Origin of the sequence: Merdimmobilis hominis, from assembly GCF_900104615.1 — a bacterium.
In the GTDB taxonomy this organism is placed as follows: Bacteria; Bacillota; Clostridia; order Oscillospirales; family Ruminococcaceae; genus Merdimmobilis; species Merdimmobilis hominis.
This window is the reverse complement of record NZ_LT629939.1, coordinates 113,808-171,478: the sequence shown is the minus strand read 5'-3', so window position 1 is coordinate 171,478 and position 57,671 is coordinate 113,808. Positions and strand designations below refer to the sequence as shown.

54 protein-coding genes, 1 tRNA gene, 1 pseudogene and 2 other annotated features (1 of these 58 only partly in view) are annotated in these 57,671 nt (G+C 55.1%); of the genes and pseudogenes, 39 read left to right on the top strand and 17 right to left on the bottom strand.

Annotation, left to right across the window (positions count from 1 at the left end; genetic code table 11):
- The 7 genes from acpS to BQ5353_RS12315 all read left to right on the top strand — a co-directional run.
- Positions 1-48, top strand: the 3' portion of a protein-coding gene (gene acpS, locus BQ5353_RS00850) for a holo-ACP synthase (RefSeq protein WP_071427107.1). It extends 351 nt beyond the left edge of the window; 48 of the gene's 399 nt are visible here — the last part of the coding sequence; its start codon lies beyond the left edge, outside the window; the stop codon is at positions 46-48.
- Entirely contained in the window at positions 36-1,571 is a 1,536-nt protein-coding gene (locus BQ5353_RS00845; RefSeq protein ID WP_074026290.1) for a bifunctional ADP-dependent NAD(P)H-hydrate dehydratase/NAD(P)H-hydrate epimerase, read from the top strand. The genes acpS and BQ5353_RS00845 overlap by 13 nt, the downstream gene beginning before the upstream one ends.
- Before the next feature lie 66 nt (positions 1,572-1,637).
- Positions 1,638-2,180: a hypothetical protein gene (locus BQ5353_RS00840; RefSeq protein ID WP_143117117.1), complete on the top strand. Its 543-nt coding sequence runs from the start codon at positions 1,638-1,640 to the stop codon at positions 2,178-2,180.
- A 281-nt stretch (positions 2,181-2,461) separates the two neighbouring features.
- Positions 2,462-2,824, top strand: coding sequence for a type II toxin-antitoxin system PemK/MazF family toxin (locus tag BQ5353_RS00835; RefSeq protein WP_054331148.1), 363 nt, complete (start codon positions 2,462-2,464; stop codon positions 2,822-2,824).
- 335 nt (positions 2,825-3,159) lie between these two features.
- Positions 3,160-3,918 carry a response regulator gene (locus tag BQ5353_RS00830; protein WP_054331149.1) on the top strand — a complete coding sequence of 253 codons (759 nt, stop codon included), beginning with the start codon at positions 3,160-3,162 and terminating at the stop codon, positions 3,916-3,918.
- Between the two features lie 3 nt (positions 3,919-3,921).
- A complete protein-coding gene (locus BQ5353_RS00825; protein WP_143117115.1) occupies positions 3,922-4,512 on the top strand; it encodes an accessory gene regulator ArgB-like protein in 591 nt (196 codons plus the stop codon).
- Between the two features lie 21 nt (positions 4,513-4,533).
- A complete protein-coding gene (locus BQ5353_RS12315; protein WP_082398523.1) occupies positions 4,534-4,674 on the top strand; it encodes a cyclic lactone autoinducer peptide in 141 nt (46 codons plus the stop codon).
- Between the two features lie 20 nt (positions 4,675-4,694).
- Here the strand turns inward: BQ5353_RS12315 and BQ5353_RS12960 are convergent, their stop codons facing one another.
- The 3 genes from BQ5353_RS12960 to BQ5353_RS00815 all read right to left on the bottom strand — a co-directional run bounded on the left by BQ5353_RS12960 (position 4,695) and on the right by BQ5353_RS00815 (position 6,813).
- Entirely contained in the window at positions 4,695-5,261 is a 567-nt protein-coding gene (locus tag BQ5353_RS12960) for a sensor histidine kinase (RefSeq protein ID WP_204211272.1), read from the bottom strand.
- A 1,004-nt stretch (positions 5,262-6,265) separates the two neighbouring features.
- Complete coding sequence (locus tag BQ5353_RS12310) at positions 6,266-6,484, bottom strand: pro-sigmaK processing inhibitor BofA family protein (RefSeq protein ID WP_074026289.1); 219 nt, start codon at positions 6,482-6,484, stop codon at positions 6,266-6,268.
- A gap of 35 nt (positions 6,485-6,519) precedes the next feature.
- Complete coding sequence (locus BQ5353_RS00815; protein WP_143117114.1) at positions 6,520-6,813, bottom strand: DUF2508 family protein; 294 nt, start codon at positions 6,811-6,813, stop codon at positions 6,520-6,522.
- Positions 6,814-6,955: 142 nt separating this feature from the next.
- Between BQ5353_RS00815 and BQ5353_RS12845 the strand changes: the two genes are divergently transcribed.
- Positions 6,956-7,129: a hypothetical protein gene (locus BQ5353_RS12845; RefSeq protein WP_153801620.1), complete on the top strand. Its 174-nt coding sequence runs from the start codon at positions 6,956-6,958 to the stop codon at positions 7,127-7,129.
- 153 nt (positions 7,130-7,282) lie between these two features.
- On the opposite strand, the gene BQ5353_RS00810 is transcribed toward BQ5353_RS12845, so the two are convergent.
- The 6 genes from BQ5353_RS00810 to BQ5353_RS00785 form a co-directional block, all read right to left on the bottom strand.
- Entirely contained in the window at positions 7,283-8,743 is a 1,461-nt protein-coding gene (locus BQ5353_RS00810) for a nicotinate phosphoribosyltransferase (RefSeq protein ID WP_174884165.1), read from the bottom strand.
- A 27-nt stretch (positions 8,744-8,770) separates the two neighbouring features.
- Positions 8,771-9,433 (bottom strand): cysteine hydrolase family protein, encoded by a 663-nt coding sequence (locus tag BQ5353_RS00805; protein WP_054331153.1) that lies wholly within the window; start codon positions 9,431-9,433, stop codon positions 8,771-8,773.
- Between the two features lie 323 nt (positions 9,434-9,756).
- On the bottom strand, positions 9,757-10,686 hold the full coding sequence (locus BQ5353_RS00800) for a zinc dependent phospholipase C family protein (protein ID WP_071427105.1): 930 nt from the start codon (positions 10,684-10,686) through the stop codon (positions 9,757-9,759).
- Between the two features lie 202 nt (positions 10,687-10,888).
- Positions 10,889-11,311 (bottom strand): hypothetical protein, encoded by a 423-nt coding sequence (locus BQ5353_RS00795; protein WP_054331156.1) that lies wholly within the window; start codon positions 11,309-11,311, stop codon positions 10,889-10,891.
- 78 nt (positions 11,312-11,389) lie between these two features.
- Positions 11,390-11,465 (bottom strand) — tRNA-Ala (locus tag BQ5353_RS00790).
- A gap of 115 nt (positions 11,466-11,580) precedes the next feature.
- Positions 11,581-11,916: a sporulation initiation factor Spo0A C-terminal domain-containing protein gene (locus tag BQ5353_RS00785; RefSeq protein ID WP_054331157.1), complete on the bottom strand. Its 336-nt coding sequence runs from the start codon at positions 11,914-11,916 to the stop codon at positions 11,581-11,583.
- 253 nt (positions 11,917-12,169) lie between these two features.
- Positions 12,170-12,417, top strand: a binding site (T-box leader).
- Positions 12,418-12,810: 393 nt separating this feature from the next.
- On the opposite strand from BQ5353_RS00785, the gene BQ5353_RS00775 reads away from it, so the two are divergent.
- A complete protein-coding gene (locus tag BQ5353_RS00775; RefSeq protein WP_054331159.1) occupies positions 12,811-14,427 on the top strand; it encodes a PASTA domain-containing protein in 1,617 nt (538 codons plus the stop codon).
- 120 nt (positions 14,428-14,547) lie between these two features.
- Here BQ5353_RS00775 and prfB read toward each other — a convergent pair whose 3' ends face one another.
- The gene (prfB, locus tag BQ5353_RS00770) at positions 14,548-15,699 is read right to left on the bottom strand and encodes a peptide chain release factor 2 (protein ID WP_054331160.1); all 1,152 of its coding nucleotides are present in this window, start codon (positions 15,697-15,699) and stop codon (positions 14,548-14,550) included.
- 230 nt (positions 15,700-15,929) lie between these two features.
- Between prfB and BQ5353_RS00765 the strand changes: the two genes are divergently transcribed.
- The 5 genes from BQ5353_RS00765 (at position 15,930) to rpsR (ending at position 18,975) form a co-directional block, all read left to right on the top strand.
- Positions 15,930-16,862, top strand: coding sequence for an RING finger protein (locus tag BQ5353_RS00765; RefSeq protein WP_054331161.1), 933 nt, complete (start codon positions 15,930-15,932; stop codon positions 16,860-16,862).
- A 21-nt stretch (positions 16,863-16,883) separates the two neighbouring features.
- The gene (galU, locus tag BQ5353_RS00760; protein ID WP_174884167.1) at positions 16,884-17,756 is read left to right on the top strand and encodes a UTP--glucose-1-phosphate uridylyltransferase GalU; all 873 of its coding nucleotides are present in this window, start codon (positions 16,884-16,886) and stop codon (positions 17,754-17,756) included.
- Between the two features lie 165 nt (positions 17,757-17,921).
- Positions 17,922-18,212, top strand: a complete 291-nt coding sequence (rpsF, locus tag BQ5353_RS00755) for a 30S ribosomal protein S6 (protein WP_054331163.1) — start codon at positions 17,922-17,924, stop codon at positions 18,210-18,212.
- A 15-nt stretch (positions 18,213-18,227) separates the two neighbouring features.
- Positions 18,228-18,689, top strand: coding sequence for a single-stranded DNA-binding protein (locus BQ5353_RS00750; RefSeq protein WP_071427103.1), 462 nt, complete (start codon positions 18,228-18,230; stop codon positions 18,687-18,689).
- A gap of 37 nt (positions 18,690-18,726) precedes the next feature.
- Complete coding sequence (gene rpsR, locus BQ5353_RS12305; RefSeq protein ID WP_074026288.1) at positions 18,727-18,975, top strand: 30S ribosomal protein S18; 249 nt, start codon at positions 18,727-18,729, stop codon at positions 18,973-18,975.
- 128 nt (positions 18,976-19,103) lie between these two features.
- Here the strand turns inward: rpsR and BQ5353_RS00740 are convergent, their stop codons facing one another.
- Positions 19,104-20,270 carry a glycosyltransferase gene (locus BQ5353_RS00740; RefSeq protein ID WP_071427101.1) on the bottom strand — a complete coding sequence of 389 codons (1,167 nt, stop codon included), beginning with the start codon at positions 20,268-20,270 and terminating at the stop codon, positions 19,104-19,106.
- Positions 20,271-20,694: 424 nt separating this feature from the next.
- On the opposite strand from BQ5353_RS00740, the gene hprK reads away from it, so the two are divergent.
- From hprK to pfkA, 9 genes and pseudogenes are all read left to right on the top strand, one after another.
- Complete coding sequence (gene hprK / locus BQ5353_RS00735; RefSeq protein ID WP_054331167.1) at positions 20,695-21,648, top strand: HPr(Ser) kinase/phosphatase; 954 nt, start codon at positions 20,695-20,697, stop codon at positions 21,646-21,648.
- Between the two features lie 66 nt (positions 21,649-21,714).
- Entirely contained in the window at positions 21,715-22,440 is a 726-nt protein-coding gene (locus BQ5353_RS00730) for a phosphatase (RefSeq protein WP_071427100.1), read from the top strand.
- Positions 22,441-22,475: 35 nt separating this feature from the next.
- On the top strand, positions 22,476-23,384 hold the full coding sequence (gene murB, locus BQ5353_RS00725; protein WP_054331169.1) for a UDP-N-acetylmuramate dehydrogenase: 909 nt from the start codon (positions 22,476-22,478) through the stop codon (positions 23,382-23,384).
- Positions 23,385-23,396: 12 nt separating this feature from the next.
- Positions 23,397-24,263, top strand: coding sequence for an RNase adapter RapZ (gene rapZ, locus BQ5353_RS00720; RefSeq protein ID WP_071427099.1), 867 nt, complete (start codon positions 23,397-23,399; stop codon positions 24,261-24,263).
- Between the two features lie 11 nt (positions 24,264-24,274).
- Positions 24,275-25,201 (top strand): DNA-binding protein WhiA, encoded by a 927-nt coding sequence (whiA, locus tag BQ5353_RS00715; protein WP_054331171.1) that lies wholly within the window; start codon positions 24,275-24,277, stop codon positions 25,199-25,201.
- A pseudogene (gene dnaE / locus BQ5353_RS00710) lies at positions 25,198-27,036 on the top strand (DNA polymerase III subunit alpha); the annotation flags it as partial. The gene whiA (BQ5353_RS00715) and the pseudogene dnaE, both read left to right, overlap by 4 nt.
- A gap of 97 nt (positions 27,037-27,133) precedes the next feature.
- A complete protein-coding gene (whiA, locus tag BQ5353_RS00705; RefSeq protein WP_054331171.1) occupies positions 27,134-28,060 on the top strand; it encodes a DNA-binding protein WhiA in 927 nt (308 codons plus the stop codon).
- 20 nt (positions 28,061-28,080) lie between these two features.
- A complete protein-coding gene (locus BQ5353_RS00700; protein ID WP_071427098.1) occupies positions 28,081-31,599 on the top strand; it encodes a DNA polymerase III subunit alpha in 3,519 nt (1,172 codons plus the stop codon).
- A gap of 37 nt (positions 31,600-31,636) precedes the next feature.
- A complete protein-coding gene (pfkA, locus tag BQ5353_RS00695; protein WP_054331172.1) occupies positions 31,637-32,611 on the top strand; it encodes a 6-phosphofructokinase in 975 nt (324 codons plus the stop codon).
- Between the two features lie 263 nt (positions 32,612-32,874).
- Here the strand turns inward: pfkA and BQ5353_RS12955 are convergent, their stop codons facing one another.
- Positions 32,875-33,105, bottom strand: coding sequence for a hypothetical protein (locus tag BQ5353_RS12955; protein WP_074026287.1), 231 nt, complete (start codon positions 33,103-33,105; stop codon positions 32,875-32,877).
- A gap of 152 nt (positions 33,106-33,257) precedes the next feature.
- On the opposite strand from BQ5353_RS12955, the gene BQ5353_RS00690 reads away from it, so the two are divergent.
- From BQ5353_RS00690 to BQ5353_RS00680, 3 genes are all read left to right on the top strand, one after another.
- A complete protein-coding gene (locus BQ5353_RS00690; RefSeq protein ID WP_071427097.1) occupies positions 33,258-35,723 on the top strand; it encodes an ATP-dependent Clp protease ATP-binding subunit in 2,466 nt (821 codons plus the stop codon).
- Positions 35,724-36,037: 314 nt separating this feature from the next.
- Entirely contained in the window at positions 36,038-37,402 is a 1,365-nt protein-coding gene (locus tag BQ5353_RS00685; protein ID WP_054331174.1) for an MATE family efflux transporter, read from the top strand.
- A gap of 159 nt (positions 37,403-37,561) precedes the next feature.
- Positions 37,562-38,500, top strand: a complete 939-nt coding sequence (locus BQ5353_RS00680) for a 4Fe-4S binding protein (protein ID WP_231358394.1) — start codon at positions 37,562-37,564, stop codon at positions 38,498-38,500.
- Positions 38,501-38,690: 190 nt separating this feature from the next.
- Here BQ5353_RS00680 and BQ5353_RS00675 read toward each other — a convergent pair whose 3' ends face one another.
- The 5 genes from BQ5353_RS00675 to BQ5353_RS00655 form a co-directional block, all read right to left on the bottom strand.
- Positions 38,691-39,035, bottom strand: a complete 345-nt coding sequence (locus tag BQ5353_RS00675) for a DUF1667 domain-containing protein (protein WP_054331175.1) — start codon at positions 39,033-39,035, stop codon at positions 38,691-38,693.
- A 6-nt stretch (positions 39,036-39,041) separates the two neighbouring features.
- Positions 39,042-40,292: an NAD(P)/FAD-dependent oxidoreductase gene (locus tag BQ5353_RS00670; RefSeq protein ID WP_071427096.1), complete on the bottom strand. Its 1,251-nt coding sequence runs from the start codon at positions 40,290-40,292 to the stop codon at positions 39,042-39,044.
- On the bottom strand, positions 40,292-41,734 hold the full coding sequence (locus BQ5353_RS00665; protein WP_071427095.1) for an NAD(P)/FAD-dependent oxidoreductase: 1,443 nt from the start codon (positions 41,732-41,734) through the stop codon (positions 40,292-40,294). The genes BQ5353_RS00670 and BQ5353_RS00665 overlap by 1 nt, the downstream gene beginning before the upstream one ends.
- A gap of 186 nt (positions 41,735-41,920) precedes the next feature.
- Positions 41,921-43,405: a glycerol kinase GlpK gene (gene glpK, locus BQ5353_RS00660; RefSeq protein WP_054331177.1), complete on the bottom strand. Its 1,485-nt coding sequence runs from the start codon at positions 43,403-43,405 to the stop codon at positions 41,921-41,923.
- A gap of 25 nt (positions 43,406-43,430) precedes the next feature.
- Entirely contained in the window at positions 43,431-44,003 is a 573-nt protein-coding gene (locus BQ5353_RS00655; RefSeq protein ID WP_054331178.1) for a glycerol-3-phosphate responsive antiterminator, read from the bottom strand.
- Between the two features lie 180 nt (positions 44,004-44,183).
- Positions 44,184-44,435: a binding site (T-box leader), on the top strand.
- 373 nt (positions 44,436-44,808) lie between these two features.
- On the opposite strand from BQ5353_RS00655, the gene yunB reads away from it, so the two are divergent.
- The 13 genes from yunB to BQ5353_RS00590 all read left to right on the top strand — a co-directional run.
- Positions 44,809-45,522 (top strand): sporulation protein YunB, encoded by a 714-nt coding sequence (gene yunB, locus BQ5353_RS00650; RefSeq protein ID WP_054331179.1) that lies wholly within the window; start codon positions 44,809-44,811, stop codon positions 45,520-45,522.
- Positions 45,523-45,649: 127 nt separating this feature from the next.
- Positions 45,650-47,638: an NAD-dependent DNA ligase LigA gene (ligA, locus tag BQ5353_RS00645; protein ID WP_195254328.1), complete on the top strand. Its 1,989-nt coding sequence runs from the start codon at positions 45,650-45,652 to the stop codon at positions 47,636-47,638.
- Between the two features lie 15 nt (positions 47,639-47,653).
- Positions 47,654-47,926, top strand: a complete 273-nt coding sequence (gatC, locus tag BQ5353_RS00640) for an Asp-tRNA(Asn)/Glu-tRNA(Gln) amidotransferase subunit GatC (protein ID WP_054331180.1) — start codon at positions 47,654-47,656, stop codon at positions 47,924-47,926.
- 20 nt (positions 47,927-47,946) lie between these two features.
- A complete protein-coding gene (gene gatA, locus BQ5353_RS00635) occupies positions 47,947-49,413 on the top strand; it encodes an Asp-tRNA(Asn)/Glu-tRNA(Gln) amidotransferase subunit GatA (protein WP_054331181.1) in 1,467 nt (488 codons plus the stop codon).
- A gap of 15 nt (positions 49,414-49,428) precedes the next feature.
- Positions 49,429-50,871 (top strand): Asp-tRNA(Asn)/Glu-tRNA(Gln) amidotransferase subunit GatB, encoded by a 1,443-nt coding sequence (gene gatB, locus BQ5353_RS00630; RefSeq protein ID WP_071427094.1) that lies wholly within the window; start codon positions 49,429-49,431, stop codon positions 50,869-50,871.
- A gap of 183 nt (positions 50,872-51,054) precedes the next feature.
- Entirely contained in the window at positions 51,055-51,681 is a 627-nt protein-coding gene (locus BQ5353_RS00625) for a PHP-associated domain-containing protein (protein WP_054331182.1), read from the top strand.
- Positions 51,682-51,735: 54 nt separating this feature from the next.
- A complete protein-coding gene (locus BQ5353_RS00620; protein WP_071427093.1) occupies positions 51,736-52,797 on the top strand; it encodes an ABC transporter substrate-binding protein in 1,062 nt (353 codons plus the stop codon).
- A 72-nt stretch (positions 52,798-52,869) separates the two neighbouring features.
- On the top strand, positions 52,870-54,597 hold the full coding sequence (locus BQ5353_RS00615; RefSeq protein ID WP_054331185.1) for an ABC transporter permease: 1,728 nt from the start codon (positions 52,870-52,872) through the stop codon (positions 54,595-54,597).
- Entirely contained in the window at positions 54,560-55,513 is a 954-nt protein-coding gene (locus tag BQ5353_RS00610) for an ABC transporter ATP-binding protein (protein WP_071427092.1), read from the top strand. The genes BQ5353_RS00615 and BQ5353_RS00610 overlap by 38 nt, the downstream gene beginning before the upstream one ends.
- Before the next feature lie 119 nt (positions 55,514-55,632).
- Complete coding sequence (locus BQ5353_RS00605; protein ID WP_071427091.1) at positions 55,633-56,625, top strand: ATPase, T2SS/T4P/T4SS family; 993 nt, start codon at positions 55,633-55,635, stop codon at positions 56,623-56,625.
- Complete coding sequence (locus BQ5353_RS00600) at positions 56,582-57,088, top strand: stage III sporulation protein AB (RefSeq protein ID WP_054331188.1); 507 nt, start codon at positions 56,582-56,584, stop codon at positions 57,086-57,088. The genes BQ5353_RS00605 and BQ5353_RS00600 overlap by 44 nt, the downstream gene beginning before the upstream one ends.
- A 54-nt stretch (positions 57,089-57,142) precedes the next feature.
- The gene (spoIIIAC, locus tag BQ5353_RS00595) at positions 57,143-57,337 is read left to right on the top strand and encodes a stage III sporulation protein AC (protein WP_054331189.1); all 195 of its coding nucleotides are present in this window, start codon (positions 57,143-57,145) and stop codon (positions 57,335-57,337) included.
- A 20-nt stretch (positions 57,338-57,357) separates the two neighbouring features.
- A partial coding sequence (locus tag BQ5353_RS00590) for a SpoIIIAC/SpoIIIAD family protein (RefSeq protein WP_083386500.1) occupies positions 57,358-57,671 on the top strand: 314 nt, incomplete at its 3' end.

Genomic DNA, 57,671 nt, shown 5'->3' with positions numbered 1-57,671 from the left:
GTCGCATACAGTGATAGGGAAAAGGAGCAACAGGGATGGAAATTGTAACCGCAAGCGAGATGAAGGAAATCGAACAAAAAGCGGGGGAGCTGGGCATGTCCGGAGAGCGGCTGATGGAGAACGCCGGCGCCGCTGCCGCTGCCTTCCTGAAAAAGACCATCGACCCCGAGGATAAAAACTGTATCCTCTTCTGCGGACGGGGTAACAACGGGGGAGACGGGTTTGTAGTGGCCCGCAAGCTGTACGAGGACGGCGCAAATGTGGCGGTGGTCCTCACCGATGGGGAGCCCCGCACCGAGGATGCCAAAAGCATGTTTGACATGGTAAAGATGATGGGCATCAGCGTGCTGCGGCTGGAGGAATCCTTTGACCAGATCGCCGGCCTGATGGATGTGGTGGACATCATTGTAGACGGGGTCTATGGAACCGGCTTCCACGGGGAGCTGGATGAACTCCACCAAAAGGCCTGCGCCCTGATGAACAATGCCATCGCGGCAGTCTTTTCCCTGGATGTGCCCAGCGGGGTGGACTGCGACGCCGCCAAGGCGGCGGAAGGGGCGGTCCAGGCGGATTTCACCATCGCCTTCGACCATCTGAAGCCCTGCCACATCCTCGCCCCCGGCAAGGGGAATTGCGGGTATGTGGAACTCTGCGCCATCGGCATCCCTCAAGAGGCGGCAGATGGGGTGAAATCCCACTTCCATATCCCCGATGAGGAGATGGTTTTTGCCCTTCTGCCCCAGCGGGAGCCGGAGAGCCACAAGGGGAGCTATGGGCGGCTGCTCAGCGTCTGCGGAAGCGAAAACTTTGTGGGTGCGGCAGTCCTCTCCGCCATGGGGGCCATGCGCTGCGGCGTGGGGCTGATTCAACTGGCATCCACCCAGACGGTTTGCCATATCGCCGCCTCCCGCCTCATTGAGTGCACCTATCTGCCTTTGGTGGAGAACAGCTGCGGCCGGGTACCGGCCGAGGCCATCGGCGCCATATTAAAACGGATGAAACGCTCCACCGCCGCACTGGTGGGGTGTGGTTTGGGATGCGACGAAGACACTGAGCAGGTGGTTTCCGCCCTCATCCGCCGGGCAAATTGTCCCTTGGTCATCGATGCGGATGGTATAAACGCCGTTGCCAAGAATATAAATATACTGAGTGAAAAACGGGACGCCGTCATCCTCACCCCACATCCGGGGGAGATGGCACGGCTGGTGGGCAAGGAGATTGAGGATGTGGAGAGGGACCGCCTTTCCATTGCCCGCGCTTTTGCCCAGGAACATGGGGTGACATTGGTCCTCAAAGGGCACAACACCTTAGTGGCCTGTCCCGACGGCAACGTATTCTACAACACCACTGGAAATGCCGGCTTAGCCAAAGGCGGCAGCGGGGATGTGCTGGCGGGCATGATCGCCGGCTTTGCGGCCCAAGGCATCAAGCCGGAATTGGCCGCAGTGCTGGGGGTTTATCTCCACGGGATGGCGGCAGACGCCTGCGCCAAGCGCCTCTCCCAATACGCCATGCAGCCCAGTGATATTTTAGAAGACCTTTGCCGCATCTTCGTGGAACACCAATTGTAAGAGGGGCAGTTTCCGCTTCGCCGGCTGTTCCGGCATAAATTTGGCGAAGCGGATGGGAGCGCCCGCATGAAAAAACGATGGATCTCTCTGGCCTTGGCGATGCTCTGCTGCCTGGGTTTTGCCGGTTGTGATAAAACTGGAGGAGGAGGCGGCACTGTGGACCAAAGCCAGGTGGAAAGCCGGATGACTAGCCCCTTTGAGACGACGGCCAACATCAGTTACAAGGACATCAAGGCCACGGCTCGTATCGTCTCGGAGGAGCCGCGCAGCTGTACTGTCTCCTTCACCAGCCCCTCCAGCCTCAATGGGATGAGCTTTGCCTTTGCCAAGGATAAATTGACGGTGGATTACAACGGCATCAGTTTTGATTTGGACCCCTCCAACCTCCCGGGTGGAGCGGTGGCAAAGATGGTGGTGTCGGCAGTCAATTCCGCTACGGAACCTCAGGGCGTCCATGTAGAGCTCAAGGAGAGCTCGGTGGAGGTCAGCGGCCTTATTGAAGCAGGGGAGTTCCTGCTGAAACTGGACCCGAAAAGCGGCAACTTTTTGAAGCTCTCCATCCCCGCCAGCGAATTGGAGATGGAGTTTATCAATTTTTGTCCCCTGTAACGGGAGACGGCCTCTCCCCAAGCAAAAAGAAAAAGCGATTTTTTCAGCCAGGGCTTTTGCTCGGTCGGAAAACCGGTTTTTATGGGCCGTTTGTGCCATGGCGGAGCAAAATACAAACCCCTGCCACTGGGGCGGGGGTTTTTCCTTTGTCAAAATAACAGCTCCCTTAATAAGATAGGGTAGGTGCGGTTGGAAAATGCCACCACACTGTTTAACCTGAAAAGAATTCGGCAACAATACAGTTGCAACGATAAACTTATTAAGGCGGAGCGTGATAGAACGTGACTGTCAAACGAGGAGAAATTTATTATGCCGACCTGAGCCCGGTTGTGGGATCGGAACAAGGCGGCGTTCGTCCTGTATTGATTGTTCAAAACGACGTTGGCAACAAATTCAGCCCTACGGTGATCGCAGCAGCCATCACCAGCCAGAAGGAAAAATCCAAACTGCCCACCCATATCGAACTGGATTCCGCCCACTGCGGCCTGTCCCGGGATTCGGTGGTGCTGCTGGAGCAGATCCGCACCATTGACAAGCGCAGGCTTAAAGAACGGATGGGCCGGCTGGACGACCAGTCGATGAGCCGGATTAACCAAGCTCTTTCGGTGAGTTTTGGCCTCCCGGGCATGGAGGAGATGCGGTAATTACATAGAATGAGCCGCATCGGCGGACGCCTTGGCGCCCGCCTTTTCTTTTGGCACATAACCGCATATTTTGGCAGAAATGGAACATTTTGTCGAATTTATGTCGATTTTTTACGAATCGTTTTTCTGTGCTTTTCGGGGAAAATGTTGTATTATAATGATAAAGGGCAGCAAAATCTAGGCGATCCGGTCGAAACCCTTGCCCAAGTCTGGTATAATGATTGATATATAATGTTGCGTCCCCCAATTGCTTCCAAGAAGGAATGGCCACCCGAATTCAGATTGACAGCTTCGGGTGGGGATAAAGGACGAAATACTTTTGGATGGGGAAGGTTATGAAAAAATTTCGGATTGTTTTAGCAGACGATGACACAGAGTGGACTCAATTGTTTGAACTAGCAGTGTCGAAAAAAGACAGATATGAATTGGTGGGCATCGCCGAGGATGGGGATTCCGCCTTTCAGATCATCAAAAAGGAACGCCCAGATATTGTCATTAGTGATATCTTGATGCCCAAAACCGATGGTTGTTATCTGGTCAACAGCATCCGGCAGATGCAGAATTATCGACCCATCATTTATATCCTGTCGGGTATTGCCACAGATCCCATCGTGCGGATCCTGCAAAATTTGGAGATTGATTACTACAGCTTAAAGCCAGTGGGAGTCAACACCATATTGTCCAACTTGGACCTGCTTATCGCTATGCGTGGGCTGATGCCGGATCAATCCAGCCAGAAGATCACCATCCAATACACCAATAAATTGGAGCAGCGGGTGGAGGATGTTCTTATGGATATTGGGATGGCACCAGGAAGCAAATTCCACTCCTATATGAGGGATGCGCTGATTGCTTGTACCATCGATGGGTCGAACGTCAATTTGGTGACCAAGGTATTGTATCCGGATATTGCAAAGAAGTATGGTGTTTCCACTCCCAGTGTGGAGCGAGGGTTGCGGTATGGCATTCAAACGGTGCGCAAAACCAATACACCTCTCTACCAGGAGATTTTTAGCGCAATGCTCAGCAAACGCAATATCTCCAATACCGTGTTCATCGCTACATTGGCCAATTATATTAGAAAGTTGGATTAATTGATGATTGCCAAACTCTCACAAAGTGTTGCGCAATATCTGGCCAATAATTTCGAGGATTCGGATGAGGAGGTTCTAGCTTATGGGCTGGAGCTGATCTTCCAAGAGATTTTGGCCTTTATTGCGCTCTTTACGGTGGCTGCATTTTTAGGCTTGGCAGATTTGATGCTTTTTTCTGTGTTGGCGTATACGACAGTGCGGGGAAACGCAAACGGAGCGCATGCTTCTACACGGAGCATATGCCTTTCCACATATGTCATGTTTATGTTTGCCTCCATTGGCATTTCGATTTGGGTAAAAGGATTTTTGACCCCTTTCTTTTGGGCAGGGATTGCCTGTAATACGATTGTGCTGCTTTTGTATGCACCAGGAGACACGCAGGAAAAACCCATTTTTGGCAGCAGGCTTCGGTTGCGCTGCAAGGTGGTAGGGCTCCTTTGTATGTGGATCTCCTTTGGCTGTGCTTACTGGATGTCTCAAGGGTATCCTGCTCGGGCCAACGTATTGATGCTCTCATCTACAGTCGCGTGTTTTATGGTCACGCCTATCGCATATAAGCTATACGGCTGCCAGCGTTATGTAGAAGAAAGTTAAGGAAAGGAGTGTTGAACCCCCATGAAATTGTTCGCTAAAACCCTGAAGGTAACTGCTGAGAAAGTTGCTGAAGCTTCGATAAATGTGGCTTGTGCACCGTTAATTATTTATCAGCCTAAGCTGCCAAAGCAGCTGATGAAAGACAAAAAAGAAGAAAAGTAAAAAAGTAGGGGCGTTAGCCCCTACTTTTTTACTTGGAGATGCTGGATAAAGGAACACTCGTTGATGGTTGTAGAGGAGGAGAAATACTTGCTTTGTGCCTGGACTTTTTCCTCCACCTGGTGCAGTCCAATTCCCATGTGGTTGGATTTGGTGGAGTAATTCTTGCGTTTGATCTTTTTCAGATCTACCTCTCCCTCGAAAGAATTGCGCACAACGATGTTGTAGCAGTCGCTGTCATCCCGGACAAGAAGATTTACCTGTTTGAGCTCACTGGCCGCGGCAGCTTCGATGGCGTTGTCCAGCCAGACGCCCATGATGTAGGCTAGGTCGTATAAGACCTCATTGGGGAATACAATTTCTTCCTTGGTTACAATGGCGATTTCAAATCGAACTCCCATGTTTGTAGCGTAATTGATCTTTCCAATAAGTAGCCCGTAGAGGATAGGTACTTCCCGCAGATTGAGATTTAGAACGTTGGTGGATGACTGAGCAGTGAGACGCTGCTGGAGGTCGCCGATATATGGTCGGAGAAGGTCTAGACGCTCTAGCTCCACAAAACCGGCAATGGTCGATATTATATTATTCATCTCATGGCGGAAACCTTTGATCTGGTCAAGAGAGTTCTCCAGAGTTTCTGTATACAATTTTTGATTGGCAGAGATCACCGCCTTCTTCCCCAATTCATAGGAATTTATAGAATTATATATGCTGTATATAACAAAACATAGAGCGAGAACTAAGTCGTATAGAAGGATAAAATTGTTAATTTTAATTTCAAAATGTTCAAAATAAATAATATTTGGATAAATAAATGCGATCAGAAAAAAGAAATTTAATACTATAATTGTAAATGATTCCTTGTTAGCATAGGAAATTTCGCGTTTTTTCACCACAAAATTCGAGACAGCATATATTAGAAAGCATGGCAACAGTGATAGAAATCTCAAAATATTTAGGTAAGTATTTTCACGAATGTGACTGAAGAAAAAATTTTGGCTCCCTGAAATTACTATGTTGACAATTATCATTACACACTCGATTGTAGCTGAGTAGAGTAAGTAGCCTGTTAAAAAACTAAGGCATTTTGAAAAAGGTAATTTAAATAAGATTTTACAAATAAGGAAATAAGTGGAAATTGTTATAATAAATATAAGTACCATGGAAAAATTTGTATTATAAATAGGTAAAGCGTTGATTATGCCAGTAAGTAATGTCCCACAGACAATTTTTTTAATAGAAATTTCTACTCGTAAGATATTGCAACAAATTAAAGTTCCGAGTAAGAATTGAATCCAAGTTGTGAGTATTAATAGTAACGTAGAAAGTTGCATAAGAAGCCTCCTCAAAGTTGTAAGTATCACTCGATTGCTGGTAGGATCGCCTCCATATAGTTTACAACCATTTTACCGATCTGTAAATGGTTTGAGTCAAAAAAGTAACAAAATTTTGTCAAAAAATTTCTATCGTGATCGAATAATAAAATTTATTTGAGACATTGGACAATAAACGACAAATGGTCTAAATTTGTTTGGGTTGCCTACAAAAAAGAGGAGTATGTAGCTACATACTCCTCGATACCATATATTGTGCTTTAAATCATCCAAATCAAATTGAGCATCAACAAACCAACGACGCCTGGCAAACCAAATACAGTTGACACTGCCAAAGAAAACGGGCTCATGCCCAGCAGTGGGGTGGTGAAAGCACCGATTGCCATTACTGCCAGAAGCCCTGCAATTCCTGTCCCGGCAGAGAAAAATAGACATCGCCAAAATCGCCCGCTTTTTAGATAAAGGCTCAGCATAAACAAGGCACAACAGCCTAAGATTACATAAATAATTTTATCTACCCCAATTTTCCATACACCCTTTCTTGAAACAGATCATCTGGCTGATACACACAGACCAAATTTTTCTCCCTTGCTTGCAGCATAAGGTAGCTATACCGACTGTTAAGGGCGTTCATTTCATGGATGAGGCCCTCCACCAGATTGGGGTCGCTGGTCAGATCAAACAAGCTTCGCACCGCGTCCATCTGTGAGACCAGCTCCCGGATCTCCAACAATAAGGGGTCGGGAGATGGAGGTGTGTTTTTCTTCCTTTTTAAGCAGCTTTGCAAGCGTTCCGCCAGTTTTTCCAATGTGACGACCACCTTTCCATGGAATATGTATGTTGGAAGGATGGACAAATATTCCAATATTTATTCACTATAGAAGATTCCCGTTTGGAATAGCTGCCCTTTCTCTGTAAATGCTAATAGGGAAAGAAAGGGGGATTTACAGATGGAAAACCGCAGGGGTATGGCAGACCGATATTGCCCTTCTAAAAAGAGAATTGTTCCAGTTAAAATGCCGGAAAAAAGGAATTGCCCGCAACCAATGGACTGCATGGATTCTTCCTGCAAAGCACAGGGGTGCTTTGAAATTGTGCCGGAGAAAAATCAGTTTGAAGGCTGAAACAAATTTATGAAAGCGATTTCTGTTTAGCTAAAACATTATAAGGAAAAACATAATTGAAAACTACTATAAACCAAATGCAGACTGGAGCTGTTCGTAGAACAGCTCCAGTCTGCATTTGTGTGAATCCTATAAGATAAACCTTTATTCTATTTAAAGGGAAATCTCCTCCAGCAGATTGTATTTCATATCCCACAGTTTCTGCGAAAGGTCCACATAGTACGTATGGGGGTTTTCAAACCGGGTCACCTCATCCCACAGGGTGTTGACCTGCTCTGTACAGTAGGCTTTCACCTCATCCAACGAGGGGAGGGTATATACAAGTTTGCCTTTGGAGAAGATCGGCTCCAGTAAGGGGCGGGAGACATAATTCTCTAGGGTCTGTTTCTTCCAAGGGGCATGCTGGTCAAAGATAGCCAACGGCTTACTGTCGTCTACTGTTTCATCATAGAGGGTGATATAATCGGCGAGTGCCTTGCCGTTTTCTTTGTCATATAACCGATACAGCCGTTTGAATCCAGGGGTGGTAATTTTCTCTACACTTTCGCTCACTTTAATTTTGGGAATGAACTCCCCGCCTTCCTGCTCCTGGACCGCAGCCAGTTTGTAAACACCGCCGAAAACAGGAGCGGATTTGCTGGTGATTAAATTTTCGCCTACGCCGAACAGATCCACTTTAGCGCCCTGTAAAATCAGATCGCGGATCAGGTATTCATCTAAGGAATTGGAAGCGGTGATCTTTACATCAGCGAAACCGGCTTCATCCAACATGGCGCGGGCCCGTTTGGAGAGGTAGGCAATATCGCCGCTGTCGATGCGGATTCCTTTGGGGCGGAAGCCTTTGGGAAGGAGTACCTCATTAAATACCCGGATGGCGTTGGGAACACCAGATTTGATCACATTGTATGTGTCAACCAATAGGGTGCAACTGTCTGGATAGAGTTCTGCATAGCTTTTAAAGGCTTCGTATTCGCTGTCAAAGGATTGGACCCAGCTGTGGGCCATCGTTCCCACCACCGGGATGCCATACCGCCTGCCGGCCAGCACACAGGCGGTGGCGGCACATCCGCCAATGTAAGAGGCCCGGGCGCCCAGCACCGCAGCATCATACCCTTGAGCGCGGCGAGAACCGAATTCAAAAATTGCCCGGCCGCCGGCTGCCCGGATCATCCGGTTGGTTTTGGTGGCGATAAGGGATTGGTGGTTGATGGTCAAAAGGACCATGGTTTCCACCAGCTGGGTTTGGATCAACGGGCCTTTGACCACTACCACCGGTTCGCCGGGGAAGATGGGGGTACCCTCTTTGGGGGCCCAGATGTCGCAGGCGAATTCAAAGTTGGCCAGATACTCCAGAAAGGCGTCGGAGAACTGCCCCTGCTCCCGTAGGTATTCGATATCCTCCTCACTGAAAGAAAGGTTTTCCAGGTATTCCACCAGCTGTTCTAGGCCAGCGAAGATGGCAAAGCCGCCGTTGTCCGGCACAGTGCGGAAAAACATATCAAAGACAGCGACCCGATCCCGCATTCCATTTAGAAAATAGCCGTTGGACATAGTCAGCTCATAAAAATCGGTGAGAAGGCTTAAATTCCGTTTCAGATCCACAATGCGTGTCATAACACCCAATCTCCTTTTTAGTTTTGGTTAGTCGATGGTGCGGACGAGGGTTACTCCATTCTGCCGCATGCTGTAGAGGGCCATCAGGTTGCACAGGTCCGCAGGATGGCCGGGGCCATCGTAGGTATCCACCAGGTTCACCGGGACAATCACCTCCACTTTGCGGTTGTGCTGGTTGTAATAGGCGGTCAGGGTGACCGCCAGTTGGTAAATGCAGATGTCGGTGCAGCAGCCCAAAATCACCACATGGGTGACCTGGGGGGCCTGGAAGAGCTCCGGATCAGCCAGATAGGCGTTGGTGGAGTTTTTGGGCCGGGCCATTGCCTCCAGCCGGGAGAGTTCCGGGGCCAGCAGGGGTTCTTCTGTGCCCATGAGGCAGTGGGGCGGATAGCTGGCAAGTTCTGGGGAATCCGCCGTATGGCAGTCGGTGTAGGGGAGGATGGAGTACCGCCCGGCGATGCAGCGGTCCACAAAGGCGGCCGCGCCGGGGAGGAGCTCCTCGGTGCGGGGAGAGTACAGAGCCCCCTGTTTGGCAAAGCCCCGGTTTAAATCCACTACAGCGACCAAAGTGGATTCCCGGGGCAGTTCCGCCAAGGAGAGGCTGCCCAAATGATCCAATGAGCTGAGCATCTCTTGGAGATGAGAGGTGGATTGTTCCAAAAAAGTCTGTTGGTCGAGTTGTTCCTTCATACTTGTCTCCTCCTGCATAGTTCATCTGCCCAGCTCCTTCGGTGGGGCTCAGCCAGATGTATTGCGGCCACCGGTGGGGATAAAACACAGTTGATAAACACAGCGGGTCGTTGCATCCAGCTGTTTGGCCGGTTCCTCCCATTGTGGGGAAGCCGCTGGAAAGAGCGGCAATGGGCCTCATTCTTGTGCGCCCATTGGCCATTCCTTATAGGATTGCAACGAAAGGCATAAAAAATATCCCCTGGCATCTGCTTTGCAACCATTTTAACACAAATCCCAGGGGATGGACAGTAGTTCCAAGATGATATTAAATTCACAAAACGTTATTTCCGCAAGGACCCAGCGTCAAAAGAGATAAGGCCCTTCGGAACAAACTCCCTGCCCTGGGTGACCGCCTTGACAGCGGCCAAAGTCATCCGCTTGGCCTCAAACAGGGCTGAGTAGTAAAGGTCTAGGAAGCTGTCAAAACGCCGCAGTTCTGGCTTGTCGGCGGAAGACCACCCGTGGTGCTCACGGTTTAGGATGGAGAAGGAGGCGCCAGGCTTTTTCAGGAAGGCGGACAGCAGTTCCCCTTGACCGGAGACCTTTTCCGCTGCGCGGGTCACCGAACGGAAGAGGAACCCGGTGGGTTCCACTTCAATGGTGAAAGCGCGAACTGCATCGCCCAGGGAGCGCCGCAGCTCCTCCGGCTTGATGTTCAGCCCATATAGGGAGCTCAGAACCTTGTGGTACACAATGGCGAGAGAGAGGGCAAACCGGTCATCGATCCGGTAGTTTCGCTTTACCGGGAAGGTGTTAACCGGCCGGTGTTCCTTCAGCCGGTAGAGGGAGGAATCGATGTCGCTTTCAATCCGGTGGTGGAGGCCGCGCCAATGTTTGGGGGAGAGCCGCTTCTGTAGTTCTACCTGTTTGCTGTAGACATAGGGGTGGGCGGAACAATCCAGGCAGTAGTGGCCGATAAACCCGATGTAATAGGCTAGGAGCTCGTCAAATTCCAACCTGCCGGAGTAAGCGGAAATCTCCTGGGCCATGACCTGGAACAGCTGGTCGGTTTTCTGGGTGTGCAATATGGTGCCATATTGGGGGAGGGAACTCTTCCTCCCGGAAAAAATCCGATGGAAAAAGAAAATATCCGGCCCTTGCAGCCCCCAGTGGTAGGGGATGGGGTGCTGTTTGATCAGCTCTGCAGACCGGCCCTCCAATAAAATAGCCAGATCCTTGCCAAATAAATGATGGGTGATAAACGAAGGCATATTTGTCACCAGCCTTTCCAATCCAGGGGATTGAACCAGTAAAAATTCTCTAAACTAAGTTTACTACTATTTTGCCATTTTATCAAACCCATTGGGCGAAAAATTTGTGCAGAACAAATTCGGCATATAGAAGGGGGACTCCGCCCAGAGACGCAAGATCTTCGGAACCCGATAAAAAAGGGGCCATACAGGCCCCGATGCATTAGTTGTTATTTGGCAGGTTTCGGCGTGGATACAGAAGCACTGCATACAGCATGATATTGGGCAGAAACCGGTAAAGATGGGTGGTAACGCTCCCAAAATAGGCGCCAAATAATGCAGGGGAGAGTTGGCGCAGCAGGCGGTACAGCGGCGGGACAAAGGGCACCGCTGCAAAGAAAAGCAGCTCTCCAAGCCCTACTGCCGCCCACAGGCGTGGGGTCTCTTCCCGATGTAAGGAGAAAGCCAGAATGAAAAACCCGAACAGCAGGGCATAGAGGAGATAGCCAAGCAGAAGGACTGCGGTGAGGCCAGTATATGTGTGGCGCTGCAGCTGTTTGGCCAGCATGGAATCCGCCAAGGGGAGAAGCAGGGATAAAAAGAGAGGGTACACGGGGAGAAACCAACGGAACCAGGTTGTTTTCATGAGATTCTTCCTCCTTCGGCAGATAACAAAAAACCCGAATCCATCGCCCTTTGGCAAAAGATTCAGGTCTTATCAATATGGTGGAGACGATCGGGATCGAACCGACTACCTCTTGAATGCCATTCAAGCGCTCTCCCAAGTGAGCTACGCCCCCGTGACGACGAAATAAATTATAACAGACCGCTATGGGCTTGTCAACTATTTTTCTGCATTTTTTGCAAAAAAATGAAAAAAGGATGGTTCCCCTCTGACTACAGAGGGCGGAGCGGTTAGCTCTTGATCCGCTCCCGGCAATAGGCATCCAAATAGTAGAGAAGTTCCGAGGGTTGGGGCTTCTGAGGCAGTTTGCGCCCTGCGATCTCCTCCAAAAGGGCCCGATTCCCATGCTGCCACAGATCTTCGGTAGTGCGGGCGATGGAGCGGCTGATAGCGGAAGATGTGGTTTTGCATTGTTTGGCTACCTCTGGGTAAAGACAGGTGGTTAGGCCACGGTACGGGAAAGTATCCATGGAGAGGGATAAATCCAGAGCGAGATGCAAATGTTTAAAACCGATCTTAGTGGCCTGGCAGCCAATTTGGTAGAGCAGTTGTTGAGTTGTCTTCATCCACGGTTGTCCTTTCTGATCCAAGTAATGCGGTTGGGATGGGAATCCCCCATAAAATCATCGTAAAAAAGGGGACAATTTTACATGGCATTGTCTAGTAATTTGTCTTGTTTTATTGACATAATTAGATAAAATTCGTCAAAATAATATCTTTTTAAATCCTACGGAAACGGCCATTCCTCCTTTTTCATAGGCTGGCCCTTGACAAGCCAGCCGTTTGCTGGTATCCTGAAAAAAGAACAACTTCATCCAATCAAACGCTAGGATGGGGAGTAGTAGGGCTTCGGAACGCTCACAGAGAGCCGCCACTGGCTGAAAGGCGGCAGCGGGAAGACGGCTTGAACTGGCCCCTGAGCGGTCGACCGAATACAAAAGTAGGCTCGGACGGAATCCCACCGTTAAAGGGGAAACATGTTGCGCCTAGGGCAAGACATGGCAGAGCGGCACAGAATTGTGCAACTGGAAGTGGTACCGCGGAAGTTTGGGGCTTTCGTCTTCTTTATGAGAAGGCGGAGGCTTTTTTTGTTTCCCAAAGCAAGGGCAGACGGGCCTTCTCACCGAGGGGAGTTTGTTCTCAAGGCGTGTGATCAGCGCCTTGCCTGACCGGAAACAGGATGCGGCCGCATTCAAAAAGGGGGCGCCTGTGCGGAAAAAGGTGTCCCCCACCTGGAAACACGCTGCAAGCAGCAGGGAACCCAGCCAAAAGCGGGGGCTTTTGGGAAAGGAATTCTGCAAAAGAGGCCAAAAGGCCCACGGAATCCCCGGGGGGACTTGCATCTCTTCTTGAAAACAGGTATTATAATGGAATGAGATTTTAGGCCGCGCCATCCTCGCGGCTGGGAGCGTGATGAATTCCAGATGGCAACAAATCAACACAAACTCTGCATGGGATGTATGTCTCCGCTGAACCCGGACGGCAGCTGTAGCCATTGTTCTTATCGCAGCGGCGCGCCCCACCGGCTGGATTTCTTGGCCCCGGGGGAGGTTTTGTGCGACCGCTATTTGGTAGGCGTTGTGCGTGCTGCCTGCTGCGACGGCCCAGTGTATATTGGTTTTGACCAACAGGAGAACATCCGGGTCTGGATCAAAGAATACATGCCCCAGGGTTTGTGTACCCGCAACCAAGCGGATGGCAGCATTGAGCCCAAGCCAGGCTGTGAAATGCCCTTCAAATCGTTAAAATCCGATTTTGAAGACCTGTGCAAAGGGCTCCAGAAAATGGGCGGGGGGGAGATGCTGGTCCCGCTGATCGACCTGATTTCTGCCCATAAAACGGTATATGGGGTGTACCGGTTGCTTAAAACGGTGACCCTGACCGAGTACTTAAGACAAAACGGCGGGGAATTGACCTGGCCAGATGCCAAAAAGATCTTTATGCCCTTGTGCCGGACGGTCTCCGACCTGCACAAAAAAGGCTATCTCCACCGGGGGATCTGTCCGGACAACATCCTCCTGGACGACCAGGGCCGGCCCTGGCTCTGGGGCTTGGCCATTGCGGCCGCCCGGATGAAGGGGGAGCTTGTCCCGGACCTCTGCCCCGGTTACTCGGCCCCGGAACAGTATGAGGAAAACGGCTGGCCTGGCACCTTTACCGATGTATATGCCCTGGCGGCAGTGCTATACAAAATGCTCACTGGGACCATGCCGCCGGAGGCTCCTTCCCGGATGGTAAAAGACAATTTGGCCCCAGCCAGCGACCTCAACGCCCGGGTGCCGGAGAGCGTATCCGACGCCATCAGCGCCGCTATGATGCTCAGCCCTGATTTCCGGATGGAGACGGTGGAGGAGCTGACCGCTGCCTTGCTGGAGTCGGAGAACACCAACACCGCAGTGTTTGACAGCGAAAGGATCAAAGAGGTTGCGGAGCCAGAACCGTCTAAGCCTGCTCCCCGGGTGGGGAAAAAGACCATGTTGGGGCTGATGGCTGCTCTTGTAGCGATTCTGGTGGTGGCCCTCATCGCCGTGGCTCGGGGGATGTTCCCAGAATTGTTTCACTTTGGCGGCGAGCCCTCCCAGCCGGAGGTATCCTCCTCCCAGGTAGATACTACAGTCCCCAAATTTGTGGGGCAGTACATAGAAGCAGTCATGACCAATGCAGAGTACCAATCTCGGTTTGAACTGCGCACTACCAGCCGGTATGATTCTTCATATCCTGCAGGGGTTGTGGTGGAACAGTCCACCCCCGAGGGGGCAAAGATGATCCACCGTGGAGTGATTATCCTGACGGTGAGCGAAGGTCCTCAGGTGGTGGATATGCCGGACATTGTGGGAAGCAAGCTGAGCTTTGCCACCAAGGCGCTCTCCCAGCAGGGGATCCGGTACCAGGTGCTGGAAGTGGTGGACGATTCCCTGGAGCCCGGCCTGGTTTCCAAAACCAGCATCCTGCCCGGCGAGCCTTTGGATAAAAGCCAAGATGTGGTTTTCCTCTACACCAAAAAGGTGGAAGAGGCGGAGGACACGGAGGGCACCCGTGTGGAGGGAAGCTCTTCCGCTGCTTCCCAATCGGAATAAATGAAAAAGCCCCGCAGCTATGCTGCGGGGCTTTTGGCGTTGTATTGGAAGAGGGTTCCCTTTGGCGGCGAAACGGGAATTACACACGATCCCGCGCTCCACATTCCCAAAGCCCTGATCTTATTCGTTTTCCAGCAGATGGCCCAGGCTCTCCGCCTTTAAGTAGGCATTGATAAAGCCGTCGATGTCCCCGTCCATCACTGCGGTGATGTTGCCGCTCTCAAAACCAGTTCGGTGGTCTTTGACCAGGGTGTAGGGCATGAACACATACGAGCGGATCTGATTGCCGAAACCAATGTCTTTCTGCTCCCCCTTGATGTCCTCGATCCGCTCCAGGTGGGCCCGCTCCTTGATCTCAATCAGCTTGGATTTGAGCATTTTCATGGCGACCTCCCGGTTCTGGTGCTGGCTGCGCTCGTTTTGACAGGCCACAACTACCCCGGTGGGAATATGGGTAATGCGGATGGCCGATTCCGTCTTGTTGACGTGCTGGCCTCCCGCCCCGCCGGAGCGGTAGGTGTCGATCTTCAGGTCGGCGTCGTTGATGACGATTTCGTTGTCCTCGTCGGTGATCTCCGGCATCACCTCCAAGGAGGCGAAAGAGGTGTGTCTCCGGCCGGAGGAATCAAAGGGGGAGATCCGCACCAGACGGTGGACCCCGGCCTCAGATTTCAAAAATCCGTAGGCGTTTTCCCCCTCAATGAGGATGGAGGCGCTTTTGACCCCGCCTTCCTCGCCGCTGAGGTAATCCAGCACCTTGCATTTGTAGCCGTGGCGCTCCGCCCAGCGGGTGTACATCCGGTAGAGCATCTGGGCCCAGTCCTGGGCCTCCAAGCCGCCGGCCCCTGCGTGGAAGGCCAGGATGGCGTTGTTGCCGTCGTACTCCCCTTTGAGAAGGGTGGCCAGTTTTTTGGTCTCCAGCTCGTCCATCAGGGCGTTGTATTCCAGTTTGGCCTCCTCAAAGGTGGCCTCGGATTCCTCCGGGGAATCCATCCCCAGCTCCACCAAGGTCATCACGTCTTCGTAGGCGGAGGCCAATTTTTGGTAAGAGGAGATTTCATCCTTGATCCGGCTGATCCGCTGCAGAATCTTTTGGGTGCCGGCAAGGTCGTTCCAGAACCCCTCCTGGGCTGTCTGCCCCTCCAGCTGGGACAACTCTTCCTTGAGGGGATTCAGGCCGATGGCGTCGGCCAGGTCATCTATCTGCGGCTTGACGTCCAGCAGTTTAAGCCGCAGTTCATCCAGCAGCAGGACATAATCGTTTTGTAGCATGATATCCTTCCTTCTTCGTGTTTCCACGGGTGTATCTAATTTATTATAGATGAGAACACCGCCCATTGTAAAGTACCATCCCCGTGGATTCTCTGAGAAAACGGTTTATTTACAAATCTGCTCTTGGTTTTTTGGGGCGGATACTATATAATAGATTAAATAGCGGGGAGAATTTCGTCCCAATTGGGAGGATGCCCCCTATTTTATATGAGTGTTAAGGAGTGATCCTATTGGGAAAATATACCGGCATTCCCTGTGCGGCCTGCGGGCGGCTGTTTGAGGAGGGGGATGACATCGTCGTCTGCCCGGTTTGCGGCGCGCCTCATCATCGGGAGTGTTATGAAAAGCTGGGTCACTGTGCGTTGGAAGAGCGCCACGCCCTGGGCGAGGCCTGGCAGCCACCCAAGGGCAAGCAGGGGGACAACCCCGCCCTGGTGATCTGCAATACCTGTGGCGCACAGACTCCGGCAGATGAGCCCTTCTGCATCAACTGCGGGCAACGGCTGGACCTGCCGCCCCGGCAGGAGCAGCCATCCCCTGGGGGGAGCTATTACATCCCCGGGGTGGGGCCCATCCACAAAAATGCCACCATTGGCGATGCGAGTATGGAGGAACTAGCGATGTTTGTCGGGCCCAACGCCCAGTTCTTCCTGCCCCGGTTCCAGGCGATCCACCAGCGAAAATCCTCTTTTTCCTGGAACTGGTCCGCTTTTTTCCTCAACTTTTTCTACTTTTTTTACCGCAAGATGTATTTGGTCGGCGGGGTTCTGATGCTGGTTTCGATGGTCACCATGATCCCCAGCGTGGTATTCACCAATGAATACATGAAACTCTTCCTCCAGTCAATCACCGGGCAGGTGATCCCCTATAATGAGGAATTGATGATCCAGATGAGCAGCATCCAGCAGTATATCCGCATTGGGCAGATGGCCCTTTCCCTAACCCTGGGGATGTTTGCCAACAAGCTCTACCTCAACCACGCCCAAAAGGTGATCCGCAAGACCAAGGAGGAGTTTGGGGAGGGGAGCCCTGCCTGCCTCACCGGCATCGCCACCCGGGGAAGGACCAATATGACCATGGTCCTCCTGGTGCTGTGCTGGATGATCTTTTTGTACTTCGCCATCTCCTTTGCCATCACCAACAACATCATTTCTATCTTGTAAGGGACGGAGGAATTTGAAATTATGAAAATTAAAAAAGCAGTCATTCCCGCAGCGGGGTTGGGAACCCGCGTCCTGCCCGCCTCTAAGGCTGTGCCCAAAGAGATGCTCCCCATTGTAGACAAGCCCGCCATCCAGTATATTGTGGAAGAGGCGGTGGCGTCCGGCATTGAGGATATTTTGATCATCACCAGCCGTGGGAAGACCACCCTGGAAGACCATTTTGACCGTTCCCCAGAGCTGGAGAGCCGCCTGTTGGCCTCGGGCAAAACCGACTTGTACAACCAAGTGGTGGATATCGCCAACCTTTGCAACATCCAATACCTGCGCCAGAAGGAGACCAAGGGCCTGGGCCACGCGGTTTACTGTGCCAGGAGCTTTGTGGGAGACGAACCATTTGCCGTCCTCTATGGGGACGATGTGATTATCCCCAAGGAGAAGCCTGCCACCCGGGAGCTGTGCGACGCATTTGAGGAGTTCGGCCTGGGGACGGTGGGAATCAAACCGGTGCCCCTGGAATTGATCCACAAATATTGCTCTTTGGATGCCACCCAATTGCGGGAGGGGATTTTCCAGGTTCGGGATATGATCGAGAAGCCCAAGCCGGAGGAGGTCATCACCAACTACGCTATCTTGGGGCGCTGCGTGCTGCCCGCCGCCATCTTTTCGGTGCTGGAGAATACCAAGCCCGGCGCCGGCGGGGAGATCCAGCTGACCGATGCTATGCGGGTCCTGGCCCAGCGGGAGGGGATGATCGGGGTGGAATACTCCGGTAAGCGGTACGACATGGGCAACAAGCTGGGTGTCCTCCAGGCTATTGTAGAAGTGGGCCTGAAACATCCGGAAATTGGGGAGGAGTTCCACCAATACCTTTTGGAGCTCTCAAAGTCCCTATAGCCCCGCAACCTGCTGAATTTTAAAAAGAATTTTTGTGCGATTAGTGAAAAACCTTGACAAAAGGCTTGCTGACTGCTATAATTTTGCTGTTGCCGTGTTATTCTGACGCGGCATCCCTTGCCCGGACCAACCGGCCGGGCCTAACGTCCAAAAGGAGGTGTCAAAATGCCAAAAACAACCGGAAACTATGAGACAGTTGTGATCTTCAACACCAAGGTTGGTGAAGAGGGCATCGCTGCGCTGACCGAAAAGTTCAAAACTCTGATCAGCGACAACGGTACAATCAACAACATCGAGGAATGGGGCAAACGCAGACTCGCTTACCCGATCGAGGACGAGACCGAAGGCCATTATGTGCTCATCGATTTCACCAGCGGTGTCGCTTTCCCTGCAGAGCTCGACCGTATTTACAAAATTACCGACGGTGTTCTTCGCTCCATGATCATTGCGAAATAGTAAGGTGGTGTAATTGTGCTGAATAAAGCAATTTTGGTCGGCCGTCTGACTGCTGACCCCGAACTGAAACAGACCCCCAACGGCGTTTCTGTCTGCTCGTTCAGCATCGCCATCAATCGGCCTTACTCTTCCAAAAACGGGGAGCGCCAGACCGACTTTATCAACATCGTGGCTTGGAGGGGACAGGCTGAGTTCGTGGCCAAGTATTTCCGAAAAGGGAATGCTATCGGCATTGACGGCTCTATCCAAACCCGCAGCTACACCGATAAAGAAGGCAACAAGCGCACCGCATTTGAAGTGGTAGCCGACGCTGTTAGCTTTGTTGAGAGCAAAAATGCCGCATCTGGCGCAATGCCGTCCTATGGCGCTCCGGCGCCTTCTCCTGTGGCTCCTTCCACACAGCCTGGGGTGTCTTACACCAGCGGCTCGATAGGGGATTTCCAGGAAATCGAGGACGACGACGATCTGCCGTTCTAATTTTGTAACTACATCATTTCATAAGGAGGTTTGTACCGTGGAAAGAACTGAAAGAAGCGAAAGACGTGGCCCCAGAAAGGGCAGAAAAAAAGTATGCCAGTTCTGCGTTGACCGCATTGAGAATATCGACTACAAAGATGTTCCCCGCCTGAGAAGATACTTGAGCGAGAGAGCAAAAATCGTTCCCCGCAGAGTGACCGGTACCTGCGCCCGCCACCAGCGTCAGCTGACTGTGGCCATCAAGCGCGCCCGTCATCTGGCCCTGCTGCCTTACATCAGCGACTAATTTTGGCTTTCCAAAATAAAAAAGAGACGCCCTAGGGCGTCTCTTTTTTATTTTCATATGAATTTTTTAGCAGCACAAAGGCCGCCAGACAAATATCCGGCGGCCTTTGTGGCAACGAACAACAAAAACTACGCTTTTTCATACAGTTTGTGGTAAATAGTCAGCATGTAGTTGGCCAGGTCCTCTGCGCCGCTGTGCATCACCGAGTGGGTAACCGACTTTTTGAGGATAGCAAGCTGCTCTGGGCTCATGTTTTTGACATACCGCAGCCGGGCGGCCATCTCTTCCGGGGAGTTGAACACATAACCGTTGACCCCGTTGCGGACCTGGTCCTCATTAAGGGGATCCAGCCGCTGGAGCACCGGCAGACCGGTGGCCATCCCCTCCAGCATGGAGATGGAGTTAGTGTCCGACAGGGATGCGGTGATGTAGATGTCACAGGAGGCGAGGTAGGGGGGAAGCTCGTCGTGCTGGATCGCCCCGGTGAAGGTGACCATCTCCGAGATGCCCAGTTCCTTCGCCTGTTCCTCCAATTCCTCTTTGCAGGGGCCGTCGCCGATGACAATGAGGTGAATCCGGTCCTGGGGGGTCATAGTCTTGGCCCAGTATTCCAGCAGCACATCCACGCTTTTTTCCCGGCCCAGCCGGCCCACGAAACACGCAATCATCACATCATCGTCAATATTGTACCGCTTGCGGAAGGCGGTTTTGTCTGCTTCGCTGATGTTTTCCGGCATGAACATGTCCAACTCCACCGGGTTGGGCACCACAGTGACCGGCTTGTATACACCGACCTCATGGAAATACTCCTCGCATTTTTTAGAGGGGCCGGTGAGGGCGGAAGCGTTTTTAGCCAGGAATTTGAAATACCGGTGGCTCAACCGTTTGGTGACGCCCAACAGGGGGCGGGGGGAGATATAGTACAGGTAATCGTCATACATGGTGTGTAAGGTATACACCAGTGGAACTTTCAGCATCTTGGCGGCCATCACGCCGGAGAGGCCGATGCCGAATTCATTGTGGATGTGGATAATATCCGGGTGGAATGCCTCGATCAGCTGGAGGCGGCGGTGGCTAATGGGCGGGGCGACGCCGTAATTGTAAAACCGCTTGATCCGGGCGCCAGGGCAGTGGAGGACCCCATCCTTTACATAATGGCGACGGGCGCTGGCATCCGCAGTGACAATAAGGACTTCATGGCCCAGTTTTTCCAGCCCTTCCTTCAAGATTTTGACATGGGTGACCACGCCGTTTATATATGGGAGATAAGTTTCGGTGAAAAGAGCAATGCGCAAAGAAAACTCCTCCTCGTAATTGTGTTATGACCTGTTTTGAACCAGTTAGAGTATAGCATGAAAAAACACAATGATAAAGGGATTTTGCCGGATTTTCCAGCCTTGAAAGAAAAATGTAAGAGATTGTCGTCTTTTTGTCACATTTGGGCAAACACAGATTGTGAAAAGTCTAAGGTAGCGGGTTCTCCCGCGGAGGCGGGCCAAAAAGGAGAATGTCTGCCGGGGAGGGGATGCCGCTGAAATGGGCGCTCAAAAAGGAAAATAGGGTTTGAAACTGCGGGCGGATTCAGGTATAATATTTTTATAGCTGTTTCCTCTTTGCCGTCCCGTTAACCAGGGGTGGAATCCACCCTGTGGGGGGCTTTGGCTAGACAATTCAAATTGCAGGGATTCCCCATATGGGGTTCCTGTGCGGAGGGTTACTATGAGCGGTGTATATAAGGTCTCCCTAGAGAAGATCATCAAGGATTTTAACCTGCAAATCGCCTACATTCCCCGGGACCCGTCGGAGATTTTCATTTCCAGCGTAGATGTCAACCGCCCGGGGCTGCAGCTCGCCGGATTTTATGATGTGTTTGACAACGAGCGGGTGCAGCTTTTGGGCAAAAGCGAATTTGTCTACCTGGACCAGTTCGATGTGGAAATTATCAACGCCCGCTGCGACGCCTTTTTTGCCCAGCATCCCCCTGTGGTCATTGTGGCCCGGGGATTAACCCCCTATCCGGGGATGCTCCGCGCGGCAGCGAAATATGAAGTCCCCTTGCTGATCACCGAAGAGGAGACCTGCTCCTTCCTTTCGGGGCTGATCTCCGAGTTGTGTGTAGAGCTGGCCCCCCGGGTCACCCGCCACGGCGTCTTGGTGGAGGTTTATGGCGAGGGCATCCTGATCTTTGGAGAAAGCGGCGTGGGCAAGAGCGAGACCGCCATCGAGCTGATCAAGCGGGGCCACCGGCTCATCGCAGACGACGCGGTGGAGATCCGCCGGGTGTCCGGCCGCACCCTGGTGGGCTCTTCACCGGAGAACATCCGCCACTTTTTGGAACTGCGCGGTATAGGCATCATCAATGCGCGCAGAATATTTGGTATGGGCGCCATCAAGGAGACGGAAAAGCTGGATATGATTGTCCAGTTGGAGCAGTGGGACCAAAACAAGGTCTATGACCGGATGGGGATGGAGAGCGAATACATCGAGATCTTGGGCATCAAAGTCCCTGCCACCACCATCCCGGTGAAGCCCGGCCGGAACCTGGCCATCATCATCGAGGTCGCGGCGATGAACCACCGCCAAAAAAAGATGGGATACAATGCGGCCCAGGAGCTTTTGCAGCGCCTCGGCATGGCCGAAGGCGGGGAACTGATCGACTGGGATCAATTCTAACAAAAACAAAAGCAAGGGCCTTTTGGTGGGGCCCTTGTTTTTACATAGAGAAAGGAAGCATCACACATGGATTTTCAGCTTGTTGCGGACACCCACACCCATGCCTTGGCCAGCGGCCACGCTTACAGCACTTTGCTGGAGAACCTCCACGCCGCCAAAGCTATTGGACTCTCCTTTTTGTGTTACACCGAACACGGCCCAGCCATGGAGGACGCACCCAGGCGCTTTTATTTTCATAATATAAAGAATCTTCCCGATATGGTGGAAGGTGTGGGCCTTTTGAAGGGAGCGGAGGCCAATATCTGCGATTATGAAGGCACCCTAGATCTGCCGGAAAAGGATCTGGCCGCGTTGGACTGGGTCATCGCCTCTTACCATACCCAGGTGATCGACCCCTCCACCAAGGAGGATGCCACACGGGGCTGGCTGGCGGTGGCGAAAAACCCATTGGTGGATGTCTTGGGACACTGCGGGGACAGCCATTATGATTTTGATCAGGAAATGGTAGTCAAGGCCTGTAAAGAGCACGGGAAAATCATCGAGATCAATTCCCACTCCTTTGAGGTGCGCCAGGGCTCCAAAGAGAACTGCCGCTCTATCGCCCTCCTTTGCAAGGAGTACCGGGTGCCGGTGGTGGTCAGCTCCGACGCCCACTTTGTCACCTCGATTGGAAAGGTGGGCAATTCATTGGCTCTGTTGGAGGAGATCGGTTTCCCGCCGGAACTGATCCTCAACGGGGAGTACAACCGCTTCTTGCAGGTGGTCCGGGAAAAAACCGGCCGCTTTCAATAATTTTTACAGCACCATTCCAATTTTTGGGAGGTAGTATGGATACACGGGAACACTTTTTGCAGATTTGCCAGGAGCAATGCTGCACCCCCCTTCTAGATGAACCGATGAGCCGGCACACCACCTTCCGCATTGGGGGCCCGGCGGAGTTTTTCCTTCAGCCCACATCGGAAGAACAGCTGGTTTGCCTTTACAAGGCTGCAGGGGAGTTGGGCCTGCCGGTCCATCTGTTGGGCAATGGCTCCAACCTTTTGGTCAGCGACGCCGGGGTTAAAGGGGTGGTTTTCTGCCTGGGGCCGGCTTTTAGCGGGGTGGAGCTCATCGGGGAAAACACAGTCCGCGCCAAGGCGGGCAGCACCCTTGCCCAGCTCTGCCGATTTGCACAGGAGCACAGCCTCACTGGGCTGGAATTTGCCTATGGCATCCCCGCCAGCGTAGGGGGGGCAGTGTATATGAACGCCGGGGCCTACGGGGGCGAGATCAGGGACGCCCTCCTCTGTGCCCGCCACATCACCCCGGAAGGGGAGAGGGGGGAGTTCCCGGCGAAATCGCTGGACCTCTCCTACCGGCACAGCTTTTACAGTGGAAAGGCGTACATCGTCACCGGGGCGGACTTTTGCCTTTCCCCCGGGAACCGGCAGGAGATCCGCACCCGGATGGAGGAAATCCTCTCCCGCCGCAAGGCGAAGCAACCCTTGGAATTCCCCAGCGCGGGGAGCACATTCAAGCGCCCGGAGGGGGCCTATGCTGCCCAGCTCATCGATGAGTGCGGACTCAAAGGGATGCAGGTCGGCGGGGCGATGGTCAGCGAAAAGCACGCTGGGTTTTTGATCAACGCCGGAGGCGCCACCTGTGCAGACATGCTGGAATTGATCCGGCGGGTGCAGGAAATTGTAGCGGATAAGACTGGCTACCAGCTGGAACGCGAAGTGGAAATTTGGCAATAGGAGGGATGCCCTGTGGAACTTGTCATCGTCACCGGTTTGTCCGGTTCGGGAAAATCCAAAGTGGTAGACGCCTTGGAGGACATCGGCTTCTTCTGCGTGGACAACATCCCGCCCAAGCTGATTCTAAAGTTCGCCGAGCTCTGTTCCCAATCGGCCCAGGCTATGGATCGGGTAGCCATTGTGGTGGATGCCCGAAGCCGGGAGATGTTCAGCACCTTTTCCGAAAGCCTGGCGGAGCTGACCGCCCGAGGGTATACCTATAAAATTTTATACATCGAGGCGGAGGACAGCGTAATTTTAAAGCGCTATAAAGAAACCCGCCGCCGCCATCCCCTGCTGGACGGGGAGTGCGACAGCACCGAGGAAGCCCTCAAGAGTGAGCGGGAGCTGCTCCGCTTTGCCAGGGAGAACGCTGATTACATTCTGGACACCTCCCTCTCCTCCACTGCCCAGTTGAAGGAAAAGATCGCAGACCTGTTTTTGAGCGACACCAGCCAAAAGCTTTTGGTGAGCGTCATGTCCTTTGGGTTCAAGTACGGCCTCCCCGCGGAGGCGGATTTGGTGTTTGACGTCCGCTGCCTGCCCAACCCCTTTTACATCGCCGAGCTGCGGGACCGCACCGGCCTGGAGAAGTCCGTGCGGGACTATGTGTTCCAGCAGCCTCAAACTGGCGGCTTGGTCACCCGGCTGCTCGATCTGATCGATTACCTGCTGCCCTTGTACCGGGAAGAGGGGAAGACCCAGTTGACCATCGCTGTCGGCTGCACCGGCGGGCAGCACCGCTCGGTGGCCTTGGCGGAACACCTCTACCGCCACTTGGAAGGGGCGGGGGCCCGGGGGATCTGCACCCACCGGGACATCCACCGGCGGCAGCAGTAAGGGGGCATACCATGACCTTCACCTATAAAATCAAAAGCGAAATCTACCGCAGCAAGGCGTTTCGGGGCCCTCGGCGGGCAGCCCAGGCCTACGGGCTTCTGCTGTTTGGCAAACACTTTGGGGAGGAGGCCATCGGCCTGGTCACTGAGAATAAGCGGGTGACCAAGCTCTATGCCAATGCCATCACCGACCTCGTCGGCATCACCGAAAGCATCACCATCAAGGAGACCAAGCACACTGGGAATTCGGTGTTTGCCGTATCGGTGGACAGCCGGGAGGATCGGGAGAAGGTGCTCGCCTTTTTCGGCCACCGGGAAGGGGCCGAAGGCATCCGAATGGAGAACTTGGCGGAGGAAGGGGATTTGGCCGCGTTTTTGAGCGGGGTGTTCCTGGCCTGCGGCAATGTCACCGATCCCCAGAAGAGTTACCACCTGGAATTTGTGGTGCCTTCTCCCGGCTTGGCCCAGCCTTTGTGCGACGCCATTGGGCTGATTCTGCCCACGCCCAAGCTGACCCGGCGCCGGGGGCAGGAGATCGTCTATTACAAAGAGAGCGAAAACATTGAGGACCTCCTCGCCACCATTGGGGCGAGCACCGCCGCCCTGGAGCTGATGGAGGTCAAAATCTATAAAGACATGCGCAACAAGGTCAACCGGGTGACCAACTGCGAGACGGCCAACATCGAAAAGACGGTCACTGCCGCCATGCAGCAGATCGAGGACATCAACCTGATCCTGCGGGAGCGGGGGGAAGGTGCTTTGGAGGACGACCTGCGGGAGCTGGCCTTTCTGCGCCTCCAAAACCCGGAGATGTCCCTGCGGGAACTGGGGGAAAACTTGTCAGAGAATATCTCCCGCTCCGGAGTCAACCACCGCTTGAAGCGGATCGGCGCCCTGGCCGATGAGATCCGCCGGATCCAGACCGCAGCCCGGAAGTGACCAAGAAAGGAGGGGGACAGGTGACCGATTTTTGTCATCTACACGTACATACCGAATACAGCCTGCTGGACGGCGCCTGCCGTATTGAAAAGCTGCTGGAGCGGGCCAAAGAACTGGGACAATCCTCTATGGCCATCACCGACCATGGGGTGATGTATGGGGTAATCGACTTCTACAAACAGGCTAAAAAGCTGGGGATCAAACCCATCATCGGCTGTGAGGTGTATGTGGCGCCCCGCACCCGGTTTGACAAAGTCTACCGGATCGACAGCTCCCCCTACCACCTGGTGCTCCTCTGTAAGGACAACACCGGCTATCAAAACCTGATTTCCTTGGTTTCCAAAGGGTTTATCGATGGGTTTTACAACCGGCCCCGGGCGGATTTGGAGCTGCTGCGCAGCCACAGTGAGGGGCTCATCTGTCTCTCCGCTTGTTTGGCGGGGCAGATCCCCCGCAATTTGGTGGCTGGCGATTACCAGGAGGCGAAGCGGGTCGCCTTGGAATACCAAGGGATTTTCGGCAAGGACAACTACTTTATTGAAATCCAGGACCACGGCATCCCGGAACAGAAGAGGATTCTCCCCGACTTGATCCGCCTCTCCCGGGAGACCGGCATCGGCCTGGTGGCCACCAACGACGCCCATTACATCCGCAAAGAGGACAGCCAGATGCAGAAGGTGCTGGTCTGTATCCAGACCAACCACACGGTGGACGAGGATTCCGATATGGAGTTCCCCACCCAGGAGTTTTACATCAAGTCCCGCCAGGAGATGGAACAGCTGTTCCCTGAGATCCCCGAAGCGTTGGACAACACTTTGGCTATTGCAGAGCGCTGCAATGTGGAATTTGAATTCGGCCATACCAAGCTCCCCTACTATACCGCGCCCGATGGCCGGGACAATGTGGAATTTTTTGAAGACCTCTGCCGCACCGGCCTTGTAAACCGGTATGGGGATAACCCGGCGCCTGAGCTGACCCAGCGCTTGGAGCATGAGATGTCGGTTATCAAAAAGATGGGGTATGTGGATTACTTCCTCATCGTCTGGGACTTCATCAACTATGCCCGCAGCAAGGGTATCCCAGTGGGGCCGGGCAGAGGCTCCGGCGCAGGGAGCATCGCCGCCTACGCCATGGGGATCACCGGCATCGACCCCATCAAATACAACCTGTTGTTTGAGAGGTTTTTGAACCCGGAACGGGTCAGCATGCCCGACTTTGACATCGATTTCTGCTACGAGCGCCGCCAGGAAGTCATCGACTATGTGGTGGCCAAGTATGGGAGCGACCACGTGGCCCAGATCATCACCTTCGGCACCATGGCGGCCAAGGGATCGGTGCGGGATGTGGGCAGGGCTTTGGGCATCAGTTACCAGCAGGTGGACTCCATTGCCAAACTGATTCCCGGCATGCCGCTGAACATGACCATTGACAAGGCGCTTACCGTCTCCCAGCCCCTCAAAGAGCTGTACGAGACCTCCCCCCAGGTGAAGGAGCTGATCGACACTGCCCGCAGCATCGAAGGGATGCCCCGCCACGCTTCCACCCATGCGGCGGGGGTGGTCATCACCCGGGACCCGGTGGACACCTATGTCCCCCTGCAAAAAAACGATGAAGCAGTGGTCACCCAGTTCCCCATGACCACCCTGGAAGAACTGGGCCTTTTAAAGATGGACTTCTTGGGTCTGCGCACCCTGACGGTGATCAGCTACGCCCAAAAGATGATCCGCCGCAAGCACCCGGGGTTTGATATCGACAAAATCAATCTTGCGGATGGCAAGGTGTTTGAGATGCTCACCCTGGGGCAGACCCAGGGTGTGTTCCAGTTCGAATCCAGCNGGCGGAACCCCTCTACCGCCACTTGGAAGGGGCGGGGGCCCGGGTGATCTGCACCCACCGGGACATCCACCGGCGGCAGCAGTAAGGGGGCATACCATGACCTTCACCTATAAAATCAAAAGCGAAATCTACCGCAGCAAGGCGTTTCGGGGCCCTCGGCGGGCAGCCCAGGCCTACGGGCTTCTGCTGTTTGGCAAACACTTTGGGGAGGAGGCCATCGGCCTGGTCACTGAGAATAAGCGGGTGACCAAGCTCTATGCCAATGCCATCACCGACCTCGTCGGCATCACCGAAAGCATCACCATCAAGGAGACCAAGCACACTGGGAATTCGGTGTTTGCCGTATCGGTGGACAGCCGGGAGGATCGGGAGAAGGTGCTCGCCTTTTTCGGCCACCGGGAAGGGGCCGAAGGCATCCGAATGGAGAACTTGGCGGAGGAAGGGGATTTGGCCGCGTTTTTGAGCGGGGTGTTCCTGGCCTGCGGCAATGTCACCGATCCCCAGAAGAGTTACCACCTGGAATTTGTGGTGCCTTCTCCCGGCTTGGCCCAGCCTTTGTGCGACGCCATTGGGCTGATTCTGCCCACGCCCAAGCTGACCCGGCGCCGGGGGCAGGAGATCGTCTATTACAAAGAGAGCGAAAACATTGAGGACCTCCTCGCCACCATTGGGGCGAGCACCGCCGCCCTGGAGCTGATGGAGGTCAAAATCTATAAAGACATGCGCAACAAGGTCAACCGGGTGACCAACTGCGAGACGGCCAACATCGAAAAGACGGTCACTGCCGCCATGCAGCAGATCGAGGACATCAACCTGATCCTGCGGGAGCGGGGGGAAGGTGCTTTGGAGGACGACCTGCGGGAGCTGGCCTTTCTGCGCCTCCAAAACCCGGAGATGTCCCTGCGGGAACTGGGGGAAAACTTGTCAGAGAATATCTCCCGCTCCGGAGTCAACCACCGCTTGAAGCGGATCGGCGCCCTGGCCGATGAGATCCGCCGGATCCAGACCGCAGCCCGGAAGTGACCAAGAAAGGAGGGGGACAGGTGACCGATTTTTGTCATCTACACGTACATACCGAATACAGCCTGCTGGACGGCGCCTGCCGTATTGAAAAGCTGCTGGAGCGGGCCAAAGAACTGGGACAATCCTCTATGGCCATCACCGACCATGGGGTGATGTATGGGGTAATCGACTTCTACAAACAGGCTAAAAAGCTGGGGATCAAACCCATCATCGGCTGTGAGGTGTATGTGGCGCCCCGCACCCGGTTTGACAAAGTCTACCGGATCGACAGCTCCCCCTACCACCTGGTGCTCCTCTGTAAGGACAACACCGGCTATCAAAACCTGATTTCCTTGGTTTCCAAAGGGTTTATCGATGGGTTTTACAACCGGCCCCGGGCGGATTTGGAGCTGCTGCGCAGCCACAGTGAGGGGCTCATCTGTCTCTCCGCTTGTTTGGCGGGGCAGATCCCCCGCAATTTGGTGGCTGGCGATTACCAGGAGGCGAAGCGGGTCGCCTTGGAATACCAAGGGATTTTCGGCAAGGACAACTACTTTATTGAAATCCAGGACCACGGCATCCCGGAACAGAAGAGGATTCTCCCCGACTTGATCCGCCTCTCCCGGGAGACCGGCATCGGCCTGGTGGCCACCAACGACGCCCATTACATCCGCAAAGAGGACAGCCAGATGCAGAAGGTGCTGGTCTGTATCCAGACCAACCACACGGTGGACGAGGATTCCGATATGGAGTTCCCCACCCAGGAGTTTTACATCAAGTCCCGCCAGGAGATGGAACAGCTGTTCCCTGAGATCCCCGAAGCGTTGGACAACACTTTGGCTATTGCAGAGCGCTGCAATGTGGAATTTGAATTCGGCCATACCAAGCTCCCCTACTATACCGCGCCCGATGGCCGGGACAATGTGGAATTTTTTGAAGACCTCTGCCGCACCGGCCTTGTAAACCGGTATGGGGATAACCCGGCGCCTGAGCTGACCCAGCGCTTGGAGCATGAGATGTCGGTTATCAAAAAGATGGGGTATGTGGATTACTTCCTCATCGTCTGGGACTTCATCAACTATGCCCGCAGCAAGGGTATCCCAGTGGGGCCGGGCAGAGGCTCCGGCGCAGGGAGCATCGCCGCCTACGCCATGGGGATCACCGGCATCGACCCCATCAAATACAACCTGTTGTTTGAGAGGTTTTTGAACCCGGAACGGGTCAGCATGCCCGACTTTGACATCGATTTCTGCTACGAGCGCCGCCAGGAAGTCATCGACTATGTGGTGGCCAAGTATGGGAGCGACCACGTGGCCCAGATCATCACCTTCGGCACCATGGCGGCCAAGGGATCGGTGCGGGATGTGGGCAGGGCTTTGGGCATCAGTTACCAGCAGGTGGACTCCATTGCCAAACTGATTCCCGGCATGCCGCTGAACATGACCATTGACAAGGCGCTTACCGTCTCCCAGCCCCTCAAAGAGCTGTACGAGACCTCCCCCCAGGTGAAGGAGCTGATCGACACTGCCCGCAGCATCGAAGGGATGCCCCGCCACGCTTCCACCCATGCGGCGGGGGTGGTCATCACCCGGGACCCGGTGGACACCTATGTCCCCCTGCAAAAAAACGATGAAGCAGTGGTCACCCAGTTCCCCATGACCACCCTGGAAGAACTGGGCCTTTTAAAGATGGACTTCTTGGGTCTGCGCACCCTGACGGTGATCAGCTACGCCCAAAAGATGATCCGCCGCAAGCACCCGGGGTTTGATATCGACAAAATCAATCTTGCGGATGGCAAGGTGTTTGAGATGCTCACCCTGGGGCAGACCCAGGGTGTGTTCCAGTTCGAATCCAGCGGGATGCGCCAGGTGCTGATGCAGCTCCGGCCAGAGTCGATGGAGGATTTGATCGCGGTGATCTCCCTTTACCGCCCTGGCCCGATGGACTCCATCCCCACTTATATCCGAAACCGCCACAACCCGGCCCTTGTCACCTACAAACACCCGCTGCTCAAGCCCATTCTGGACGTCACCTACGGCTGTATCGTCTACCAGGAGCAGGTCATGCAGATCTGCCGCCAGTTGGCTGGGTACTCCTACGGCCGGGCGGATCTGGTGCGCCGGGCCATGTCCAAGAAAAAGGCGGATGTGATGGAGAAGGAACGGCAGAACTTTGTCCATGGCGCCCTCAAGGAGGACGGCTCGGTGGAGTGCGTGGGGGCGGTTGCCAACGGGGTCAGCGAGGAGATCGCCAACAGCATCTTTGACGAGATGAGCGGCTTTGCCTCCTACGCCTTCAACAAATCCCACGCAGCTGCTTATGCCTACTTGGCCTACCAGACCGCTTTTTTGAAATGCTATTATCCTAAGGAGTTTTTGGCCGCTCTCCTCACCAGCGTGCTGGACAACACCGATAAGGTGATTGAATACATCAACGAATGCGGCCGGCTGGGCATCCAGGTGCTGCCCCCCAGCATTCAAGAGAGTGACGAAGGGTTTACCGTCACCGAGGAAGGAATCCGCTTCGGCCTTTTGGCGGTGAAAAATATCGGCCGGGGCCTGATTCGGGAGGTGCTCCAGGAGCGGGAGGCCGGCCCCTTTGAAAGCTTCACCGATTTCTGCCAGCGGATGTACGGCAAGGACCTGAACAAGCGGGCCATGGAGAGCTTGATCAAATGCGGGGCCCTCGATTCCTTCGGTTACCACCGCAGCCAGCTCCTCTCGGGGTATGAAGGGCTGCTGGCCGATATCGACCGGGTGCAGAAAAACAACATCTCCGGGCAGATCAACCTCTTTGACTCCGCCCCGGCAGAGGTGAAAACCGAATACCGCCTTCCCCCTATGGAGGAATTCCCCGCCCCCCAGATCCTCAAGATGGAAAAGGAGACCACTGGCCTCTACATCACAGGGCACCCTCTATCCGCTTACACCAAGCTGATCAAAAAACTGCGGTCGGTGGAAATAGGGGACATCCTCGCCCATGAGGAGGGGCGGAACAAGGCGGTCAAGGACGGCAACTCTATACGTGTGGTCTGCATCATCACCGGTAAGAAGATGAAAGCCACCAAGAATGACGACACCATGGCCTTCCTCTCCATCGAGGACTTGACCGGCTCCCTGGAAGTTTTGGTCTTCCCCAAAGTGCTGGCCGCCTGCTCGGGCCTGCTCCAAGAAGGGGCTGCCTTGGTGCTGGAGGGCCGTCTCAGCCTGCGGGAGGACGAAGACCCCAAAATCCTCTGCGAGCGGGTGATCCCCGCCGATCAAGCCCTCTCGGCCAAAGAGGCCGCCGCGCCGGACCAGCGGGAGGAGAAAAAAACCGCGGGCAAGCCCGGGCGGAGAAAAGGGCTTTACCTGAAAGCCCCCAGCCGGGGCAGCGAAGCCTTTGAAAAGGCATCCAACCTGCTTTCCATCTTTGAAGGGCCGACCCCGGTGTATGTCTTTTTTGAGGACACCGGAAAGCTGACCCTCGCCCCTCAATCCATGTGGGTGGAGTACAACCAGCCTCTTCTCACAGAGCTCAAACGGGTATTGGGGGAGAAAAATGCGGTTTATCAGCCGTAAGAAATCATATACTACCCAAAAGGGAGGGGGAGTGACTATGTCTCGAGAGATTCGAACCATCGGTGTGCTGACCAGCGGGGGAGACGCCCCCGGTATGAACGCCGCGGTGCGCGCTGTTGCCCGGGCCGGCATCTACAACGGCTTCCGGGTGATGGGAATCCGCCGGGGCTACAGCGGCTTGATTCAAAATGATATGGAAGAACTGCACCTGCGCAGTGTCTGCAATATTCTTCAGCGGGGTGGCACCATGCTGTATTCGGCCCGCTGCCCTGAGTTTATGCAGAAAGAGGGCCAAGAACAAGCGGTCCGAATCTGCCGGGAACAGGGGATTGACGCCCTGGTGGTCATTGGAGGGGATGGTTCCTTCCGCGGGGCGCTGGAGCTCTCCAAACGGGGGATTCCCTGTGTGGGCATTCCTGGCACCATTGACAATGACATCGCCGGGTCGGAGTACACCATCGGCTTTGACACCGCTGTCAACACGGTGATGGAGATGGTGGACCGGCTGCGCGACACCTCCCAATCCCACGACCGCTGCTCCATCGTGGAGGTCATGGGCCGTAAAACCGGGCACATTGCCCTTGCCGCTGGGATCGCCTGTGGGGCTATCGCCATCTTAGTGCCGGAAATCGAATTTGATTTGGAACGGGATGTGGTATCCAAGATGTTGCGGACCATGCAGTCAGGGAAACATCACTTTATCGTCATCGTGGCGGAAGGGGTGGGGAATACCGCTGAAATGGGCTACTACATCCAGCAGCGCACCGGCATCGCCACCCGCGGAACCATCTTGGGGCATGTCCAGCGGGGTGGAACCCCTACTGCCCGGGAACGGCTGATGGCCAGCCAGATGGGCGACCACGCGGTAGACCTGCTTAAACAAGGCCAGGGGGACCGGGTGGTAGTATACCAGAACGGTGTGATTACCGACTTGGATATCAAATCCGCCCTGAAGATGCGCAAAACTATCGACCTGGACCTGTACCGGGTGGCCAATGAAATCTCCATGTAAGGAAGAATCGCCTTTTTGTCGGGAAGTAAAAGCCAAAATCAGCGCTTTCTTGGGGTTTAAAATTTCTCCGGCCCACGGTATATGCTTAGAGAGAATCCCCTGCGGCTGGGGATGCAGAAAATTCCCATAGAATGGCTTATATGAAATATACAACCCCTCGCTCCCATTTAGGAGTGGGGGGTTGTGTATTTTAGAATTATCCTGTAAAAGCCGGAGGGCGGCATGCCCGGCATACCGCCCTCTGAGAGATTTACTTGGGGAAACTAGCAGGCGCAGCTGCAATTGTTGTTACAGCCACTGTTGCAGCCGCAACCGCAGCCACAGTTGTTGCCGCAGCCGCAGCCGCAGCCACAACCACCGCAACCACAACCGCAGCCACAGTCATACCCACCATTGCCGTATCCACCGCCGCAGCAGCAGCACAGAACGATGATGATCAGAATCCACCAGATACAGCTGCAGTTTCCACCGAAGAAGCCATTGTTGTTACACATAAAGTAAATCCTCCTTAAAAGTGATTTCAACATATACTATGACAATCGCAGGTCTTTGGTTACAAAACATTTTTGCCCCGGCATAAACCAAAAGCCGGTGTCCATATTAATAGTAGAAAACTGCCGCAACCCTGCGGTATGGAGGATGGATCATGTTCCGATTCAACGGCTTTACCCAAAAGGCGAACAACGCGATCAATCTGGCAATTTCGGCGGCCTCCCAGCTGGGGCATACTTATATAGGAAGCGAACACCTTCTCTACGGCCTTCAAAAGGAAGGGAGTGGTGTCGCCTATCATCTGCTCTTTTCCCAGGGAGCCCAGGGAGAGGACATTCTCTCTTTACTGATCAAGACCATCGGCAGCGGTATGAAGACCGACCTCTCCCCAGGGGATTTAACCCCCCGATGCAAGCGGATTTTGGAGATGTCGATCCTGGAGGCGCGGGTACTGGGCCACAGTTATGTGGGCACAGAACACATTTTAATGGCAATTTTGAAAGAAAACGACAGCTATGCCGTCCGATTTTTGAAAGAGATCGGCATCGACCCCGACCGTCTGTATAAAAATTTGATCGAAGCAATGGGGGCAGAGGCCATGGAAATCTACGGCACCGACCGCAGCAAAAAGGCGCCGACCAAAACGGTAAAACCACAGAATACCAAAACACCCAATTTGGATAAATACAGCAAAGACCTGACGGACCAGGCTCAGGCCAATCAGCTGGACCCGGTGATCGGCCGGCAGGAGGAGATCAGCCGGGTGGTGCAGATCCTCTCCCGCCGCACAAAAAACAACCCCTGTTTAATCGGCGAGGCCGGCGTTGGCAAAACTGCCATTGTGGAGGGCCTTGCCCAGCGGATTGTAGATGGGGAGGTGCCGGATATCCTGCGGGAGAAGCGCCTGGTTTCCCTGGACTTGACCAGCATGGTAGCAGGGACCAAATACCGGGGCGATTTTGAAGAGCGGATTAAAACCGTGTTGGCAGAGGTGGTCGCTGCTGGCAACATTATCTTGTTTGTGGATGAGATCCACAACATCATGGGCATCGGTGCGGCAGAGGGCGCGGTGGATGCCGCCAATATCTTAAAGCCTCAATTGGCCCGGGGGGAAATCCAGCTGGTGGGGGCTACTACCCTGGAAGAGTACCGCCGCCATATTGAAAAGGATGCCGCTCTGGAGCGCCGGTTCCAAAGCATCCTAGTCAAAGAGCCCACCGAAGAAGACGCGGTGAAAATCCTGGAGGGCCTGCGGGACCGGTATGAAGCCCACCATAAAATCCGCATTAGCGATGAGGCTATCCAAGCGGCGGTGACCCTTTCCGCCCGATACATCAACGACCGGTACCTCCCAGATAAGGCTGTGGATTTGATCGACGAGGCGGCATCCTGTGTGAAGCTAAAAGCCTTTACAGCACCTAAAGACATCAAAGAGCTGGAAGAACGGCTCAAATCCCTGCGGGAGGAAAAGGAATCCGCCATCAATGCCCAAGAATTTGAACAGGCGGCTAAGATCCGGGACAGCGAACTGGAGATCAAGGATAAAATTCAGGTGTTGGACGGAAATTGGAAATGCGGCGACCGCCAGCAGGGGGAGGTAACCGCAGAGGATGTTGCCCAGGTGGTGGCTAAGGCCACCGGCATCGATGTGACTACCCTTACCCAGGAGCAGAGCCAGCGCCTTCTCCATTTGGAAGAGGAGCTCCACCGTCAGGTGGTGGGCCAGGATCAAGCAGTGACAGCGGTTGCCAAGGCCATTCGCCGGGGCCGGGTGGGCCTTAAAGACCCGGGCCGCCCCATCGGCTCTTTCATCTTTTTAGGGCCTACTGGCGTGGGCAAAACCGAGCTGACCAAAGCGCTGGCGAAAGCCCTTTTTGGCAGCGAACAAGCGTTGATCCGGCTGGACATGTCTGAATACATGGAAGCCCATGCCGCCTCCAAAATGGTGGGGGCGCCTCCCGGCTATGTGGGCTACGACGACGGCGGCCAATTGACTGAACGGATCCGTCGCAGGCCCTATTCGGTGGTGCTGTTCGACGAGATTGAGAAAGCCCATCCAGATGTCTTCAATATGCTGCTGCAAATCCTGGAGGACGGCACCCTCACCGATTCCCAGGGCAGGCGAGTCAGCTTCCAGAACGCGGTGATCATCATGACTTCCAATCTGGGAGCCCGGTTTATCACCGAGCGGAAGAACTTCGGCTTCTCCGCCGGCGGGGAGGAGGACGACGACAAACGCATCCGCAGCGATGTGCTGGGGGAGCTGCGCCGGGCCTTCAAGCCAGAATTCCTCAACCGGGTGGATGAAACCATCGTATTCCACAAGTTGACCCAGGAGGAGATCCACACCATCGCCCAGCGGCTGTTGGAACAGGTGAGCCAGCGGGTGGAGCAGATGGGGATTGCCCTCACTTTTGCTCCCCAGGCGGTGGAGGCAGTGGCCAAAGCCGGGTTTGACCCCATTTATGGGGCGCGGCCGCTGCGTAGGGCCATCCAGCAAAAAATTGAAGATGCTTTTGCCGACCATCTGCTCAAGGGGGATTTTGCGGCAGGAGACAGCGTCCTCTGCACTTTAGAAGGGGAGGAGTACCGCTTCCTAAAAGGGGAAAAGAGGCAATAGAATTGGCAGCAAAAGGGAGGCCGCATCGCGGCTTCCCTTTTGTTAGCTCCGCCAAAAAATATTATCTTTTCCTATGCAAAATGACGTATAAGCGAGAATTTTCGTGCATGGCCGACCTATTCACAGATAATTCAAAAATTCCGATGTCGATCCCCACTGGAAAACATGCTAAACTAAAGCAAGATTTAAGGGCCAGCCGTTTTTATCTACCCCTAATACCGCCTAAAACAGGCGTTTGTCAGCAATGGGAACGGCGGCAGCCCAGGGGCGAGAGCCCGCTAAACCAAACACATAGAAGTGGGAGGCGCATCCTCGTGGAAAAAACAGACAGGTTGTTGCATCAGAACATTTTGAAGGTCTTTCTTGGATATCTGCTGCCGACCGTCATGGGTATGATCACTCATTCCCTTTACTGCTTGGCGGACGTTATGTTCATTGGCGTGTATGTGGGCAGTACCGCACTGGCGGCAATGAACATCTGCATGCCTATCTTCACTCTATTTACATCCATTGGGTTGCTCATCGGCGTGGGTGCTTCTACCACCATCATGGTCAAGTTGGGGCAGGGGGATCACGAAAGCCCAGATAAGATTTTCTCCCTGGCTATTTTATGCAACCTAGTTGTAGGGGTCACCATCAGTGTGCTGGCCACCCTTTACCTGGAGCCCTTTGCCCGGTTCCTGGGGGCCACCGACCAACTGATGCCCTACGTTTCCCAATATATGACCCCCATCAACTGCACCTGCTTCGCCTTTATCCTCTCCAGCATGATGCAGGTGATCATCCGGGCGGATTACAACCCCAAATTGGTGATGATTGCCACCGTCACTGGCAATCTGTTTAACATCGTCTTTGACTATGTGTTTATGGCCAAAATGGGGATGGGGATTTTCGGCGCGGCCCTGGCCACCGCCATTTCTCCCTTCATCAGTTTGGCGCTGATGAGCCTTCATTATATTTTGAAAAACAACACCCTCCATTTCACCCGGGACTGCTGCGACCTTTCGCTGCTCAAGCGGATTTTGCAGAACGGCATTGGAACCTTCTGCCTGGAGTTCACCTCCGGCATGATCATTTTTGTGTTCAACATCGTGCTTTTGAAGATCAGCGGGGAGCTGGCCGTCGCCTGCTACACCATCATCTCCAACATCGCGTATGTGGGCAAGGGCATTTTCAACGGCATCGCCCAGGCCACCCAGCCGCTGATCAGCGCCAACTACGGCGCCCAGCAGTATGACCGATCCCAGCGGGCGGCAAAGATTTCTATGCTCACCGCTGTCGGTTTCTCTACGGTGGTATTCCTCTTGGTGCTGGTGATGCCCCGGCAGATCGCCGGTTGCTTCACCGAGGACATGAATTTGATCGAGGCTTGTATCCCCGCGATGAAGCTTTACTTTGTCTCCTTTGTCTTCACTGGCCTCAACACCATGCTGATGTACTACTTCCAATCCATCGAGCGGCCGAAGATCTCCACCGTTGTGGCCCTCTCCCGCGGGATTGTCCTAGTGCTGGTGGGCATCATTGTCCTCACCCCAATCCTCGGAGAAAACGGCGTTTGGCTGACCATCACCTTTGCCGAGCTTGGCACCCTTGCCTTTGCTTACCCCTATAAACGCCTGGTGGACCGGCGGCAGACACAGCGCGCTGTGCACCTGCTTCCACAAGTGACGGCCAAATAAAAAAGAGGATTTCTTTATAAACAAAAAGCGCCTGGGGATGACCTAGGCGCTTTTTGCTGTATGTCCGTATGGGAAAAGGTTGCATGGCAGTTTGTGCTATGATATATTTTATTCATAATCATTGCGTCTGGGTAAATAAGAGCGGCGGAGGTGTTTGCGGTGAACAAAAAGACAGATCTTTCTGTGGATGCGATCAAGATCGGGATTGAGGACAAACTTTACTATATCATTGCGGATTCCTGTATAGGGTGTGGGAAATGTGAGGGAGAATGCCCTGTCGGCGCAATTACCATGGGAGCGGAAAAGCGGGAGATTGACCCGTCCATTTGTATTGACTGCGGTACTTGCTCAGTTGTATGCCCCGTAGGCGCGGCTGAGCCGGTATTGGGGGAACGGGACAGCATACCCATCCAGGCTATAGATCCGGACAAATGCTATTTTAATCCGGGCTGTGCATTGAGCTTGTACAAACCAGAAGTTCCAGAGATGATGTTGAACTTGTTGCACGAACATTTCGGGCAGGTAAAGCTCCACAACATTTGTTGCCGAAACGATCCCCAGTTGGAGGCAGGCTCTGTCATCATCAACAACTGTGCGGGCTGTGACCGCCGCTTCCGCTCTTTATATAATGGCATTCGCACGGTTTCCTATTGGGAAGTCTTGGACAGTATCCCAGATTTGAAATTGCCGGACTATGGGGGGATGACCGTGTCGATCCACGACTCCTGTGGGTACCGGCACAGGCCACAGGTTCATCGCGCTATAAGAAGCCTTTTGCAAAAAATGCACATCAAAATTGTAGAAGCGGAGTTTAGCGGAACCTCCTCTGTCTGCTGCGGTGATAATTTTTATGGTGCCGTCCCCAACGAAGAGGTGGAGCGGCGCATACAGATGCGGGCGGATCAATTCCCCTGTCAGGATGTTGTTGTATACTGCATTGGCTGTGTGCGCTCCATGACGGCTGGAGGGAAAACGCCCCGCTATCTGCCCGATCTTTTGTTTGACCGTCATGCGGAACCGATGCCGGATACGCTTGACGAATACCATTCCAAACTTATGGGTTACATAAGGTCGCATGAAGGGGCAAGATCCCATTAAAAAAGCAGTTGCCGCTGGAACGAAAGCATAGGAATTGAGCGCCTGGGGGGATTTTTCCCCAGGCGCTTTTTCGTTTGTATGCCACAGATCAGCAGGGGCGGTTTGCCGGGCTGGCATGTCTTTCGAGAGAATAAAAAACGCCCCTCTCCTGGCGGCTTGGGCAGGGGAGGGGTGTTCTATACAATAGGGGTTACATATCCCGGGAGGCGACAAAGTTGGCGCCGGTGCCCAGGACGTCCTTAACCACGATGTCCCCTACTTTGACAGGGGACTGGACCTGCACTGCATTCAGCAGCGCCATGGCTTCCGGGATCATCGCCTTGGGGATGTCCCGGTCGGTTTTCACTGGTAGACGGTGGTGGATGCCACCGGTGATCTTCACAGTGGAGGTGATCACCCGGGTGGGATTGACCAGCTCTTTTTTCCCGTAGTCGGCGCCTCTAGGGCAGGAGTTGCCGGTGACGGCATAACCGTTTTCTTCATCCACATGGAGGTGGCAGCCCTTGGGGCAGACAATACAAATCAAATCGGTCATCTTCGCTTACTCCTTTTCTACAGAAATGACAATCTCATCGGCGGCTTTGTCCAGCAGCGCCTTGGGGATGACGATTTTTTCCATCTCGCCAGGGGCCATGTGCTCCCGCTTGAAGGTGGAGAGGGCCTCCCCTCCGGAGGTCACCTTGATGACAACATCTTGGAAGACGTTGCGCACCCGGAAAAAGACCTCTACAAATTTGTCCACATTTCCGGTGCGGATCTTCTGGGGGACGGTGTAGCCCACATTGTCCCCGTTTTTCAACTGGATCAGCTTGCCCTCTTGGATGCCCTCCGAAAGGATGTATTTGGCCGCATTGCCGCCAGCCCGCTTGCTTTCCGCGGTGACAAAGTCCACCAGGTCGTGAACGTGGACCACATTGCCGCAGGCGAAAACGCCGGGGATGGAGGTCTCCATATTCTCATAGACCACCGGGCCGTTGGTGCGGGGATCGATTTGGATGCCCACCCCGCGGGAGAGCTCGTTTTCCGGGATCAGGCCCACCGACAACAGCACGGTGTCGCAGTCGAACTCGATTTCCGAGCCAGGGATGGGTTTGCGGTTCTCATCCACCTTGGAGATGATCACCTTTTCTACCCGGCGGTCGCCTTGGATGTCGGTGATGGTGTGGGAGAGATAAAGGGGAATGCCGTAGTCGTTGAGGCACTGGACGATATTCCGGTTCAAGCCGTTGGAATAGGGCATCAGCTCCACGCAGGCCAGGACCTTAGCCCCTTCCAGGGTCATGCGGCGGGCCATGATCAGACCGATGTCTCCGGAGCCCAGGATGACTACCCGTTTGCCCACCATATAGCCCTCCATGTTGACATACCGCTGGGCAGTGCCGGCAGTAAAGATGCCGGCGGGGCGGGTGCCGGGGATAGAGATGGCGCCCCGGGTCCGCTCCCGGCAGCCCATGGCCAGGACGATGGCCTTGGCCTCCAGGATCATGTAGCCGTCCACCGTGTTGATGGCATGGACCTTTTTATCCTCGGTGATTTCCAGCACCATGGTGTCGGTTTTTACCTCCACATCGGTGCTGCGGACCATTTCGGCAAAGCGTTGAGCGTATTCGGGGCCGGTCAGCTCCTCTTTAAAGTAATGGAGGCCGAAACCGTTGTGGATGCATTGGTTAAGGATGCCGCCCAGTTCTTTATCCCGCTCCAGAATCAGCACTTTTTTTGCGCCGCCGGTGTAGCCTTCGTAGGCGGCGGCCAAACCGGCGGGGCCTCCGCCGATGACAATCAGATCATACATTACAGATTCCCTCCCACTTTGGTCTCGCCGGTGATGATGTAGCTGCCGGTTTTGTCCATCTCGATTTCGCTGTAGGGGATGTGGAGCTCCCGGGAGATGATCTCCTGGACACGGGGGCCACAAAATCCGCCTTGGCAGCGGCCCATGCCGGCGTTGCAGCGCCGCTTCACCCCGTCGATGGTCTTGGGGGGGATGGGGGAATGGAGGCAGGCCACAATCTCCCCTTCGGTGATGGTCTCGCAGCGGCAGATTACCCGGCCGTAACGGGCATCCTTGGCGATGACCGCAGCTTTTTCTTCCTGGGGCAGATCTTTGAAGTTGATCTTTTCCCGGGTGTCCACAAACCCTTCTTTCTCTGTGGCGGAGAGGCCCAGATCCCGCAGGATGTCCACTGCCATTTTGGCAATGGCCGGCGCGGCGGAGAGGCCAGGGGATTTGATGCCCGCCAGGTTGATGAAGTTTTTCGCGGTTTTGGATTCGGCAATGAGGAAGTCCTCCCGGTCAATGTAAGCCCGGATGCCAGCAAAGTTGCGGATGTTCTCCCGGAAGTTGATGCCCGGCACCGATTTGAGGGAGGCGTTCAGCACTTCAGCCAGGCCGTCAGCTGTGGTGGAAACATCCTCATATCCCTCTACAAAATGGGAGTTGGGGCCTACGATCAAATTGCCGTGGACGGTGGGGGCCACCAGGACGCCCTTGCCCACCTTGGTGGGGCATTGGAAGATGACTTTGTTCACCAGCTTGCCTTGGCTCTTATCCAGAAGGTAATACTGGCCCTGGTTGGGCAGGGAGCGGAACTCCGGTTCGGCCACCAGGTTGTGGACCTCGTCGCAATGGACCCCCGCCGCGTTGATGATATAACGGGTTTCATAGACATTTTTATCGGTGGTGATTAAGTACCCATCGGCGGTCTTTTCAATGCCGACCACCTTGTTGTTTAAGTAGAGTTCCACCCCGTTGCGCACGGCGGTCTCCGCCAAGGCGATGGCAAATTCCCAGGGGTTGACAATGGCGGCAGTAGGGGCGTAGAGGGCGCACTGAACCTTGGGGTTCAGGTTGGGCTCCATCTTGAGGGCCTCCTCCCCGGAGAGGATCCGCAATTCCGGGACGCCGTTTTTCACCCCGCGCTCGTAGATCTCCTCTACGGTTTTGGCCTCTTCGTCGTTGAAGGCAATGACAAACGAGCCCACCTGGTTGTAATGGACGCTCAGTTTCTGGCAGAGCTCCTTGGCCAGGCGGCTGCCTTCCACATTGAGCTTAGCCATCAAGGTTCCGGGCTCCGGGTCGTAGCCCGCGTGGATGATGGCGCTGTTGGCCTTTGTCGTCTGGTCGGCGACGTCGTTTTCCTTCTCGAGGACCGCTGTCTTGAGCTGGTATTTGGACAGCTCATAGGCGGTGGCCGCACCGACGATACCGCAGCCGATTACTACCACATCATACATGAAAAGGGTACCTCCTCAATTGTTTTATCAGTCACATTCCAAAGCGCGCACAAAAAAAGAGGCAAAGCAAGCCAAAGCCGCTGGAATACGGCCGGTAGCTGCTTTGTCTCTCTCATCGCTAAAGCACATATGAAATTCAAATTCAGTATACCACGTTTGCTGTCCGGTTTCAACCGCGAGAGGCCGTTATTCCTCCCAATTTTTAGCCCGAGATACGGCTTTTTTCCAGCCTTTTAACAGTTTCTCCCGCTGTGTGCCCTCCATCTGGGGGGAATAGATCTTGTCAAGGGTCCACTGGTTTTTGATGTCGCCCAGATCCTTCCAGAACCCGACAGCCAACCCGGCCAGATACGCTGCACCCAGGGCGGTGGTCTCCCGGATCATCGGTCGGCGGATGGAGCGGCCCAGGATGTCCGCCTGGAACTGCATGAGGAAATTGTTGGCGCTGGCCCCGCCGTCCACCTTCAGTTCCCGCAGGTCGATGCCGGTGTCGGCAACCATGGCGTCCAGCACATCCTTAGTCTGGTAGGCGATGGCCTCCAGCGCCGCCCGGATGATATGGTTGCGCCCGGCTCCACGGGTCAGCCCAAAGATGGCCCCTCGGGCATACATGTCCCAGTGGGGGGCGCCCAGTCCGGTAAAAGCGGGCACCAGGTACACCCCGCCGTTGTCCTCCACCTGGGTGGCGAAATACTCGGAATCCTTGGCGTCACCCAAGAACCGCAGTTCGTCCCGCAGCCACTGGATTACCGCACCGCCCACAAAGACGCTGCCTTCCAGTGCGTACTGCACCTTGCCGCCCAGGCCGATGGCAATGGTGGTCAAAAGTCCGTTTTGAGAGAGGTACATCTCCTCGCCGGTGTTCATCAATAGGAAACATCCCGTTCCGTAGGTGTTCTTTGCCTCACCTTTTTGGAAGCAGGTCTGGCCAAACAGGGCCGCCTGCTGATCCCCGGCGATGCCCGCAATGGGGATGTTCACCCCGCCGATATTGACAGTGCCGTATACTTCGCTGGAGTTGCAGACCTGGGGCAGCATACAGCGGGGGATATCCAGTGCTTTTAAAATTGTATCGTCCCAATCCAGGGTCTTGATGTTGTAGATCATGGTTCGGGAGGCGTTGGTGTAGTCGGTGACATGGACTTCGCCCCCCGTCAATTTCCAGATGAGCCAGGTGTCCACCGTGCCGAAGAGGATTTCTCCCCGTTCCGCCCTCTCCCGCAGGCCCTCCACGTGGTCGAGAATCCACTTGATCTTGGTGCCGGAGAAATAGGCGTCGATCAAAAGGCCGGTGTTCTCACGGATATACTCTTCCAGGCCCTGTTTTTTCAGATCCTCGCAGATGTCGGCGGTGCGGCGGCATTGCCAGACAATGGCGTTGTACACCGGACGGCCGGTTTTGCGGTCCCAAAGGATGGTGGTCTCCCGCTGGTTGGTGATGCCGATGGCCGCCACTTCGGCAGGGTCGATGTTGCCCCGGGCCAGCACCTCGGTGAGGACGCCATACTGGGAGGCGTAAATCTCCATGGGGTCGTGCTCCACATAGCCGGCTTTGGGATAGAGCTGGGTGAACTCCTTTTGGGCGATCTCCACAATGTTTTGCTGCCGGTCAAAGACGATGGCGCGGGAACTGGTGGTGCCTTGGTCCAAGGCGATGACATAATTCTTCATGGCGATGCTCCTTCTGAAAGTACTGCTACATAAACCAGATTTCAGGGCGGGTGGCGGAAACCGCAGCCGCACCCGCCGCCAAAGCGCTGAGAATATCCTCTTTGTCAGAGATGAGCCCCCCGGCGATGAGGGGGATAGAGGTCATCCCCGATAGCCGCCGCAGGATTTTGGGCATGACGCCGGGCAGCACCTCAATAAAATCGGGGAGCTGGCCCGCCCCCAGCTGTTTGGAAAATCCCTCCAGGGCGATGGAATCGATCATAAAAAAGCGCTGCACAGTGATGAGCCCTAGCTCCCGCGCCCGCTTGACCAGCTGGGATTTGGTGGTGATGACCCCATCCGCCTTGGTGGCATTGCGGATGAAACTGACCGCAATCTCCCGGGAAGAAAGGCCGTCGATCAAATCTAAGTGGACAAAGGCGGTGCGGCCTGCGGCCTTGATTTGGTCCACAATGCCGGGGATGCTCAAAATGTCCCCAAACAGGACAAAAACCACCTGGCAGTCGGAGGAGAGGGAGCGTTCCAGCCCCGCATAGTCCTTGACAGCGGCGACAATGGGCGCGTCCCGCAGGGCGGCAAGTACCGTTTCACGATCCATAAAAGCCTCCAGTGATGTTGTGTTTTTCGCTCAAAACGCCGCCGGGCAACGGAAGAGGGCAGAGACCCGGAACGGCGCTGGCTGTTACCCTTTTATTATACAGGCAAGCGGGGGGAAAAGCAAACTTTCCGGATAGCGGTTGACAAATCTTGGGAAGGAGGTATAATAATAACATAAGTGAGAAAAGCGATGACGGGGACGGTCCTCCATCCTTCCTTTGCAGAGAGCCGGCGGTTGGTGAAAGCCGGCAGGGAAGCGGAATGGGCCCATCGCCCCTGAGCTGAGGATTGAACGCTTGTTAGCGGGTTAGTAGAGCCCTTCGCAAGGACTGCGTTATCTGTCCAGGATTTGTTGGAATCCGTAGAAAGCGGCGCAATTGTTTGTGCAATTTGGGTGGTACCGCGGGCAATGAAAAGTTAGCTCGTCCCTGTGTGATACAGGGGCGGGCTTTTTGTATTTCCCCACAAAAGCCGCCTAAAAAATAAAATTGATATAGGAGGAGCTGCTATGCACCGTCGTTGTCAACGCCAAAGCACATGGAAGAACAAAAAAGCCGCAGCCATTGGCTGCACCCCCATCATGGCGCGAATTATCCGGCTGCCCGGAGCAGCCTCAAAATAAGAAGAAAACTGGCAGAAATAAACGAGGGGATCACCGCGGCGGCAAAGACGTCAAAAGGCGCGGCTGCCGTACTAGGGCATGGAGCTTTTTCCATGCCCTTTTTCTATGGAACGGGGCCAAAATCCACCCAAAGGGGCACGTTTGCCCCCAGCGGCGAATAGAATACCGGTGGGGAGGGTTTGCCATGAGACGAGGCCGCCGCTATTTGGATCCCAAACAGATCCTGTTTTATAAATCCTGTTTTGTATTTATGATGCTCCTCATCACTGTCATCCTGGTGGACAGCCGTATCCGGCCGGTGATCAAGACCATGTCCAGCTACCAAGCCCAGGTGTATGCTACCCAGGTGATCAACGACGCCGTATTGGAAGAATTGACCCGGGAAGGGGTCACCTATGGGGATTTGGTCACCCTGACGCGCAATGAAAAGGGGGAGGTCACCGCCATCCAGACCGATATGACCGCTCTTAACCGGATGCGGGCCAACATCACCAACACGGTGCTGTACCATGTAGCCAACCTGGAAAACCAGGACATCAACATCCCCATCGGCTCCCTGACTGGGGTGCAGATCCTGTCCGGCCGAGGGCCCAAGGTCAAATTCCACGTCATGCCTGCCGGGTACCTGCTCACTGATTACGAAAACCGGTTTGATTCCGCGGGCATCAACCAGACCCGGCATCAGATCCTGCTCAACATGACCATGAATGTGACCGCCATCGTGCCGGGATACAGCGTCACCACCGAGGTCAAAACCAGCTACTGCCTGGCAGAGACGGTGATTGTCGGGTATGTGCCTCAGTCCTTCACCGAAGTCACCGGGGACGACCGCTCCAATCTCTCCAAGATCTTCGATTTTGGCGCCGGGCGGGGGAATGGGGCTGCGCTGGTGCAATAGACGGCGGGCGGGGGATTATTTCCCTCTTTCCCAAGCAAAACTAAGAAATAAGGCTGTAAAATAAAAAAGAAATATGCTATACTATTACTCTGTGAACATCCGGCTGTGCCGGGAAAAAGGAGGTTGCATGTTGGACCTTCAGCAAGCAAAAAAGAGAATGGAAGAGCTGACGGCCCTTGTGGAGGACTACAGCTACTGGTATTATGTCATGGATAACCCCAAGGTGGAGGATTATGAGTACGACCGGCTCTACCATGAACTGTTGGATTTGGAAGAGCAGTTCCCGGAGCTTCAGTCCCCCAATTCCCCTACCCAGCGGGTGGGCGGAAAGACCCTCAACACCTTTGAGGAGGTCCGCCATGAGGTGCAGATGGGCTCCCTCCAGGACGTGTTCAGCACCGAGGAGGTAGCGGCCTTTGGCCAGCGGGTTAAAGAGGAGCTGCCCCAGGCCCAGTTTGTGGTGGAGCCGAAGATCGACGGCCTCTCGGTCTCGCTGGAGTACCGGGACGGGGAGTTTGTCCGTGGCTCCACCCGGGGGGACGGGTTTGTGGGGGAGGATGTCACCCAAAACCTGCGCACCATCCGGTCCATCCCTCTGCGCCTCAAGGACCCCATCCCCTTTTTGGAGGTGCGCGGGGAGGTTTACATGCCCCGGGAAAGTTTTGAAAAGGTGGTTGCCCAGCAGGAGCTGAGCGAAGAACAGCCCTTTAAAAACCCCCGCAACGCAGCCGCCGGATCCCTGCGGCAAAAGGATCCAAAGGTCACTGCTAAACGGTATTTGGACATCTTTGTTTTCAATGTGCAGCAGATCGAGGGGAAAGAGCTTTTGGGCCATAAGGAATCGCTGGACTATCTCAAGGAACAGGGTTTCCACGTGATCCCCTCTTACCTGTTGTGCAGCGAGATTGAACCCGCTGTCCGGGAGATTGAGGCCATTGGCCAGCGCCGGGGGGAGTACCCTTTCGACATCGACGGGGCTGTTGTGAAGGTGGACAACTTCTCCCAGCGGGAGGAACTGGGTTCCACTTCCAAATTCCCCAAGTGGGCCATTGCTTTCAAATATCCGCCGGAGGAGAAGAACACCAAGCTGCTTGATATTGAGATCAAAGTGGGCCGCACCGGCGCCCTGACCCCTACCGCCCGGTTTGAACCCATAACCCTGGCGGGCACCACCGTCAGCCGTGCAGTGCTCCACAACCAGGACTTCATCGACCAGCGGGAGATTGCCGTTGGGGATATCATCACCGTTCGCAAGGCCGGGGAGATCATCCCTGAAGTGGTGGCGGTGGCGGAGCACAAAGGGGAGAACCCGGTGTTCCAGATCCCCCGCGTCTGCCCCTCCTGCGGGTCGGAGGTGGTGCGGGACAAGGAGGCGGCGGTGCTGCGGTGTGAAAACGTCAGCTGTCCCGCCCAGGTGTTGCGCAACCTGATCCATTTCGCCTCCCGGGACGCCATGGACATTGAGGGCTTGGGCCCGGCCCTGCTGGAGGCCCTCCTCCAGCGGGAGATGATCGCTTCCCCGGCGGATCTTTACCATCTGAAACAAGAGGAGGTCGCCGCCATCGACCGGATGGGGGAGAAGAGCGCTGCCAACCTGATGGCCGCCATCGACCGCAGCCGCGGCAACGACCTGGGCCGGGTGATCTTTGCCCTGGGCATCCGGGGGATCGGCCAGCGGAGCGCCATCCTCCTCTCCCAGCACTTTGGGACAATGGACTCCGTCATGGCCGCCAATGTGGAAGAGATCAATGCCATCGACGGGTTTGGGGAGATTATGGCCCAAAGCGTGGTGGATTTCTTCGCTGGGGAAAACAACCGCCTCCAGGTGCAGCGCCTCAAGGATGCAGGGGTCAATATGACCTGCCTGAACAAGCCCCAATCCAAGGTTTTGGAGGGCCTCGTCTTTGTCTTGACTGGCACCTTGCCCACCATGAGCCGCAATGAGGCAAAAGAGATCATCGAAAACCTGGGGGGGAAGGTCTCCTCCAGCGTCTCCAAAAAAACCAGCTATGTAGTGGCGGGGGAGGAAGCTGGAAGCAAACTGACCAAGGCACAGGAGCTGGGGGTTCCCATCCTGGATGAAGCGGGCCTCCTCACCCTGACACAAGGACAATAAAAGGAAGGTGCAACAATGCAGATCGATATCAAACACGTGGCCAAACTGGCCCGGCTGAGAATAGAAGACGATCAACTGGAAAAGTTTGAAGAGCAGATGCAGGATATTTTGGGCATGGTGGAAAACCTGCCCGAGATCTCCGGCAGCGAATTTGGGGTGGATCCTAGCTGCCCCATGCAACTGCGCAAGGACGAAATCACCCCCTCCCTTCGCCGGGATGAGGTTCTCAAAAACGCCCCCGAAGTCAAGGCCGGCTGCGTCGTCGTGCCCAAGACGGTGGAACAGTAAAAGGGTAGGAGGTAGACAACATGGAATTGTATACAAAATCAGCGGCGGAACTCTCCCGCATGCTGCGGGACAAGAGCTGCAGCGCCACCGAGATCGCCCAGTCGGTGTTCTCCCGGATTGACGCGGTGGAGGACAAGGTAAAAGCCTATATCACCCTGACCCGGGATTCCGCTATGGACCAGGCCAAAGCGGTGGACGAGCTGCTGGCCAAAGGGGAGAGCCTGTCCCCCTTGGCGGGCATCCCCGTGGCGGTGAAGGACAACATCTGCACCAAGGACATCCTCACCACCTGCGCTTCCAAGATGCTGTACAACTTTGTGCCGCCCTATAACGCCACTGTGATGGAAAAACTGCTGGCCGCCCACACCGTGATGCCCGGCAAGCTGAATATGGATGAATTTGCCATGGGTTCCTCCTGTGAGAACTCCCGGTTCTTCAAGACCCACAACCCCCACAACCTGAACTATGTTCCCGGCGGCTCCTCTGGCGGTTCCTCCGCGGCGGTGGCCTCCGGCATGGCGACACTGGCTTTGGGTTCCGACACCGGCGGCTCCATCCGGGAGCCTGCCGCTTACTGCGGCATTGTGGGCCTCAAACCCACTTATGGTTCGGTTTCCCGCTACGGCTTGGTTGCCTTTGCCTCCTCCCTGGACCAGATTGGCCCCATGGGACGCACCGTGGAGGATGTGGCCATGCTGTACAACGTCCTCTGCGGCCACGATAAGATGGACGCCACCAGCGCCTACCGGGAATACCCCGATTTCACCGCCAACCTGGGTGAAGGGGTCAAGGGCCTCACCATCGGCGTGCCCGCCGAATACTACGGTGAAGGCGTGGACGAGGAAGTCAAAACCGCAGTTCACGCCGCCATCAAGGAGTTGGAAGCGGCTGGCGCCACTGTCAAGGAGATCAGCCTGCCCAGCACCCAATACGCCCTCTCTGCCTACTACATCATCGCCTCCGCGGAGGCTTCCTCCAACCTGGCCCGGTTTGACGGGGTCAAATACGGCTACCGCGCCGAGAATTACAACGGCCTCATCGACATGTATGAACGCACCCGCAGCGAGGGCTTTGGCGACGAGGTCAAGCGCCGCATCATGTTGGGCACTTTTGTGCTCAGCTCTGGGTACTATGACGCCTATTACAAACGGGCCAAGCTCCTCCAGATGCGCATCGCCCAAGAGTTTGCCGAGGCGTTCCAGTCCTGCGACCTGCTGATCACCCCCACAGCCCCCTCCACGGCTTTCAAAATTGGGGAGAATGTAGACGACCCCTTGAAGATGTACGCTGCCGACATCTGCACCATCAACGTCAACATCGCCGGCCTGCCCGGCCTTAACATCCCCTGCGGCAAGGGGGCCAACGGCCTGCCCATCGGCATGCAGCTCATCGGGCCCAAATTCTCCGAGGCCACCTTGCTCAAGACTGGCGCTTGCTATGAGAAGATCGTCGGGGGCTTTGGCCCCATCCCCGAGATCCGGGCATAAGGAGGTAAATGGAACATGGAATATACAACCGTCATCGGCCTTGAGGTCCATGCGGAACTCAACACCGCTACCAAAATCTACTGCGGCTGCAAAAATGCCTTCGGCTCCGAAGTCAACAGCAACTGCTGCCCCATCTGCACCGGCCTGCCCGGCACCCTGCCCACCCTCAATGAGAAGGTGGTGGACTATGCCATCAAGATGGGCCACGCCCTCAACTGCACCATTCACAACGTCTGCAAGCAGGACCGGAAGAATTATTTCTATCCCGACCTGCCCAAGGGCTACCAGATCTCCCAGTTTGACATCCCCCTGTGCGAAAATGGCTTTGTGGAGGTGATGCTGGACGACGAGGGCACCACCAAAAAAATCGGCGTCACCCGCATCCACATTGAGGAGGACGCCGGCAAGCTGATCCACGACGACAGCTTCTCCGGCTCCCTGGTGGATCTAAACCGCTGCGGCGTCCCGCTGATTGAGATTGTCTCCGAGCCGGACATGCGCTCTTCCGCCGAGGCAAAAGCCTATCTGGACACCATCAAGGCCATTTTGGGGACCATCGGCATCTCCGACTGCAAGATGCAGGAGGGTTCCATCCGGTGCGACATCAACGTTTCGGTGATGCCCAAGGGCTCTGATACCTTTGGCACCCGCTGCGAGATGAAAAATGTCAACACCTTCAGCGGTGCGGTCCGCGCCATTGAGTATGAGGCAAAGCGCCAGATTGAGATTCTGGAAGCCGGTGGGGAGATCCACCAGGAAACCCGCCGCTGGGACGACATGAAAGGGGAATCTTTCCTGCTGCGCTCCAAAGAGGATGCCCAGGATTACCGGTATTTCCCCGAGCCGGACCTTTTGACCATCATGGTGGACCCCGCCCATGTGGAGGAGCTGAAAGCCTCCCTGCCGGAGCTGCCCAACGCCAAGCTGAAACGGTATATGAAGGATTTCGGTCTGCCCCGGTTCGACGCCAACCTGCTGGTGGAAAACCCGGAGAAGGCGGAGCTGTTTGAAGCGGCCGCTGCCCTCAAGTCCTGCCAGCCAAAAAACATCTCCAACTGGCTTAACGGCGATGTTTCCCGCCTCCTCAACGAGAAGAACATCAATTTGAGTGATACCAAGCTGACCGCCCAAAACCTCGCCCGGATGATTCAGCTCATCGAGTCTGGGGAGATCTCCAATGCCGCGGGCAAGACGGTGATTGAGGAAATCCTCTTCACCGACAAATCCGCCGATGAGGTGGTCAAGGAGAAGGGCCTTGCCCAGATCAGCGACACTTCTGCGCTGGAGGCCATTGTGAAATCAGTGCTGGAGGCCAACGGCAAAGCTGTGGAGGACTACAAAAAGGGCAAGACCAACGTGGTCGGCTTCCTGGTGGGCCAGTGCATGCGGGCCTCCAAGGGCCAGGGCAACCCCGGCATCTTCAAAGACCTGATTGTCAAAGCAATAGAAACCATATAACAAATATAGATATATGACGCGTCCAATAGCGGGTGGAAAGTAACTTCACCCGCTATTTCTATAGAAAAAAACGATATAAATCGGCTAGCTATCGAAAAAATCAATTACAATTGCCCGGGGTATGGAAGCATGGTATAATATCCAGGAATTTAGGCGGTTTTTGCCTAAAGGAGGTATCTTTTCATGCTCGTAGACATGCATCTACACGAATCAACCTATTCCTCCGACAGCAAAATGACCTTGGCGGAGATCGTCAGCGATGCCAAAGCCAAAGGCTTGGACGGTGTCTGCATCACCGACCACGACAGCATGGGGCTCAAAGAAGTGGCGGAAGCCTATTCCAAAGAAGTGGATTTCCCCATTTTTGTAGGGGTGGAATATTATTCCCTGTGGGGGGACATCACCGCCTTTGGCATCGATTCTTTCCCCAGTGAGCGGATTGACGCCCAGGAGTTCATCGATTTTGTGGCCTCCCAAGGGGGATTCTGTATCTCCTGCCACCCGTTCCGCAACAACAACCGGGGATTGGAGCACCACCTCAAGGACGTCCACGGCCTGGGCGGGGTGGAGGTGCTCAATGGAAGCACCTCTTTGGAGGCCAACCGGGAAGCCCTTCGCTACTGCAATGAGCTGGGGCTTGTGCCAATTGGGGCCAGCGATGCCCACTGGACCAGTCAGCTGGGCAAATACGCCACCTACCTGCCGGAGGATGTGCGCACCATCCCCGACCTGGTGCGGGTGCTCAAATCCGGGAAATGCCGCCCGGCGATCTGGACGGAAGAGGGATATCAAGTCGTGGAAACCTTCTAAAAGGGAAGGGGTCCACGCTGGTATAGAATCTGTAAATACGAGGAGTGCACGACTATGAAACGTATCCTGGCAAGTTTGTTGGCTGCGGCTATGCTGACAGGCGTTTTTGCTGGCTGCAGCAACAGCGGCGGCCAAAGTTCCAGCTCTGGAACATCGTCTTCTGAGGCTGCTGAAAAGCCCTATGAGGGCACAACTTTAAATGTGATGCTTGCCTACGGCGGGGCGGAGAAATCCTTCGACGCCTTCACCGAGAAGACCGGCATCAAGATTGAGTATGTGGAGATCTCCACCGGCAAGGCCTTGGCCCAGATGCAGGCGGAAAACGGCAACACCACAGCGGACGTCTGGTTCGGCGGCGGCGTGGACAGCTACATCGCTGCAACCGAACTTGGCTATCTGGAACCGTATGTCTCCCCCGAGGCGGAAGCCATCGATGAGAGCTACCGGGACAAAGACGGCTACTGGACAAGCCTGGCCCTGGTTCCCGCCGGTTTCCTGGTGAACAACGACGTTCTCGCCGAGAAGAACCTGGAAGCCCCCAAAACCTGGGAAGACCTGGCTGATCCCAAGTATAAAGATGAGATCATCATGGCTTCTCCCGCTATCAGCGGCACTCAATACGCCATCCTCAACGGCACTCTGCAAGCTTGGGGAGAAGAAAAAGGCTGGGACATCTGGGGCAAGATTAACGACAATGTGGACTTCTACGCCAAGGGCGGCGGCGAACCCGGCCCCAAGACCTGCGCTGGCGAGTACGGCATCGCCATTCTCGCTATGACCGGCGGCACCTTCGCCCTGGAAGAGGAGTACCCGGTCACTGCCATCTACCCTGAGGACATGATTCCTTGGACTCCCGCCCCCATCGCCATCTTCAAGAATTCCCAGAACAAGGAAGCAGCCAAGGTATTTGTGGACTACATGCTCTCCAAAGAGGGACAGGAAGCCCTGCGTGAAGCCGATGCCCGCATCATGGCCAGAGGCGATGTGGAGGTCCCCTCTGCGATCGGCACCGTCGACACAACCAAGATGATCAAACAAGATGTCACCTTGTTTGGTTCCCAGCGGGAGGCCCTGCTTGAAAAATGGGCTGCCCTCGCCGGTGAAAAAGACGCGTAACCAAACTGAATGTTGAGAAAGGGGCCTTGAACCGCGGTTCGGGGCCTCTTTCAGCATGGAAAGGAGGCGCCTATGACAGCATATGAGCAAACCGGCACAGCCCGTCCGGTCCGCCGGCTCCGGTACCGGGCGGCCAATCTGCTGGATTGGGTGATGCTGGGGCTGCTGCTGGCGGGAATCGCCTTGTTTATCCTCTATCCCATTGTCTCGGTGGTATCCACCAGTTTCTTTGTCAAAGGCCAGTTCACCCTGCAATACTACCTGGATCTGTTTACCAAAAGCAACCTAAAATTGATCGGCAACAGCCTTTGGGTGGCCACACTCTCTTCCAGTTTCACCACCTTTTTTGCTTTTTGCATCGCGCTGTACGCCTTCTGCTCCAAAGAAAAGACCCGTAGACTCTTGCAGAACGGCCTGCTTTTGACCATGATTTCCCCGCCTTTTGTCTCGGCCCTGGCCTTTATCTTGCTGTTCGGCCGCCGTGGGATCATCACCTACGGCCTGCTGGGCCTGAGCGTCAACCCCTACGGCTGGCACGGCATCGTCATCTTGCAGACCATAGGCAACATCTCCTTTGCCACGCTGCTCCTGCTGGCCTCCTTTGATACGGTGGACCTGAAACAGGTGCTGGCTTCCCGGGATTTGGGGGCCAATCCCTGGCAGACTTTGTGGCATGTGGTGATCCCCCTGGTGCGCCCCGGCCTTTTGTCGGTGATTTTCACCCTATTCACCATGAACCTGGCGGATTTCGGCACCCCAATTGTCATTGGCGGGCGGTATAAAGTGCTGGCTACGGAAGCTTATTTGCAGGTGATCTCCACCGCCAACCTGGGCAAAGCATCGGCCATCAGTGTGCTGATGGTTCCCACAGCGGTAGTGGCTTTCTACTTTTACCGGAAGACCCTCTCCCAATCCGGCAGCCTTGCTGAGGGGAGCAAATCCTTTTCCGGCAGCGGCTACGAGTTTGAACTCCCCCGGTCCATCCGCTGTTTGCTGCTTTCGGTGGTGGGCTTGTTTTTCACCGTGATGGCATTAAAATACGGCAATATCTTGTTGTCTACTGTCTCCAACACCGCCACCGGCCACATCCAGTTCACCACCAAGTATTTCCACGACCTGCCCCGCTCTCAAATGAGCTCCTATTGGCGGAGCATTCGATATGCAGTTCTATCCGGCGTGGCGGCCTCCTTTTTGGGGATACTGCTCTCTTATTACACCCACCGGCGCCGCCTGCCCGGCATGAAAGGGGTGGAGTTTATCGCCTCTCTGCCTTACATCATCCCCGGAACCTTCTTCGGTCTGGGGTATGTGGCGGCTTTCAGCCATGAGCCCTTCCTGCTGCGGGGAACGGGCCTCATCATCATCTGCAACTACACCTTCCGGCAGATCTCGGTCGCCAACAAGTCGGCCAACGCCGCCTTTTCCGCCATCGATGAAAAACTAGAGGCCGCAGCTCAAGACTTGGGGGCCAGCCGGATGGAGGTCTTCTTCGGGGTGATACTGCCCCTGCTCAAGTCCACTTTCCTGACCTGCTTTATCACGGTGTTCACCTCCAGCATGACGTCGGTGGGAGCCATCGCCTTCCTGATCTCCCCCGGCAAGAACGTGGCCAGCATGGAGCTGTTCCAATCCATTGAAAACGGCCGCTATGGGGTGGCAGCCGTCCAGGCGGTGATGATCATCGCCGTCACCCTGGGGATCAACTTATTTTCCATGTACCTGCTCAACCGGGGCCGGAAAAATCAGAAAGGAGGGAACGGACGTGTTCCTGAAGCTGGATCATCTCAAGAAGCTGTATGACGCTGACAACGGGGTAAAAGAGCTGAATTTTTCCATCGATAAAGGGGAGTTTGTCACCCTTTTGGGGCCGTCCGGCTGTGGGAAAACCACCACCCTTAACCTGATCGGCGGCTTCCTCAAGGCGGATTCTGGCCGCATCCTGTTGGATGGGGAGGATATCACCGCCCTCCCACCGGAGGAACGGCCCATCTCCACTGTGTTTCAAAGTTACGCCTTGTTTCCCCATATGAACGTGCTGGAAAACGTCTGCTACGGCCTGCGTTTTCTGCGGCGGATGTCCAAAAAGGAGGCCATTCCGGTGGCGATGGAGTACCTCTCCATCGTGGGGCTTTCCGGCTACGAGAAAAGCCGGGTGGGCAACCTCTCCGGCGGGCAGCAGCAGCGGGTGGCCCTGGCCCGGTCGATGGCCACAGGGCCCAAAATTCTTCTGCTGGATGAGCCTCTTTCCAATTTGGACGCCGGCCTGCGGGTCAAGATGCGGGCGGAACTCAAAGAGCTCCAGCAGAAGCTGGGTATCACTATGATATTTGTCACCCACGACCAGGAGGAGGCCCTCTGCCTCTCGGATCGGATTGTGGTGATGGACCATGGGGATGTAGCTCAGATCGGCACCCCGCGGGAGATTTACTTCCATCCAGAAAGCCGCTATGTGGCCACCTTTGTGGGCAAATCCAACGACTTTCGGGAAGGGGGGAGGACAGTGGTAGTCCGCCCGGAAGACATCCTCCTTCGCATGGCGCCGGACGGCCCCTACACCATTGTGGAGAAGACCTTCATGGGTTCCCACACCGAGTATGTGGTGGAGGGCGATGGGAAGCGGCTGGAAGCGAGCCTCTTCGGCCGGCAGAACAGCGAGCTGGAAACCGGCGCCCGGGTGGCGGTGGAGATCGGCCACTCCTTCTTCCTAAATGAATAGCCTTATTTGCGGAATCAAGTATCCCCCGGAGAAATTCTCCGGGGGATTTTTCTATGGCAAAACCGGTTCTAAAAGAGGGCGTGTCCCCATATCCTTACCACAAAGGAGTGAACAAGCTTATGGAGACGCTAAAAAACAAGAACAGCTATGACAGCGCCGTGGAGTCCCTGGACGACCGGGTACAGAAAGTTTTGCTCTATCTGCCTTCGATGATGAAGGATCATATTTCCGAAGTGCGCCTGCGGGAGGGACAACCTCTGGCCGTCCAGATGGGAGACCGCACCTGTTTTGTCAGCTGCCAATCCAAGCTGACCGACCGGCCAGGCAGCCAAAGTTTTATCGTTACCCGGGAGGACATCGCCTCCAGCATCCGCACTATGAGCCGCTATTCGGTTCACACCCACCAGCATGAGATCCGGGAGGGGTACCTTTCGGTTGCGGGCGGGCACCGGGCCGGGCTGGGGGGAAGCGCCGTCCTGGAAAAAGACGGGGTCGCCAACCTGCGGGAGATCACCTCCATCAACCTGCGGATCGCCCGGGATATCCGGGGCTGTGCCGACCAGCTGGTGGAGCGGATATTCAGCCGGCGGGTGCAGGGTGTACTGATCGCCGGGGCGCCGGGAAGCGGTAAAACGACCCTGCTGCGGGACCTTGGACGGCAGCTATCCAGCGGGGCTACTGGACGGTACCTGCGGGTGGCGGTTGTGGACGAGCGGTGCGAAATCGGCGGCACGGCGGCTGAAGGCCGGCGGGATCTGGGAGTCTGCACCGACCTATTGAGCGGCTGCCCCAAAGGGGAGGGCATTCTGATGGCCCTGCGGTCCCTTTCCCCCGACCTAATCCTCTGCGATGAGGTGGGGAAGGAGGAGGAAATCCGGGCGGTCTCCATGGCCCTCAACAGCGGGGTGCCGGTGGTGGCCACCATCCATGCCTCCACCCTGGAGGAGCTGCTGGCCAGGCCCCAAGGAGTGGCCCTTTTGCATACAGGGGCTTTTCAGAAGGTGGTTCTGCTGGAAGGGGCAGCTTCGCCATGTAAGATCAAATCCATTGTGGAAGCGGGGGATTTTCATGCTCCGGTTGGCCGGGCTTTTGCTGATAGCAGCCTGTTGTAGCGGGGCGGGAATCCTCGCCTCCTGCCGTCTATCCAACCGGGTTTTGGCATTGGAAAGCTGCCTCTCCTTCGTGCAGGCACTCTGCGAGGAGCTGCGGTACACCCTTGCCCGGACCGAGGATTTGCTTCTCTCCCTGGGGGAGCGGGGAAGGTTCGCCAAGTTGGACTTCATCGGCAATGCGGCCCGCCTCACCAAAGAGGGGATGGATTTCCCCACGGCGTGGCACACCGCGGTGGATGGTTCCGCCCTCCCTTTGGAACCGGAGGACCGGCGGGTTCTTGGCCAGGTGGGGGAACTGCTGGGGGCTTCCTCCGCAGAAGGCCAGCTGGCCCAATTGGCCCAGTGCCAGCGCCTTTTGGAGGAGCAGCGCGCCCAGGCCCAGGAGGAAAAAACCTCCAAGGGGAACCTGTTCCGCAGTTTGGGGATGCTGGGGGGAGCGGGCCTTTTCATCCTATTTTTGTGACGATTGAAAAAACCAAGGCGGCTCCAATCGGGAAGCCGCAGGGGAGGACAACCAATGGATGTGGATTTGATTTTTAAAATAGCTACTATCGGCATTATTGTGGCGGTGCTCAACCAGGTGCTGATCCGTTCAGGCCGGGAGGAACAGGCGATGATGACCACCCTGGCCGGGCTGATTGTGGTGCTGATGGTGATGGTGCAGGAGATCAGCAATCTGTTTTCCACCATCAAAAGCGTGTTTGGCCTGTAAAGGGGGTGAACCGTGTGGAGATGCTCTCGGTTGTGGGCCTGGGGCTGACAGCTGCGGCTCTTGCCGTAGTTCTGCGGCAGTATAAGCCAGAATACGCCCTCCTAGTCACTTTGGGGGCGGGGGTGCTCATCTTCCTCTGGATCACCGGGGAGGCGGAACCCCTCCTGCGGCAGATTGAAAGGGTGATCACCCTGGCCAAGCTACCGGGGGAGTATGCCCAGGTTCTATTCAAGTCCCTGGGGATTTGTTTCTTGACCCAGCTGGGCTGTGATACCTGCCGGGATGCCGGGGAATCCGCTGTGGCGGCCAAGGTGGAACTGGCGGGCCGGGTGGC

Excerpts from the sequence above, each read along its gene's own strand:
- BQ5353_RS00605 (WP_071427091.1), top strand. The coding sequence starts at position 55,633 with ATGGAGACGCTAAAAAACAAGAACAGCTATGACAGCGCCGTGGAGTCC.
- gatB (WP_071427094.1), top strand. The coding sequence starts at position 49,429 with ATGGAATATACAACCGTCATCGGCCTTGAGGTCCATGCGGAACTCAAC.
- ligA (WP_195254328.1), top strand. The coding sequence starts at position 45,650 with ATGTTGGACCTTCAGCAAGCAAAAAAGAGAATGGAAGAGCTGACGGCC.
- BQ5353_RS00840 (WP_143117117.1), top strand. The coding sequence starts at position 1,638 with ATGAAAAAACGATGGATCTCTCTGGCCTTGGCGATGCTCTGCTGCCTG.
- BQ5353_RS12845 (WP_153801620.1), top strand. The coding sequence starts at position 6,956 with ATGGAAAACCGCAGGGGTATGGCAGACCGATATTGCCCTTCTAAAAAG.
- rpsF (WP_054331163.1), top strand. The coding sequence starts at position 17,922 with ATGCCAAAAACAACCGGAAACTATGAGACAGTTGTGATCTTCAACACC.
- BQ5353_RS00795 (WP_054331156.1), bottom strand. The coding sequence starts at position 11,311 with ATGAAAACAACCTGGTTCCGTTGGTTTCTCCCCGTGTACCCTCTCTTT.
- BQ5353_RS00800 (WP_071427105.1), bottom strand. The coding sequence starts at position 10,686 with ATGCCTTCGTTTATCACCCATCATTTATTTGGCAAGGATCTGGCTATT.
- murB (WP_054331169.1), top strand. The coding sequence starts at position 22,476 with ATGGATACACGGGAACACTTTTTGCAGATTTGCCAGGAGCAATGCTGC.
- BQ5353_RS00600 (WP_054331188.1), top strand. The coding sequence starts at position 56,582 with ATGCTCCGGTTGGCCGGGCTTTTGCTGATAGCAGCCTGTTGTAGCGGG.
- prfB (WP_054331160.1), bottom strand. The coding sequence starts at position 15,699 with ATGCTACAAAACGATTATGTCCTGCTGCTGGATGAACTGCGGCTTAAA.
- BQ5353_RS12960 (WP_204211272.1), bottom strand. The coding sequence starts at position 5,261 with ATGAATAATATAATATCGACCATTGCCGGTTTTGTGGAGCTAGAGCGT.
- yunB (WP_054331179.1), top strand. The coding sequence starts at position 44,809 with ATGAGACGAGGCCGCCGCTATTTGGATCCCAAACAGATCCTGTTTTAT.
- BQ5353_RS00665 (WP_071427095.1), bottom strand. The coding sequence starts at position 41,734 with ATGTATGATGTGGTAGTAATCGGCTGCGGTATCGTCGGTGCGGCCACC.
- hprK (WP_054331167.1), top strand. The coding sequence starts at position 20,695 with ATGAGCGGTGTATATAAGGTCTCCCTAGAGAAGATCATCAAGGATTTT.
- glpK (WP_054331177.1), bottom strand. The coding sequence starts at position 43,405 with ATGAAGAATTATGTCATCGCCTTGGACCAAGGCACCACCAGTTCCCGC.
- BQ5353_RS00845 (WP_074026290.1), top strand. The coding sequence starts at position 36 with ATGGAAATTGTAACCGCAAGCGAGATGAAGGAAATCGAACAAAAAGCG.
- spoIIIAC (WP_054331189.1), top strand. The coding sequence starts at position 57,143 with ATGGATGTGGATTTGATTTTTAAAATAGCTACTATCGGCATTATTGTG.
- gatC (WP_054331180.1), top strand. The coding sequence starts at position 47,654 with ATGCAGATCGATATCAAACACGTGGCCAAACTGGCCCGGCTGAGAATA.
- BQ5353_RS00810 (WP_174884165.1), bottom strand. The coding sequence starts at position 8,743 with ATGACACGCATTGTGGATCTGAAACGGAATTTAAGCCTTCTCACCGAT.
- BQ5353_RS00655 (WP_054331178.1), bottom strand. The coding sequence starts at position 44,003 with ATGGATCGTGAAACGGTACTTGCCGCCCTGCGGGACGCGCCCATTGTC.
- BQ5353_RS00670 (WP_071427096.1), bottom strand. The coding sequence starts at position 40,292 with ATGTATGATCTGATTGTCATCGGCGGAGGCCCCGCCGGTTTGGCCGCC.
- pfkA (WP_054331172.1), top strand. The coding sequence starts at position 31,637 with ATGTCTCGAGAGATTCGAACCATCGGTGTGCTGACCAGCGGGGGAGAC.
- BQ5353_RS00775 (WP_054331159.1), top strand. The coding sequence starts at position 12,811 with ATGTCTCCGCTGAACCCGGACGGCAGCTGTAGCCATTGTTCTTATCGC.
- BQ5353_RS00615 (WP_054331185.1), top strand. The coding sequence starts at position 52,870 with ATGACAGCATATGAGCAAACCGGCACAGCCCGTCCGGTCCGCCGGCTC.
- BQ5353_RS00825 (WP_143117115.1), top strand. The coding sequence starts at position 3,922 with ATGATTGCCAAACTCTCACAAAGTGTTGCGCAATATCTGGCCAATAAT.
- BQ5353_RS00830 (WP_054331149.1), top strand. The coding sequence starts at position 3,160 with ATGAAAAAATTTCGGATTGTTTTAGCAGACGATGACACAGAGTGGACT.
- BQ5353_RS00785 (WP_054331157.1), bottom strand. The coding sequence starts at position 11,916 with ATGAAGACAACTCAACAACTGCTCTACCAAATTGGCTGCCAGGCCACT.
- whiA (WP_054331171.1), top strand. The coding sequence starts at position 24,275 with ATGACCTTCACCTATAAAATCAAAAGCGAAATCTACCGCAGCAAGGCG.
- BQ5353_RS12315 (WP_082398523.1), top strand. The coding sequence starts at position 4,534 with ATGAAATTGTTCGCTAAAACCCTGAAGGTAACTGCTGAGAAAGTTGCT.
- BQ5353_RS00620 (WP_071427093.1), top strand. The coding sequence starts at position 51,736 with ATGAAACGTATCCTGGCAAGTTTGTTGGCTGCGGCTATGCTGACAGGC.
- BQ5353_RS00690 (WP_071427097.1), top strand. The coding sequence starts at position 33,258 with ATGTTCCGATTCAACGGCTTTACCCAAAAGGCGAACAACGCGATCAAT.
- BQ5353_RS12955 (WP_074026287.1), bottom strand. The coding sequence starts at position 33,105 with ATGTGTAACAACAATGGCTTCTTCGGTGGAAACTGCAGCTGTATCTGG.
- BQ5353_RS00675 (WP_054331175.1), bottom strand. The coding sequence starts at position 39,035 with ATGACCGATTTGATTTGTATTGTCTGCCCCAAGGGCTGCCACCTCCAT.
- BQ5353_RS00805 (WP_054331153.1), bottom strand. The coding sequence starts at position 9,433 with ATGAAGGAACAACTCGACCAACAGACTTTTTTGGAACAATCCACCTCT.
- whiA (WP_054331171.1), top strand. The coding sequence starts at position 27,134 with ATGACCTTCACCTATAAAATCAAAAGCGAAATCTACCGCAGCAAGGCG.
- BQ5353_RS00730 (WP_071427100.1), top strand. The coding sequence starts at position 21,715 with ATGGATTTTCAGCTTGTTGCGGACACCCACACCCATGCCTTGGCCAGC.
- BQ5353_RS00625 (WP_054331182.1), top strand. The coding sequence starts at position 51,055 with ATGCTCGTAGACATGCATCTACACGAATCAACCTATTCCTCCGACAGC.
- gatA (WP_054331181.1), top strand. The coding sequence starts at position 47,947 with ATGGAATTGTATACAAAATCAGCGGCGGAACTCTCCCGCATGCTGCGG.
- galU (WP_174884167.1), top strand. The coding sequence starts at position 16,884 with ATGAAAATTAAAAAAGCAGTCATTCCCGCAGCGGGGTTGGGAACCCGC.